55 protein-coding genes and 1 other RNA gene (2 of these 56 only partly in view) are annotated in these 56062 nt (G+C 61.4%); 29 read left to right on the top strand and 27 right to left on the bottom strand.

What is annotated here, in order from left to right:
- Together NA8A_RS01115 and NA8A_RS01120 are read left to right on the top strand one after the other, a co-directional pair.
- On the top strand, positions 1 to 1393 hold the 3' portion of the coding sequence (locus tag NA8A_RS01115) for a transglycosylase domain-containing protein (RefSeq protein ID WP_009449372.1). Its footprint begins 932 nt before the window's first position; the window shows 1393 of its 2325 coding nt (coding positions 933-2325); the start codon falls outside the window, past its left edge; its stop codon occupies positions 1391 to 1393.
- Between the two features lie 108 nt (positions 1394 to 1501).
- Complete coding sequence (locus NA8A_RS01120; protein WP_009449373.1) at positions 1502 to 2242, top strand: SDR family NAD(P)-dependent oxidoreductase; 741 nt, start codon at positions 1502 to 1504, stop codon at positions 2240 to 2242.
- Positions 2243 to 2391: 149 nt separating this feature from the next.
- On the opposite strand, the gene NA8A_RS01125 is transcribed toward NA8A_RS01120, so the two are convergent.
- On the bottom strand, positions 2392 to 2844 hold the full coding sequence (locus NA8A_RS01125) for a host attachment family protein (protein WP_009449374.1): 453 nt from the start codon (positions 2842 to 2844) through the stop codon (positions 2392 to 2394).
- A gap of 218 nt (positions 2845 to 3062) precedes the next feature.
- On the opposite strand from NA8A_RS01125, the gene cysG reads away from it, so the two are divergent.
- From cysG to rpsU, 6 genes are all read left to right on the top strand, one after another.
- A complete protein-coding gene (cysG, locus tag NA8A_RS01130; protein WP_040671489.1) occupies positions 3063 to 4490 on the top strand; it encodes a siroheme synthase CysG in 1428 nt (475 codons plus the stop codon).
- A complete protein-coding gene (locus NA8A_RS01135) occupies positions 4490 to 4798 on the top strand; it encodes a DUF2849 domain-containing protein (protein WP_009449376.1) in 309 nt (102 codons plus the stop codon). Before cysG ends, NA8A_RS01135 begins: the two co-directional genes overlap by 1 nt.
- A gap of 23 nt (positions 4799 to 4821) precedes the next feature.
- Positions 4822 to 6492 (top strand): nitrite/sulfite reductase, encoded by a 1671-nt coding sequence (locus tag NA8A_RS01140; RefSeq protein WP_009449377.1) that lies wholly within the window; start codon positions 4822 to 4824, stop codon positions 6490 to 6492.
- Positions 6467 to 7231, top strand: coding sequence for a phosphoadenylyl-sulfate reductase (locus tag NA8A_RS01145; protein ID WP_009449378.1), 765 nt, complete (start codon positions 6467 to 6469; stop codon positions 7229 to 7231). Before NA8A_RS01140 ends, NA8A_RS01145 begins: the two co-directional genes overlap by 26 nt.
- A gap of 13 nt (positions 7232 to 7244) precedes the next feature.
- The gene (locus NA8A_RS01150; RefSeq protein ID WP_009449379.1) at positions 7245 to 7766 is read left to right on the top strand and encodes a DUF934 domain-containing protein; all 522 of its coding nucleotides are present in this window, start codon (positions 7245 to 7247) and stop codon (positions 7764 to 7766) included.
- A gap of 358 nt (positions 7767 to 8124) precedes the next feature.
- Positions 8125 to 8352: a 30S ribosomal protein S21 gene (rpsU, locus tag NA8A_RS01155; protein WP_009449380.1), complete on the top strand. Its 228-nt coding sequence runs from the start codon at positions 8125 to 8127 to the stop codon at positions 8350 to 8352.
- A 158-nt stretch (positions 8353 to 8510) separates the two neighbouring features.
- Here rpsU and NA8A_RS01160 read toward each other — a convergent pair whose 3' ends face one another.
- From NA8A_RS01160 to NA8A_RS01185, 6 genes are read right to left on the bottom strand one after another with little or no spacing between them, the layout of a single operon-like run.
- Positions 8511 to 8816, bottom strand: coding sequence for a hypothetical protein (locus NA8A_RS01160; RefSeq protein WP_009449381.1), 306 nt, complete (start codon positions 8814 to 8816; stop codon positions 8511 to 8513).
- Positions 8817 to 8836: 20 nt separating this feature from the next.
- On the bottom strand, positions 8837 to 9865 hold the full coding sequence (locus NA8A_RS01165; protein ID WP_009449382.1) for a trans-3-hydroxy-L-proline dehydratase: 1029 nt from the start codon (positions 9863 to 9865) through the stop codon (positions 8837 to 8839).
- A gap of 39 nt (positions 9866 to 9904) precedes the next feature.
- Positions 9905 to 11008, bottom strand: a complete 1104-nt coding sequence (locus NA8A_RS01170) for a cis-3-hydroxy-L-proline dehydratase (RefSeq protein ID WP_009449383.1) — start codon at positions 11006 to 11008, stop codon at positions 9905 to 9907.
- Positions 11009 to 11041: 33 nt separating this feature from the next.
- Positions 11042 to 12043 (bottom strand): 4-hydroxyproline epimerase, encoded by a 1002-nt coding sequence (locus tag NA8A_RS01175; RefSeq protein WP_009449384.1) that lies wholly within the window; start codon positions 12041 to 12043, stop codon positions 11042 to 11044.
- An 11-nt stretch (positions 12044 to 12054) separates the two neighbouring features.
- Positions 12055 to 13314, bottom strand: a complete 1260-nt coding sequence (locus NA8A_RS01180; RefSeq protein ID WP_009449385.1) for an NAD(P)/FAD-dependent oxidoreductase — start codon at positions 13312 to 13314, stop codon at positions 12055 to 12057.
- Between the two features lie 12 nt (positions 13315 to 13326).
- On the bottom strand, positions 13327 to 14235 hold the full coding sequence (locus tag NA8A_RS01185) for a dihydrodipicolinate synthase family protein (protein ID WP_009449386.1): 909 nt from the start codon (positions 14233 to 14235) through the stop codon (positions 13327 to 13329).
- Between the two features lie 188 nt (positions 14236 to 14423).
- Here NA8A_RS01185 and NA8A_RS01190 point away from each other — a divergent pair, with 188 nt between their 5' ends.
- On the top strand, positions 14424 to 15110 hold the full coding sequence (locus tag NA8A_RS01190) for a GntR family transcriptional regulator (protein ID WP_009449387.1): 687 nt from the start codon (positions 14424 to 14426) through the stop codon (positions 15108 to 15110).
- Positions 15111 to 15246: 136 nt separating this feature from the next.
- Here the strand turns inward: NA8A_RS01190 and NA8A_RS01195 are convergent, their stop codons facing one another.
- The 6 genes from NA8A_RS01195 to ffs form a co-directional block, all read right to left on the bottom strand.
- Positions 15247 to 15648, bottom strand: a complete 402-nt coding sequence (locus NA8A_RS01195) for a Kazal-type serine protease inhibitor domain-containing protein (RefSeq protein WP_009449388.1) — start codon at positions 15646 to 15648, stop codon at positions 15247 to 15249.
- Between the two features lie 492 nt (positions 15649 to 16140).
- The gene (locus tag NA8A_RS01200) at positions 16141 to 17409 is read right to left on the bottom strand and encodes a lytic murein transglycosylase (RefSeq protein ID WP_143087925.1); all 1269 of its coding nucleotides are present in this window, start codon (positions 17407 to 17409) and stop codon (positions 16141 to 16143) included.
- 16 nt (positions 17410 to 17425) lie between these two features.
- Positions 17426 to 18031: a recombination mediator RecR gene (recR, locus tag NA8A_RS01205; RefSeq protein ID WP_009449390.1), complete on the bottom strand. Its 606-nt coding sequence runs from the start codon at positions 18029 to 18031 to the stop codon at positions 17426 to 17428.
- 18 nt (positions 18032 to 18049) lie between these two features.
- Positions 18050 to 18373, bottom strand: coding sequence for a YbaB/EbfC family nucleoid-associated protein (locus NA8A_RS01210; RefSeq protein WP_009449391.1), 324 nt, complete (start codon positions 18371 to 18373; stop codon positions 18050 to 18052).
- 17 nt (positions 18374 to 18390) lie between these two features.
- On the bottom strand, positions 18391 to 20235 hold the full coding sequence (locus tag NA8A_RS01215; RefSeq protein WP_009449392.1) for a DNA polymerase III subunit gamma/tau: 1845 nt from the start codon (positions 20233 to 20235) through the stop codon (positions 18391 to 18393).
- A 149-nt stretch (positions 20236 to 20384) separates the two neighbouring features.
- Positions 20385 to 20481: signal recognition particle sRNA small type (gene ffs, locus NA8A_RS24565), an RNA gene on the bottom strand.
- Positions 20482 to 20613: 132 nt separating this feature from the next.
- On the opposite strand from ffs, the gene NA8A_RS01220 reads away from it, so the two are divergent.
- Both NA8A_RS01220 and nudC read left to right on the top strand, forming a co-directional pair.
- Positions 20614 to 21033: an HIT domain-containing protein gene (locus NA8A_RS01220; protein ID WP_009449393.1), complete on the top strand. Its 420-nt coding sequence runs from the start codon at positions 20614 to 20616 to the stop codon at positions 21031 to 21033.
- A gap of 33 nt (positions 21034 to 21066) precedes the next feature.
- Positions 21067 to 22017 (top strand): NAD(+) diphosphatase, encoded by a 951-nt coding sequence (gene nudC, locus NA8A_RS01225; protein ID WP_009449394.1) that lies wholly within the window; start codon positions 21067 to 21069, stop codon positions 22015 to 22017.
- A gap of 43 nt (positions 22018 to 22060) precedes the next feature.
- On the opposite strand, the gene NA8A_RS01230 is transcribed toward nudC, so the two are convergent.
- Entirely contained in the window at positions 22061 to 22930 is an 870-nt protein-coding gene (locus NA8A_RS01230; RefSeq protein ID WP_040671495.1) for a prephenate dehydratase, read from the bottom strand.
- 2 nt (positions 22931 to 22932) lie between these two features.
- Positions 22933 to 23679, bottom strand: coding sequence for a 3-deoxy-manno-octulosonate cytidylyltransferase (locus tag NA8A_RS01235; RefSeq protein ID WP_009449396.1), 747 nt, complete (start codon positions 23677 to 23679; stop codon positions 22933 to 22935).
- 197 nt (positions 23680 to 23876) lie between these two features.
- Between NA8A_RS01235 and NA8A_RS01240 the strand changes: the two genes are divergently transcribed.
- The 7 genes from NA8A_RS01240 to NA8A_RS01270 all read left to right on the top strand — a co-directional run bounded on the left by NA8A_RS01240 (position 23877) and on the right by NA8A_RS01270 (position 33481).
- Positions 23877 to 24617 (top strand): c-type cytochrome, encoded by a 741-nt coding sequence (locus NA8A_RS01240; RefSeq protein ID WP_009449397.1) that lies wholly within the window; start codon positions 23877 to 23879, stop codon positions 24615 to 24617.
- Positions 24618 to 24767: 150 nt separating this feature from the next.
- A complete protein-coding gene (locus NA8A_RS01245; RefSeq protein WP_009449398.1) occupies positions 24768 to 26660 on the top strand; it encodes an extracellular solute-binding protein in 1893 nt (630 codons plus the stop codon).
- 65 nt (positions 26661 to 26725) lie between these two features.
- On the top strand, positions 26726 to 28546 hold the full coding sequence (locus tag NA8A_RS01250) for an extracellular solute-binding protein (protein ID WP_051017937.1): 1821 nt from the start codon (positions 26726 to 26728) through the stop codon (positions 28544 to 28546).
- A gap of 72 nt (positions 28547 to 28618) precedes the next feature.
- The gene (locus tag NA8A_RS01255; RefSeq protein ID WP_009449400.1) at positions 28619 to 29731 is read left to right on the top strand and encodes a microcin C ABC transporter permease YejB; all 1113 of its coding nucleotides are present in this window, start codon (positions 28619 to 28621) and stop codon (positions 29729 to 29731) included.
- Entirely contained in the window at positions 29731 to 30882 is a 1152-nt protein-coding gene (locus NA8A_RS01260; protein WP_009449401.1) for an ABC transporter permease, read from the top strand. Before NA8A_RS01255 ends, NA8A_RS01260 begins: the two co-directional genes overlap by 1 nt.
- Positions 30879 to 32510 carry an ABC transporter ATP-binding protein gene (locus tag NA8A_RS01265; RefSeq protein WP_009449402.1) on the top strand — a complete coding sequence of 544 codons (1632 nt, stop codon included), beginning with the start codon at positions 30879 to 30881 and terminating at the stop codon, positions 32508 to 32510. The genes NA8A_RS01260 and NA8A_RS01265 overlap by 4 nt, the downstream gene beginning before the upstream one ends.
- 20 nt (positions 32511 to 32530) lie before the next feature.
- Positions 32531 to 33481: a 2-hydroxyacid dehydrogenase gene (locus NA8A_RS01270; RefSeq protein ID WP_009449403.1), complete on the top strand. Its 951-nt coding sequence runs from the start codon at positions 32531 to 32533 to the stop codon at positions 33479 to 33481.
- A gap of 64 nt (positions 33482 to 33545) precedes the next feature.
- Here the strand turns inward: NA8A_RS01270 and NA8A_RS01275 are convergent, their stop codons facing one another.
- The 3 genes from NA8A_RS01275 to NA8A_RS01285 form a co-directional block, all read right to left on the bottom strand.
- A complete protein-coding gene (locus NA8A_RS01275; protein WP_009449404.1) occupies positions 33546 to 34400 on the bottom strand; it encodes a C40 family peptidase in 855 nt (284 codons plus the stop codon).
- Positions 34397 to 34747, bottom strand: coding sequence for a MarR family transcriptional regulator (locus NA8A_RS01280; protein WP_009449405.1), 351 nt, complete (start codon positions 34745 to 34747; stop codon positions 34397 to 34399). The genes NA8A_RS01275 and NA8A_RS01280 overlap by 4 nt, the downstream gene beginning before the upstream one ends.
- Positions 34748 to 34831: 84 nt before the next feature.
- A complete protein-coding gene (locus NA8A_RS01285; RefSeq protein WP_009449406.1) occupies positions 34832 to 36205 on the bottom strand; it encodes a leucyl aminopeptidase family protein in 1374 nt (457 codons plus the stop codon).
- Positions 36206 to 36325: 120 nt separating this feature from the next.
- Between NA8A_RS01285 and NA8A_RS01290 the strand changes: the two genes are divergently transcribed.
- Complete coding sequence (locus NA8A_RS01290; RefSeq protein WP_009449407.1) at positions 36326 to 37138, top strand: tetratricopeptide repeat protein; 813 nt, start codon at positions 36326 to 36328, stop codon at positions 37136 to 37138.
- An 84-nt stretch (positions 37139 to 37222) separates the two neighbouring features.
- Here NA8A_RS01290 and NA8A_RS01295 read toward each other — a convergent pair whose 3' ends face one another.
- The 9 genes from NA8A_RS01295 to NA8A_RS01335 all read right to left on the bottom strand — a co-directional run bounded on the left by NA8A_RS01295 (position 37223) and on the right by NA8A_RS01335 (position 46260).
- A complete protein-coding gene (locus NA8A_RS01295; RefSeq protein ID WP_009449408.1) occupies positions 37223 to 38212 on the bottom strand; it encodes a type II secretion system F family protein in 990 nt (329 codons plus the stop codon).
- Position 38213: 1 nt separating this feature from the next.
- Positions 38214 to 39227 carry a type II secretion system F family protein gene (locus NA8A_RS01300; protein ID WP_009449410.1) on the bottom strand — a complete coding sequence of 338 codons (1014 nt, stop codon included), beginning with the start codon at positions 39225 to 39227 and terminating at the stop codon, positions 38214 to 38216.
- 4 nt (positions 39228 to 39231) lie between these two features.
- Positions 39232 to 40743, bottom strand: coding sequence for a TadA family conjugal transfer-associated ATPase (locus NA8A_RS01305; protein ID WP_009449411.1), 1512 nt, complete (start codon positions 40741 to 40743; stop codon positions 39232 to 39234).
- A 20-nt stretch (positions 40744 to 40763) separates the two neighbouring features.
- Positions 40764 to 42041, bottom strand: coding sequence for a CpaE/TadZ family protein (locus tag NA8A_RS01310; RefSeq protein ID WP_040671585.1), 1278 nt, complete (start codon positions 42039 to 42041; stop codon positions 40764 to 40766).
- Between the two features lie 22 nt (positions 42042 to 42063).
- Positions 42064 to 42777 carry a CpaD family pilus assembly protein gene (locus tag NA8A_RS01315; protein ID WP_143087926.1) on the bottom strand — a complete coding sequence of 238 codons (714 nt, stop codon included), beginning with the start codon at positions 42775 to 42777 and terminating at the stop codon, positions 42064 to 42066.
- Between the two features lie 41 nt (positions 42778 to 42818).
- A complete protein-coding gene (locus NA8A_RS01320; protein WP_009449414.1) occupies positions 42819 to 44405 on the bottom strand; it encodes a type II and III secretion system protein family protein in 1587 nt (528 codons plus the stop codon).
- On the bottom strand, positions 44402 to 45214 hold the full coding sequence (gene cpaB, locus NA8A_RS01325; protein WP_009449415.1) for a Flp pilus assembly protein CpaB: 813 nt from the start codon (positions 45212 to 45214) through the stop codon (positions 44402 to 44404). Before cpaB ends, NA8A_RS01320 begins: the two co-directional genes overlap by 4 nt.
- Before the next feature lie 215 nt (positions 45215 to 45429).
- On the bottom strand, positions 45430 to 45951 hold the full coding sequence (locus NA8A_RS01330) for an A24 family peptidase (protein ID WP_009449416.1): 522 nt from the start codon (positions 45949 to 45951) through the stop codon (positions 45430 to 45432).
- Between the two features lie 141 nt (positions 45952 to 46092).
- Entirely contained in the window at positions 46093 to 46260 is a 168-nt protein-coding gene (locus NA8A_RS01335; RefSeq protein ID WP_009449417.1) for a Flp family type IVb pilin, read from the bottom strand.
- 345 nt (positions 46261 to 46605) lie between these two features.
- On the opposite strand from NA8A_RS01335, the gene NA8A_RS01340 reads away from it, so the two are divergent.
- From NA8A_RS01340 to recF, 10 genes are all read left to right on the top strand, one after another.
- A complete protein-coding gene (locus tag NA8A_RS01340) occupies positions 46606 to 47043 on the top strand; it encodes a pilus assembly protein N-terminal domain-containing protein (protein WP_009449418.1) in 438 nt (145 codons plus the stop codon).
- 100 nt (positions 47044 to 47143) lie between these two features.
- Positions 47144 to 47731 (top strand): TadE/TadG family type IV pilus assembly protein, encoded by a 588-nt coding sequence (locus NA8A_RS01345; RefSeq protein ID WP_009449419.1) that lies wholly within the window; start codon positions 47144 to 47146, stop codon positions 47729 to 47731.
- Between the two features lie 29 nt (positions 47732 to 47760).
- The gene (locus tag NA8A_RS01350; protein ID WP_009449420.1) at positions 47761 to 48390 is read left to right on the top strand and encodes a TadE/TadG family type IV pilus assembly protein; all 630 of its coding nucleotides are present in this window, start codon (positions 47761 to 47763) and stop codon (positions 48388 to 48390) included.
- Positions 48391 to 48567: 177 nt separating this feature from the next.
- Positions 48568 to 49800: a phosphopentomutase gene (locus tag NA8A_RS01355; RefSeq protein WP_009449421.1), complete on the top strand. Its 1233-nt coding sequence runs from the start codon at positions 48568 to 48570 to the stop codon at positions 49798 to 49800.
- A complete protein-coding gene (gene mutM / locus NA8A_RS01360; RefSeq protein ID WP_009449422.1) occupies positions 49793 to 50683 on the top strand; it encodes a bifunctional DNA-formamidopyrimidine glycosylase/DNA-(apurinic or apyrimidinic site) lyase in 891 nt (296 codons plus the stop codon). The genes NA8A_RS01355 and mutM overlap by 8 nt, the downstream gene beginning before the upstream one ends.
- A gap of 159 nt (positions 50684 to 50842) precedes the next feature.
- On the top strand, positions 50843 to 51616 hold the full coding sequence (locus tag NA8A_RS01365) for an enoyl-CoA hydratase (protein ID WP_009449423.1): 774 nt from the start codon (positions 50843 to 50845) through the stop codon (positions 51614 to 51616).
- 188 nt (positions 51617 to 51804) lie between these two features.
- Entirely contained in the window at positions 51805 to 52071 is a 267-nt protein-coding gene (gene rpsT / locus NA8A_RS01370) for a 30S ribosomal protein S20 (RefSeq protein ID WP_009449424.1), read from the top strand.
- 856 nt (positions 52072 to 52927) lie between these two features.
- Positions 52928 to 54502, top strand: a complete 1575-nt coding sequence (gene dnaA / locus NA8A_RS01375) for a chromosomal replication initiator protein DnaA (RefSeq protein ID WP_009449425.1) — start codon at positions 52928 to 52930, stop codon at positions 54500 to 54502.
- 374 nt (positions 54503 to 54876) lie between these two features.
- On the top strand, positions 54877 to 55995 hold the full coding sequence (gene dnaN / locus NA8A_RS01380; protein WP_009449426.1) for a DNA polymerase III subunit beta: 1119 nt from the start codon (positions 54877 to 54879) through the stop codon (positions 55993 to 55995).
- 17 nt (positions 55996 to 56012) lie between these two features.
- On the top strand, positions 56013 to 56062 hold the 5' end (the start) of the coding sequence (gene recF, locus NA8A_RS01385; protein ID WP_009449427.1) for a DNA replication/repair protein RecF. Its footprint extends 1114 nt past the window's final position; the window shows 50 of its 1164 coding nt (coding positions 1-50); its start codon is at positions 56013 to 56015; its stop codon lies off the right edge, out of view.

Raw genomic sequence — 56062 nt, forward strand, 5'->3', positions numbered from 1 at the left:
GATGACCACCGCCATGAGCCAGCCGGCAACGCGTGCCGCCGCCTATTGGACGGGATCGGAACACTATGTGGCCGACCGCATCATGGAGGAGCTTCCCGGCCTGATCGGCGGCGACATCGCCTCCGACGTGGTGGTGGAAACGACGGTCGATCTGCGTCTTCAAAAGCAGGCGGAAAAGACAATTCGCGCGATGATCGACGAGAAGGGCGGCAAGCTCTCCGTAAGCCAGGGCGCGCTGGTCTCCATCGATACGGGCGGCGCGGTTCGCGCCATGGTGGGTGGTTATGACTACGCCAACAGCCAGTTCGACCGCGCCTCCGAGGCGCGCCGTCAACCGGGCTCCGCGTTCAAGCCCTTCGTTTTCATGGCGGCTCTGGAGCAGGGCCGCAGGCCCGACAGCATCCGCAACGACGCGCCGATCAAGATCGGCAACTGGAAACCGGAAAACTACAAGGGCAAATATCATGGCCCCGTCACGCTCTCCGAGGCGCTGGCCCGGTCGCTGAATTCGGTCGCCGCCCAGCTTGCCATGGAGGCAGGCCCCAAGACGGTGGTCGAACTTGCCCATCGCATGGGCATCGAATCCGATTTGAACGCCAACGCGTCCATCGCGCTCGGCACCTCGGAGGTGACGCCGCTGGAACTGACCGCCGCCTATCTGCCTTTCGCGACCGGTGGCCTGCGCCCCGAGGTCTATTTCGTCAGCCGTGTCACCACCACTTCCGGCAAGGTGCTTTACGACCATGGCAAGGCACGCATGACACGGGTGGCAAGCCCGGAGATCATCGGCATGATGAATTCGATGATGCAGGGAACCATTGATTTCGGTAGCGCGCGCGCCGCCGATATAGGCCGCCCTGCCGCCGGCAAGACCGGAACGACGCAGCAGTCGCGCGATGCCTGGTTCGTGGGCTACACCGCCGACCTCGTGACCGGCGTCTGGTTCGGAAATGACGCGGCCAAGGCCACCAAGGCAACGGGCAGCAATCTGCCTGTTCCGGCCTGGCGTGCATTCATGGAGGAAGCGGAGAAGGGTAAGGCCGTGCGTCCGCTGCCGGGTTCCTGGAGCCCGGGCGGATCGGGCGGAACACCCTCGCGTCTGCCGCCCATGAATGGCATTGGTGGCGGCATTGCGTCGCGGGATTCCGCTCCCGCGCGTCCGGTGCCGCAGGCAGCGGTTGGCAATCGCCCCGCTGAGCGCCCTGCAGCGCCTGCGCCCGCGGTGTCGCGGTCCAGCCGGCCCGTTCCTTCGGCAAATGTGCCCCGCCCTGCCGCAAATGTCGGCCGCGACGACCGCACGGCCTCGATCCGCAGACCGGTTCCTCCGGGCGATGTCGGAGGAGCGCAGCAGAAGCGCCCGACATCGATTCTCGACGTGATCATGGGAAATTGACTTTCACGGTCCGCTTTTGCCTATCGCTTTCCCGCCCGCGCTCGCCTACATAGAAACCGGAACGCGAAGGGAAGCCTCTCTTCTGCGCAGTGCGAAAGGCCAGGCGAGATGGACGAGCGCAAGACACTGGTTCTAACCGGCGCCAGCCGAGGCATAGGTCACGCCACAGTGAAGCGCTTTTCCCGTGAGGGGTGGCGGGTCATCACCTGTTCGCGGCAGGATTTCGCGGAAAACTGCCCTTGGCCGGCGGGGCCTGAAGATCACATCAAGGTTGATTTATCCGATCAGGAAGACGTGGGCATTGCCATTGCCGAAATCCGCCATCGGCTCGAGGCCAATGGCGGGCGTCTGGACGCGCTGGTGAACAACGCCGCCATCTCGCCCAAGCTAGAGGGCGGCAAGCGCATGAACTCCATCGATACGCCGATGCATGTCTGGCGCGATGTCTTTCAGGTGAATTTCTTTGCGCCCATCATGCTGGCGCGAGGCCTCTTCCGGGAACTTGGCAATGCCAAGGGCTCCATCGTCAATGTGACGTCCATCGTCGGCAGCCGCGTTCATCCGTTCGCAGGCACGGCCTATGCCACCTCAAAGGCTGCACTCGTTGCGTTGACCCGCGAGATGGCGGCCGATTTCGGCCCGCATGGCATCCGCGTCAATGCCATTGCCCCCGGCGAAATCGAGACTTCGATCCTTTCGCCGGGAACCGACAAGCTGGTGGAGGCCATCCCGCTGCGACGTCTCGGCCAGACCTCCGAAGTTGCCGATACGATCTTCTTCCTCTGCTCGGGGCAGTCCTCTTACGTGACGGGTGCCGAAATCCATATCAATGGCGGTCAGCACGTCTGACCGCGTTCCCTTCGGCTCCTGTCGCTCCGACGATTTCGTCATGGATCCTCGGGTCAAGCCCGAGGATCCATGCGGGAACCGTCCTGCCCATCCCCTACCGCGACGCTTCTCCCCGCAAGCAGCAGGGGATGAACAGCGGGGTCAGTCCCTCATGCGTTCTGAAGCAACGCTTTCTCGATCTGGTCCACGGGATGGTTGGTGAGCGTCTTGGCGATTTCGCCGATTACACGCTCCTCGACCTCCTTGTGTATTTCCTTGCGCAACTCGCCCAGCACCAGGGGAGGCGCGACGAGAACGAGGCGTTCAAACGTGCCGCGATGGGCCATTTTGTAGAGCCTGTCTGCGATATCTGAAGCGAAGCGTTCCTTCTCGATGCGGTGCCAGTCGGCATCCTCCATTGCGCTGCGATGCGGCGTGGTTCCGTCCACATTGCGTCCAGGCCTGTCAGTGCCCTGCTCGCGGGTCGGCGGGTTTTCCTCATGCATGGTGCGAACGACTTGGAGATTGGGATAGGTCGCATCGCCCTCATTGCGCAGGAACAGTGCCTTTTCGCCGTCTGCGACGACAACCCATGCATCGTGAACAAGCCGGAAATCAGCCATTTCGCTTCTCCTTCTAGCGTGTAGCCCCGGGAAAACGCAGGCTATGCCTTTCCCGTTCCCACACTTTCGATATGGGGATGCGGGGAAGGATTTGCTTCCCGAACGCCTGCCTGAGAAAAAGCAATCTTGTCGCACCCGCATGGCCGGCCGGTGCATTTCTTCAGTGCAGGGCGCTTAACCGTCATTATTCCGGGCATCGTTCACAAGGCCCGAAGACCATGACGAGATCCGGTACGAAATTAACGGCATTCCCCGTTTTCATGCGGGTCGAAGGGCGGTTCGTGGTGATTGTCGGCAACGGTGCGGAAGCCTTGGCCAAGGCACGCCTTCTCGGCCAGTCGAGCGCCGATCTGGTGATTGTGGCCGACGCTCCTGAGCCTGAATTGACGGCCTGGGCTACGGAAAATTCCGCCCGCCTGATCCATGCGCCTTATGACGCGCGCTATATCGGGAAGGCAGCTCTCATTTTCGCCGCCACGGATGACGAGGCGCTCGATACCCGCATTGTCGCCGATGCGCATGCACTCAGGATTCCGGTCAATGCGGTCGACCGCCCCGCTTTGTGCGATTTCTACACACCCGCACTCGTGAACCGCGCGCCGCTGGCGATTGCCATAGGCACGGAGGGCGCAGGCCCTGTGCTTGCGCAGATGGTCCGCGCGCGCATCGACCGCATGCTTTCGCCGTCGCTTGGCGCGTTGGCGGGGCTTGCCACCCAGTATCGTGATGCCGTGGAGAGGCTTGTGCCGCGCGGCCTTCCGCGCCGCCGCTTCTGGAAAGCCTTCTTTACCGGCGAAACGGCGCGCGCCACCGAGCGTGGCGATCTTGCCGCAGCGCGCCGCAGTGCATCCTCCCTCCTCGCCGCGCTCGACGATCAGCCGGGCCACGTGGCGCTTGTCGGCGCCGGTCCGGGCGCCGAGGATCTTCTCACGCTGCGCGCCCAGCGCCTGCTGATGGAAGCCGATGTGATCGTCCACGATGCGCTGGTGCCCGACGCCGTGATCGCCATGGGGCGCCGCGATGCCGAGCGCATCGGGGTCGGCAAGCGCAAGGGTTGCCATTCCAAGACCCAGGCCGAGATCAATGCGCTTCTGGTTGAGCTTGGCCGTGACGGCCGCCGCGTCGTGCGTCTCAAATCGGGCGATCCGCTGATCTTCGGCCGTGCCGGCGAGGAAATGGCCGCACTGCGCGAAGCCGGTATCTCCTACGAGGTGGTTCCCGGCGTGACGGCAGCTTTCGCCGCCGCTGCCGATTTCGAGCTGCCATTGACCTTGCGTGGGGTCGCATCCTCCCTCGTCCTCACCACCGGCCACGATCTGAAGGGCGACACGCTTCCCGATTGGGCAAGCCTTGCCCTCTCCGGCGCAACCGTGGCGGTTTACATGGGGCGTTCCGTCGCCGCCGATGTCGCAGGCCGGCTGATCGATGCCGGGCTTTCGCCCGATACAGCGGTGGCCGTCGTGGAGAATGCGAGCCTGGAAGGCCGCAGGCTTCTCCATGGCACGCTCGCTGATCTGCCGTCTCTTGCCCGCCGCAGCGAGCTTACGGGCCCGGTCATGACCCTGATCGGCGACGCTGTCGCCGGTGCGAATTTCGAGCGCTCCGGAGCGCTGGCTACCCTTGAAAAGCAACTGGAGCGTGCCTGATGAAGATCCTAGCCGCCAACCGCCTGACCGATGGCGAAACCGTCTGGCTTGGCGCCGGCGATTGCTGGGTCGAGTCCATCGATGCGGCGCATGTGGCCCGCGACAAGGAGGATGAGGAGCGTCTTCTGGCAGTAGGCAAGGGCGGTCTGGCATCGAACCAGGTTATCGATGTCACGCTGGTCGACATTGAAACAGTCGAGGGCCGCATTCATCCGTTGCGTCTGCGCGAGCGCATCCGCGCCGGCGGCCCCTCCATCCATCCCGACCTCGGCAAGCAGGCGCGCCTCAACGCGCGCAGTGCAGCCTGAGCGGCAATATCCGGGACGAGACCATGTATCGCTATGACGAGTTCGACCACGCTTTCGTGAAAGCCCGCGTCGAGGAATTCACGGACCAGGTGCAGCGCCGCCTTTCCGGCGAGTTGACTGAAGACGAGTTCAAGCCGCTGCGGCTGATGAACGGCGTCTATCTTCAGCTGCATGCCTATATGCTGCGCATCGCCATCCCCTATGGCACGCTCTCTCCGCGCCAGCTGCGCAAGCTCGCCCATATCGCGCGCACCTATGACAAGGGCTATGGCCATTTCACCACGCGCCAGAACCTCCAGTTCCATTGGCCGAAGCTGACGGATATTCCGCGCATTCTCGAAGAGCTGGCCGAGGTTGAGATGCATGCCATCCAGACGTCGGGCAACTGCATTCGCAACGTCACGGCGGATCATTTTGCCGGCGCGGCGGCCGATGAGGTCGCCGACCCGCGCCCCTATGCGGAAATCCTGCGTCAGTGGTCATCGCTGCATCCCGAGTTCACCTACCTGCCGCGCAAGTTCAAGATCGCCGTTACCGGCGCCGAACGCGACCGCGCTGCGATCGAGGTTCACGACATCGGCCTGCATCTCAAGAAGAATGCAGACGGTGAGCTGGGCTTTGCGGTTTTCGTGGGCGGCGGCCTGGGCCGCACACCCATGATCGCAAAGAAGATCCGCGACTTCCTGCCGGAGGAGGACCTGCTCTCCTACGTTACCGCTATCCTGCGGGTCTATAATCTCAACGGTCGCCGCGACAACAAATACAAGGCCCGCATCAAGATCCTCGTCCATGAGACGGGAACGGAAGAGCTGAAGGCTGCGGTGGAAACGGAATTTGCGGCACTTCGCGAAAGCGAACTCAAACTGCCCGAGGCGGATATCCGCGCCATCGAAGCCTACTTTGCTCCACCGCGCCTGAAAGCGAGGCCGGAAGGTGACGCAGTCGTGGCAGGCGCGGTGCAGAAGAGCCCCGCCTTTGCCCGCTGGGTGGCGCGCAATGCCACCACGCATCGCAACCCCGACTATGCCTGTGTAACCGTCTCACTGAAGGGGATTGGCGAGGTGCCGGGCGATGCGAGCGACGATCAGATGGATGCGATTGCCGATATAGCGGAACGTTACGGCAATGACGAAATCCGCGTCAGCCATGAGCAGAACCTGATTCTGCCGCATGTCGCGCGCGCAGACCTTCCAGCGGTTCATGCCGCGCTGGTGGAAATCGGGCTTGCGACGGCGAATGCCGGGCTTGTGACCGATATCATTGCCTGCCCCGGCCTTGATTACTGCGCGCTTGCAAATGCCCGCTCGATCCCCGTCGCGCAGGAGATTTCGCAGCGTTTCGCTTCCCCTGAACGGCAGGAAGCGATCGGTGATCTGCAGATAAAAATCTCCGGCTGCATCAATGCTTGCGGGCATCATCATGTAGGTCACATCGGTATTCTCGGCGTCGAGAAAAAGGGAGCGGAGCTCTATCAGGTCACGCTCGGCGGCTCGGCGCGCGAAGGTTCCACCATTGGAGAAATCATTGGCCGTGGTTTCGGTCCGGACGAGATTGCCGGAGCCGTGGAAACCATCGTCGAAACGTATCTTTCCCACCGCGAAGGACAGGAGGAAACTTTCTTCGCCGCCTATCGCCGTCTGGGTGTAGCGCCGTTCAAGGAGGCTCTTTATGGGCACGAGGCACGGGCTGCCTGATCTGGCAGCCGACGAGTGGAAAGACGCTGAAAGGCTCGCCGCGGCGCTCAATGAGCGCTTCGGGCATCTGCCGGCGCGTGAGATCGTCGCCGTGGCGGTCGATCTTTTTCGCGAGGCAGGCGGCATTGCCGCGATCTCCTCTTTCGGTGCGGATTCAGCCGCATTGCTGCACATCGTCGCCGAAGCGGACCCGGCCTTGCCGGTGGCGTTTCTGGATACGGGGCAGCATTTCGGGGAAACCCTGGATTACCGCGATCAGTTAGCTGCGGATATGGGACTTTCCAACATCGTGATCGTAAAGCCACGGGATGAAGTCGTCGCGGCAGATGACCCCGATGGCGTTCTGCATCGCAGCAATACAGATCGTTGCTGCGCGATCCGCAAGGTCGAGCCCATGGCCCGCGCCGTCGCGCCATATCGGGCGTGGTTCACCGGGCGCAAGCGCAACCAGGCATCGACCCGCGCGGCGATGCCTGTGTTCGAGGCTGTAGGACCGCGTATCAGGATCAACCCTCTCGCGCGCTGGACCACGCACGACCAGGCTGCCTATATGGAAAAGCATGCCCTGCGCCAGAATCCCCTGGTTGCCTTCGGTTATCTTTCCATCGGCTGCTTTCCCTGCACGACGCCCGTCCAGCCCGGAGAGGATCCGCGTTCGGGCCGCTGGTCCGGCAAAGCCAAGACCGAGTGCGGTATTCATCTCGGCGGTCTCGAGACCGTTCTTTCCCCATCCGCCTGACAGGAATTTTCCTATGACAACTCCAGAACCGCGTGTGTGGACTGAAACAGGCTGGCAAGGCAGCGATTGGCGCCATGGTGCCAATGCGGACGCACTGTCCGGAGCCGGCCGCGTCATACTGCCTCTCGAAGCGTTTCTCGCCCTGGACGCGCAAACACTGAAGCAGAATGTGGCGCATATCGGTGTGCTTCTCTCTCCCGGTGAGGCGCTGGATACCATCCTGCCGTTCCTGCCGGAGCTTCCGCTCGTGGCGCTGGCCTTTCCGGCATTCAATGACGGGCGCAGCTATTCCAAGGCCGAACTCCTGCGTTCCCGTCACGGATACCGCGGCGAGGTGCGCGCGACCGGCGACGTTCTGATCGATCAGATATCTCACATGCTGCGTGTCGGCTTTTCCACGTTGGAAATCACCAATCCGCGGACGCTGTCGCTTCTGGAACGCGGCAAGAAGCCAGGCTTGCCCTTGCATTACCAGCCCTCGGCCCGCCCCGCGGCCGCTCCGGGTTCTTATGGCTGGCGGCGGCTTTCAGCCTGAAGGGACTGTGGTCTAAATCCGTTACAAAAAAGGGAGGCCAGGCAGCTTCCCTTTTTCGTACCGGACTTGCATTCAGGTCTCTGCCCGCACTTCGGCAACGCGGCAAGACCGCGAGCCTGACTCGAAATCCCGACTTTTCTACCTATATTTACCTGCAAGGGGTGCATTCCGAGATTCTTTTGCTATGGTGCACCACCCTTGAGTCGCCCCGTTATGGGCGCAACCTAGCATCCCTGCCGTCGGCGCTGTTTCCGACCCTTGCATTGATGCGATCAAGTTCGAATGCGAGCTGCTCCCGCGTCTTTCGACGCATCGACCATGCTCAACCTTTGAAACGCGAACCGAAGAAGGAAGTCCATTGCAGGTTATTGTCCGCGACAACAATGTCGATCAGGCCCTCCGCGTGCTCAAGAAGAAGATGCAGCGCGAAGGTGTTTTCCGTGAAATGAAAGCGCGCCGTTCGTATGAGAAGCCTTCCGAGAAGCGCACGCGTCAGCGCGCTGAGGCTATCCGGCGTGCACGCAAGCTGGCCCGCAAGCAGGCTCAGCGCGAAGGTCTTCTGCCCAAGAAGCGCCGCGCCGCTTAAGCGACGGGCGTCGTTCCTGACGCAGCCGAATGCGCGTTCAGATATGTTCTGCCGGCGGTTTTGCTGGATAAAAACGAGGACGGTGCGGCGAAAGCCCCGTCCTCGTTTTTCTTGATAGGCGGTTGTTGTCCAGCGGCGGTTTGTGTGTGCGGACTTCGCTATCCGGCCCGCCGCTCGGCCTTGTCGAGCTTGCCCAGAAGATTGCTGAACTCGTCGGGCAAATCCTGTTCCACCGAGAACTGCGGCATTGCCTGCAGTGTCCGGACATTTTCTGGACGCCCAAGACGCTGCCTGACGTTGCGTGCAACGTCAACGCGTACCGCGCCGGTCATCCGCTCCTGTCTATCGTCTTGATGTGCCATAATCTTTTGCTCGTCTTCACGAATACTGTTCGTGATTAGAAAACACTCCATGATGGAAATCGTTCCACCATTATGGCTGCAGCGTTCAGGATCGCGCCGCATGGTAAAATTTTCCTAAAATTTTAAATGCCGGACCATGTATCCGCCAGCCGGTAGCCCTCCGGCCATGGGTCCTCGGGGTCCAGCATGAGCTGGTGCGTCCCCGTCACCCAGCCTCGCCCGGCAATCTCGGGGATGATCGCGGGGCGGCCCCCAACGCTGGTTTCCTTTGTGATGCGGCACGAAAATCTGGAACCCAGAATTGAAACGCCGGTAAAATGGTCGCCGATCTTCATGAGACCGCGCGCGTGAAGCACGGCCATGCGCGCGGAGCATCCCGTGCCGGTGGGGGAGCGGTCGAGCTTTGCCGGTTTGATCACCACCGTGTTGCGCCCTACGAGCATGTCCTGCTTGCGCTGTAGGGGGAGGGCAAGCTGGCAAAAGGAAATATGATCCCATTCGGGATTTTCGGGATGACTGAAGCCGAGCTGTTCATTGGCGGCGGCCGTGATTCTGGCTCCGATCTCCGCCAGTTCCCGTGCCTCGTCCGGCCTCACTACGAAACCGAGGGCTGCGGCATCTGCAATCACGAAGCTGTCGCCGCCATAGGCCGTGTCCACCGTCAGTGTGCCGAGGCCCGGCACTTCCAGAGAGGCATCAAGCCGGTCGGCGAAGGAAGGGACATTCGTGACGCGAATGCGCTCCGCCTTGCCGTTCCGGCATTCGGCGGTGACCTCCACGAGGCCGCCCGGTGCTTCCAGAACAAGGTGGGTCTCCGGCTCCTGCATGGCCACGATGCCCGTATCGAGCAGCACGGTGGCAACGCAGATCGAATTGGAGCCCGACATGGGCGGCGTGTCCTCGGGTTCCATGATGATGAACCCCATATCCGCATGCGGGTTCTTCGGTGGAACGAGAAGGTTCACGTGCCGGAAGACACCGCCGCGCGGCTCATTGAGCAGGAAGTTGCGCAGGGTCTGGTCGCTGGCGATGAAGTTGCGCTGTTCCCAGAGTGTCTGGCCCGGCGGCGGCGCGACGCCGCCCACGATCACATCGCCCACTTCGCCTTCCGCGTGACAGGACACGACGTGGATGACCTTGGTCGAGCGCATGAGCGATCTCCTTTGCTCCGTGGATATCTCACGGCCGCTCTACCTGAACGACAGCACCGGCTTTCCAAGCACGTCAAAATCCGGTTCGATCCCGAGACCCGGCCCGCTTGGGGTCTTCATGCCGCCATTGTCGCGCTTCGGTGCATTGGCCGCGATGGTCTTCGTTCCGTAGGAATTGAAATCCGTCGCAGAGAAAACGAAGTCCGAAGGCGTCGCCTGCGCCAGATGCGCAATGGCCGCCGTCACGATATCGCCGCCCCATGTGTCTTCGATCGTCATGGGAATGCCGTGCGCCACGCAGACATCGCGCATGGTGCGCGCCTTGGTCAGGCCACCGACTTTCGAAATCTTCAGGTTGATTACGTCGAAGGCGTCGTCGCCAAGACCGCGAACGAGCATGTCGAGACCGGTAATGTTCTCGTCCATGACGAAGGGCTTGGCGGTGCGGTTTCGGATCGACAGGCACTCCTCATAGGTCGCGCAGGGTTGTTCGATATAGACATCGAGGTCCGATACCGCGTCGACCACCCGCGCCGCTTCATGCCGGGTCCAGCCGGTATTGGCATCGGCCACAAGGATATCCGTATCGTCGAGAATGGTGCGGCAGGCACGAATGCGGTCGATGTCGTCATCTGCATTGCCGCCGACCTTGAGCTGAAACTTGGTGTAGCCCTCGGCCTTGTAGCTCGCGATTTTCGCCGCCATCGTTTCAGGGTCTTCCTGCGAGATGGCGCGGTAAAGGCGCACTTCGTCCTGCGCTGTGCCGCCCAGAAGTGTCACCAGCGGCAGGTTGGCGGCCTTGCCCAAAAGATCCCAGCAGGCGATGTCGAGCGGTGCCTTCACATAGGGATGGCCTCTCAATGCGGCATCCATGGCCCGGTTGATTGCGCCCAGATTGGTGGGGTCGAGGCCGATCAGCTTGGGCGCGATCTCCTCCATGCCCGCGCGAACGCCGCGTGCGTAGGACGGCAGATAGGCGGAACCGAGCGGGCAGCATTCGGCATAGCCGGTAAGCCCGCTATCGGTTTCGATCGCCACCACTGTGGAATCGAACACTTCAACGAAATTGCCGTTCGACCACGAATAGCGGCCTTCCTTGAGGGGAAGGTCCACCTGGTAGGCATGGACTGCGGTGATCTTCATTCTGGTCCCCTCTCCGATTGTAAGGATGGCAACCTACGACACGGTGAAACCGTGCGCATAGGGATCGCGGTCGTCGATGATGATGGTATTGAACCCCGTTACCCGCGCCCAGCCGGCAACCGACGGAATGATGGCAGGTCGTCCGGCAATTTCCGTTTCCGCTTCCACGCGCCCCTCGAAGAGCGAACCGATGATGCTCTCGTGCACGAAATCCTCACCCGTTTTCAAGAGCCCCTTGGCGTGCCATTGGGCCATCCGGGCGGAGGTCCCGGTGCCGCAGGGTGAGCGGTCGATGGCCTTGTCGCCATAGAATACGGCGTTGCGCGCGTGCGCGTCATTCCTGGTGGGCCGGCCCGTCCACAAAATGTGACTCAAGCCGCGAATTTCGGGCTTTTCGGGATGCACAAACTCATACTTTTCGTTCAGCGCCGCCCGCAGCTTCGGGCTCCAGCCGATCAGGTCGCCCGCAGAATGCTCCGCCATGTCGGAGAAGGCTTCCTGCGGCTCGACGATGGCGTAGAAATTGCCGCCATAGGCAACGTCCACCGTAACCTCACCCAGCCCCTCCACGACGGCCGTCAGATCGGTGGAGTGCAGGAAGGCCGGAACATTGGTCAGCCGCACCTTTTCGACGAACCGCGCGTTCTGCTCGTATTGCGCAACAACCAGGCCGGCCGGCGTGTCCAGCCTCACCACGCCCGGCTCGCGCGGCCGGATCAGGCCGTTCTCGATGCCGATGGTGATCGTGCCGATCGTGCCGTGGCCGCACATGGGCAGGCAGCCCGACGTTTCGATGAAGAGGATGCCGATATCGCAGTCCTCGCGCGTGGGCGGATAGAGTATGGAGCCCGACATCATGTCGTGGCCGCGTGGCTCGAACATCAGACCGGTGCGGATCCAGTCGAACTCGGCGAGAAAATGAGCCCGCTTTTCGAGCATGGTCGCGCCCTTCAGAAGCGGGCCGCCGCCCGCCACCACGCGCACCGGATTGCCGCAGGTGTGGCCATCGATACAGGTGAAGGTGCTGACCGCCATGGGGCTTCCTTTCAGAACCGGTCGGGCCGGAAGGGCGAGATGTCTATGGAAGGGTTTTCGCCCAGAATGAGCTCGCTGACCAGCCTGGCCGTGGCGGCCGATTGCGTGAGACCGAGATGCCCATGGCCGAAGGCATGGATGACGCGCGGCGAGCGTGGCGAACGGCCGATCACGGGCAGGGAATCGGGCATGGAAGGGCGTGAGCCCATCCATTCCACGCCACCCTCGCGTTTCAGGCCGGGCAGGAAGGCGGCCGCCTTGTCGAGCATGTGCTTCGACCGCTTGAAATTCACCGGTGCATCGAAGCGCGCCAGTTCCGACGCGCCGCCGACGCGGATACCCGTTTCCAGCGGGGTGATGACAAAGCCATGGGCAGCAAAGATGAGCTGCCGTTTGAGATCGAATGCGCCGGGTGGCAGCGTGGTGTTGTAGCCGCGCTCGGGCGTCACCGGCAGCGCATCGCCAAGCGTGGCGGCAAGCGTTTTCGACCAGGGTCCGGCGGCGAGAACCGCGTGCTGCGCCTCGATCTCGCGACCGTTCTCCAGCGTCAGCCGCACGCCGCGGGCGGTCTCGCCAAGCGACGCGACATGCCCCGTCATTACCTCGACGCCGCGGTCCTGCGCGGCCTTCAGTACTGCCAGAGCATAGTCGCGTGGATCGCTCACCGTCTGCCATTGCGGCATGAAAACCGCTTTTGTGAGACGCGGCGAAAGACCGGGTTGCAGCTCCCCCAGCCGCTCCCCATCCACATGCTCGACCTCGATGCCGGCTTCCTGGCAGCGTTTCCACGCTGCGAGAGAGGCGCGCCACTCGGCCTCGCTTTCATAGAGCTCCAGTGCGCCGTCGCGCCGCACCAGATGATCGATGCCGGCTTCCCTGGTCAGCTTTGCCGTTTCTTCCGTGGTCAGCCGGTTGAGCGCGGCCTGCGCGGCGGTGCTTGCCTCGATGCGGTCGGGCATGCTGGCGCGCAGGAAGCGCAGCAGCCACGGCAGCATGGCCGGAAATTCCGCAGGCGGTATGGCAAGTGGCCCGAGCGGATCAAGCAGCCATTTCGGCGCCTTGAACAGGATGCCGGGAGAGGCGAGCGGCAGGATTGCCGGAAACGCGAATGCGCCCGCATTGCCGCGGCTTGCGGCATTGGCTGGCATGTCGCGTTCGATCAAAAGCACTCGCTGCCCTGAGGCGGCGAGACGGAACGCCGTGGCGATGCCGATAATGCCGCCGCCGACAATGGCGACGTCATGGAGTTCCGCTTCCTGCGTCGCGCTCATGTGGGCACCCGGTCAGGCAGCGAGCTGGGAAAGATCGGGCAATGCAGGCCGTGCGGCGAGCGCATCGCGAACGACCTGTTCCACCCGCTTGCGGTTCTCGCCGGAAAGCGGCATGCGCGGCATGCGAACATGTTCCGTGGAACCGAGTTCAAGGGCTTCCACCAGCTTGATGTTCTGCACGAGATAAGTGGAGACATCGAGATCGAGCAGCGGGCGGAACCAGCGATAGATCGCGCGCGCTTCGTTCCAGCGGCCTGCCTTGGCAAGGCGGTAGATCGCCACCGTTTCGCGCGGGAAGGCGACAACGAGGCCGGCCACCCAGCCGACGGCGCCCATGGCAAGCGCCTCGAGCGCAAGATTGTCGACGCCGGTGAAGACGTCGAAGCGGTCGCCGAAATGCGACAGGATTTCCGTCGTGCGACGGATATCGTCGGAGGATTCCTTCACGGCGACAAAGCGCTTGTCGGCGGCCAGCTTCTCCATGATCTCGACGGTCACATCGACGCGATAGGCGACCCGGTTGGAATAGATCATCACCGGCAGGTCACCTGCCTGCGCGACCGCGCTCAGCGTTGCGACCGTTTCTTCCGGATTGGTGTGATAGATCGGGCTTGGCACAACCATCAGCCCGGCAGCACCTGCCTTGGCGGCTTTTCTGGCAAGCTCCGCCGCGTCGCGCGTTGCTGCTTCCGCAATGGTCAGAAGGACAGGCTTGCTGCCGGCCACCGATTGCGCGGTCTTCAGCACCGCAAGGCGCTCCTCATGCGACAGCATGAAGCCTTCGCCAAGGGAGCCGCAGACGATCAGGCCGTCGCTGCCGGCTTCCATCTGCAATGCGAAGCAACGCTCCATCTCTTTGTGATCGAGCGTGTCGTCTGTGGTGAACTTCGTGGTGACAGCCGGAAAAACACCTTTCCACATGCCCGTAACTCCTCTCGGAAAGCGCATCCGCCTTATGTGCGGCGATGCGACCAGGGACCGTCAGCCTGCCAGCCAAAAAGACTGCAGACCAGTCATGAAGACTCTTTAACTCAGATTGGATCCAATATACAATAGGGGAAATTGCAGCGACATGCGATGAATTGGGCAGGCCCAGGAGCAGGAAAACGATGAAACTCGAAACCGTGGACATTCGGCAATCGGCTTCGGCAGCCGATGTGGTGTTCGAGGCTCTGCGCAAGGCCATCATCGAGGGCGAACTGGCGGAGGGTGAGCACCTGCGCCAGGACCATATCGCGCAGATGTTCAACACCAGCCGCATACCCGTGCGCGAGGCGTTGAAACGGCTGGAGCAAGAAGGTCTCGTTGCGAACGAGCGCTACAAGGGAACGGTCGTGGCAGCTCTTTCCTCTGCCGAAGTGGAGGAAATATTCGAGTTCCGGGCGCTGCTTGAAAGCGAGGTGATCCGACTGGCCGTGCCCCGGTTGAGTGAGGAGCAACTCGCTGAGGCCTATCGCCATCTTCAGGCTTTCGCCTCGGAGCCCGATGCTTCGCTTTGGGGCGAGATCAATCGAAACTTCCACTACAGTCTCTACGAGGCTGCCGGTCGCCCCTATCATCTACAGGTGATCCGCTCTTCGCTTGACCGGGTGGACCGCTATCTGCGCGCCCAGCTCACCCTCACCAACGGAATGACGAGGGCCCGCGCCGAACATCAGGCGATCTACGATGCCTGTGCCCGAGGCGATGCGGACGAGGCGGCACGATTGACCCGTGCGCATATCCTGGACGCCAGCCGTTCCCTTCTGGTCTTTATCGAGGAGCGCCGGGCGGTGGCTCAGGCAGAAAGCCACTGAAACGAAAACCTCGCGGCCGTTTCGGTGGTGCTAAAATGAAGGAGCGTCCCTTCCGTGACCGAAAGGGACGCTCCTTCATTTTGTTTCTCTAGCATTTGTGCAGACATCAGGTGAAACCACCTGATTGAAGGATGCTCTATCGGCAGGCTCCAGGCCGGATCACCCGATAGCCTTCGGCGCGTGCGCCACAGGCATTGCCGAATGTGCGGATGCTGCCGCCGCGCTTTGCGCAAACAGGGCGATATTCCATCGTGCAGGCCTGTGGCCGGTCAGGACGGCTCGACTGCGGGCGGCACTGACCGGGATGCTGCACCCGGAAGCCCGCGGCACGCGCCATGCAGGCATTGGAGAAGGTGCGCTGGCGCGAACCGGCGCGCGCGCAGACCGGTGCATATTCGCGCGTGCAGATCTGCGGCCGGTCGGGCCGCGGCGGCAGGGGCCGGGTCGGCGGTTCTTCCACGACCACGGTACAGCTCGCAAGAATAATTGCCGCGCCGAACAGTGCGGCAAGACGTGTAATGAGTTTCGAAATCAGCACGGTAACCCCTCCTCAAAACTGCGGTCTCTCCGCATGATCAATCCGCGGGGAGATTAGCCGATTTTTGAACATTCGCTACCCAATTGTTCATGGATAGCCGCACTTCGCCGCCGATGGTTAGCGCATTTCAGGGCTCGCACTAAAGAACATCGGCGGTGTGGCGGAGTGTCTCTTAACGATAGCCTTTGTTGCATCCTTCGAGATTGCGGCTGTTGCAGGCGCTCGTTTCTGTGTTCGCCCGCGGTACGCAGTTCGCTTGGCGCGGGTCTCTGCTGGTGCAGTCCGAATTGTCATTGGAGTAAACGGAGCGCGGTGGAAGTGGCGCGGGCTCGCTGTTGCGCGATACCGTGTCTATGCATCCAGCAATGGCGAGGGAGGATGACAGGAAGGCGGCCTTCAAAAAGGGCCGCCCGGAAATCGAGCTTGAAAACATGGATTGGTCCTAAAATGACCGCCAGACCGGCGGCAGGCGCCCCCACGCGTTGCAACACACTATTTCAATCGGCGAACCGTGTCTTTTTCGGGGAAGCAAGTGGCCGCCAGACCGTTTTTCTCCTGCCAGGCACCGATGGAACGCCGTGTCTTGAATCCGGCGAGCCCGTCGGCGCCGCCCACGTCATGGCCGAGCTTCTCCAGACCGCGCTGCATGGCCGCCACGTCGCTGCGGCTGAAGCCGGAGACCTTCTGCCATGGGGCCACGAAACCATTGTCGCCATACATGATGCGGTCGCCCGCATGCCCGATGAAGAGCGCGTAAAGATCGCTCTCATTATAGTCCTTCAGGCGGTAGAAATTCGGCGTGACGATGAAGGCCGGGCCAAAGCGCCCTGCCGGAAGCATCAGATAGCCTTCGGCGCCGAGCTCATGGGCCGGAAAAGCCTTTCCGCCCACGCGTCTGATCCCCAGAGCCTGCCAGTCGGCAATGCTGCGACCCCGGTCGGGGCCTTCGAGCGAGCATGACACATTGCCGGGTAACACAACCTCAAACCCCCAGTCGCGTCCGTTCGCCCAGCCATGCCGGGCGAGATAGTTCGCGATCGAGGCCAGCGTGTCGAGTTCGGAGCCCCAGATGTCGGCGCTGCCGTCGCCATCGCCGTCCACCGCATACTTGAGATAGGAAGTCGGCATGAATTGCGGCTGGCCCATGGCTCCGGCCCAGGAAGAGCGCAGCATGCGCGCACCGACGCCGCGCTTCTCGACCATTTCGAGCGCTGCCAGCACTTCCTGCCGGAACATGTCCTTGCGGGTTGCCAGAAACGCTTTGGTGCCAAGCACCTCGAAGGCATCATAAGGGATCTTGGCGCTGCCAAATCCCGATTCCCGCCCCCAGACGGCCAGCAGGATACCACGCGGCACGCCATAGCGTTTCTCGATTGCGGCAAGACCGGACGTCAGCCTCTGCGCGCGCGCCTTGCCTCCGGAGACCACGCCTCCCACATGCTGGAAATAGGCGGAAGGCGCGCGGAATTCCGCCTGGTGCTGCTTATCGCTGCGCGGCCTGCTTTCTCCGGGCAGAACGAGGTCCGGCAACTTTAGATTGGGCTTCACGCCCGCAAAGGCGGCGTTGAACGTATCGGTGGAAATCCCGCGCGCCCGTGCTTCCGGCCATAAATCCTTGGCAAGCCAGCTTTGGAACTGCTGCTCGACGGATTGTGCGGAGAGGGTTGTAGGGAAGGTGAGAAGACCTGCCAGAAGCGCTGCTGCGGTGAGACCTGCGGTGCGGCGTGAGAGACGCGAAAGCCGGGCCATACTGCTCTTCATGCTGCGTCTCGCCTCTTCAGAATGCGGTGCGTGATTTGAGGGCGGCGGCAAGCGTGCCCTCGTCCAGATAATCGAGTTCGCCGCCGACCGGCACGCCATGGGCGAGACGGGTGACCTTCACATCCATGCCTGCCATCTGATCGGTGATGTAGTGGGCGGTGGTCTGGCCCTCGACGGTCGCATTGACCGCGAGAATGATCTCCGAAACGCCGCCTTCTGCGACCCGGCTCACCAACCCCTTGATGTTGAGATCGTCCGGCCCCACGCCATCGAGTGGTGACAGCGTTCCGCCCAGCACGTGATAGCGAGCGTTCATCGCACCGGCCCGCTCCAGCGCCCACAGGTCGGAGACATCCTCCACGACGATGATCGTGGCCCCGTCTCGGCGCGGATCGGTACAGATGGTGCAAGGATCGCTGGTGTCGACATTGCCGCAGGTGGAGCAGATGCGCACGCGCTCAAGCGCCTCGGCCATGGCCGAGGAGAGCGGCGCGAAGAGCTGCTCCTTCTTCTTGATGAGATGCAGCGCAGCCCGCCGGGCCGAGCGCGGCCCAAGCCCCGGCACACGGGCCAGAAGCTGGATGAGGCGCTCGATTTCAGGGCCGGCGATGGCTTTCGACATTGTGCTGCAAGCTCCCGGTCAGAACGGCAGCTTCATTCCCGGCGGGATCGGCAGGCCGGCCGTCATTTCCTGCGTCTTGCTCTGCATTTCGGCCTCGATCTTGGCCTTGGCGTCGTTGTGGGCGGCAAGGATCAGGTCTTCGAGAATTTCCGCCTCGTCTTCCTTGAGAAGCGAAGGATCGATCTTGATGCCCTTCAGCTCGAATTTGCCTGAAAGCGTCACCTTCACGGCGCCGCCTCCCGCCTGGCCCTCGGCCTCCATCTTCGAGATTTCTTCCTGCATGGCCTGAAATTTGGCCTGCATTTCCTTGGCCTTGCCCATGAGGCCCATGAGATCACGCATGTTGGTCTCCAGTTTGATCAGAAGTCGTCGTCATCGTCGTCCGGCTCGATTGCCGCGACGGGGCCGGCCTCTTCCTCAGCCACCACGTCGGGAATGCGCACATCCACGATGCGCGCGCCGGGATATTGTTGCAGGATCGCCGCGACCACCGGATCTGCTTTGGCATCGGCGATGGCGCTTTCGCGCCGGCCGGTTTCCTGTTCCGCCAGCGTCTGGCTGCCGGGCTCGCTCGATATCGAGACGATCCAGCGCCGCCCTGTCCAGTCCTTGAGCCGGTTGGTCAGATCGCCGAGCAACGTCTTGGGCGCATCGTCCGTGAGATTGACCGCAAGATGTCCCGGCTCGATGCGCACCAGCCGCACATAGCGCTTGAAGAGCACCTTGAAGGCCATGTCGCGCTTCGAATCGGCAAGATTGGCGATGTCCTCAAGTGAGGCGAGCGGCACGGCGTCGGGCTCGGCCTGCGGCGTCGCGATGGGCGCAGCCTGTATCGGGGCTTGCTCCTGCATGGGAGCCGCTTGCACCAGCCGCATCGTCTGCCCGCCGCCGGAAACCGGCATGCGCTGGCCGGCGACGGCACTCGCCATGGGCATGCCGCCCCCTTGTCCGCCGCCACTATTGGCCAGAGACGAGGCCGGTAGCCCTCCGGGTTGCCCACCGCCATTGCCTGCGCCTGCAGGGCGATTTTCCAGATCCTTCAACGCCTCGTCGAGGGTCGGCAGATTTGCCGCATGCGCGATACGGATCAGCACCATCTCACCTGCCGCAACGGGCCGGTTGGAACTTTGCACCTCCTGAATACCCTTCAGGAGCATCTGCCAGGCGCGCGAAAGAACCCGTATGGACAGCGATTTCGAAAAATCCGCGCCGCGTGTGCGTTCGTCCTCGGAAAGGGCGGCGTCCTCGGCGGCTTCCGGCACGAAGCGCAGTCGCGTCACCAGGTGGTTGAATTCGGCAAGATCGTTCAGCACCGTTGCCGGATCGGCGCCCACATCGTATTGCGCGCGGAATTCGGCAAGGGCCGCGGCCACATCGCCCTTCATCAGGTGTTCGAACAGGTCGATCACCCGGCTGCGGTCGGCGAGCCCCAGCATGTCGCGCACGGTCTCGGCGGTCACCTTGCCGGAGGAATGGGCGATCGCCTGGTCGAAGATCGACTGGGCATCGCGCATCGAGCCTTCGGCAGCGCGCGCAATCATGGCGAGCGCCTCGTCCTCGGTCTCCACATTCTCCAGCCCGCCGATGCGCGCCAGATCCGTCTTGATGACGGCGGCATCGATGCGGCGCAGGTCGAAGCGCTGGCAGCGCGACAGGATCGTGATGGGAACCTTGCGGATTTCTGTCGTGGCGAAGATGAATTTCACATGCGGCGGCGGTTCCTCAAGCGTCTTCAACAGGCCGTTGAAGGCCTGGTTGGAGAGCATGTGAACCTCGTCGATGATGTAGACCTTGTAGCGGGCCGAAACGGGCGCGTAGCGCACCTGTTCGATGATCTCGCGGATGTCGTCGATGCCCGTATGCGAGGCGGCGTCCATCTCGATCACGTCGACATGGCGCCCCTCGAGAATGGCGCGGCAATGCTCGCCCTCGCTTGAAAGGTCGACGCTCGGCTTGTCGATCGTGTCGGTCTTGTAGTTCAGCGCACGCGCCAGAATGCGGGCGGTCGTGGTCTTGCCCACGCCGCGAACGCCCGTCAGCATCCAGGCCTGGGCGATGCGCCCCGCCGAAAAGGCGTTGGTGAGCGTACGCACCATCGGCTCCTGGCCGATCAGCCCGGAAAAATCGCTTGGCCGGTATTTGCGCGCAAGAACGCGGTAGGCGCCGCCGTTCCTGTCCTGTGCGCTGGTGCCGGTTTCGCTCATTGGGCCGCTGCGCTCCGTCTGATGCCGTGATGTGCCCAGTGTTCACTTCCAGTTCGGCATTCGTCAATCGTTTGCCGAACAAAATGGACAACAGAGCTCGCCACGTGGCCATTGCCTGAGGCGAAAGGACAAGGGGCGACAGGAAAAAGGTGGGAGGCTGGCACGGTGACCCGTGCCGGGCTCGTTAGGGCTGCTTCCTTCCGGACCTGACCCGGTTGGCGAGTGGCTCGTCCACCACCAACCTCCCGGTCCCCATATCGGCAATCGCGGCGGCAAATGCAAGGGAGGATATGCGCTTTCCTGTGGCCCCATAATCATTCGCTTGCAGGCCGGGGCAGCTCAATCTAGCTTGGATCGCAAGAATACTGGGGAGACGCCATGCTGCCGGGCACCAAGACAGGGTTTGAACTCGATCCGCGCCTCGATGCGGAGAGCATTCATGTCATGTGGCTTGGTCTGTGCGAATTGCGTCTGCGTGACGACAAGCGCTGGCCCTGGCTGATTCTCATTCCGCAGCGGCCGGGGACCGAGGAAGTCCACGAGCTTACCCCGCTTGATCAGGCGATGGTCAGTTTCGAGACCAATATGGTTGCCCAGACGCTCAAGGATATGACCGGTTGCACCAAGATCAACACGGCCGCCCTTGGCAATGTGGTGCGCCAGCTTCACATCCACGTGGTCGCCCGCAATGAGGGCGATGCCGGCTGGCCCGGGCCCGTCTGGGGCTATGGGGTACGCGAACCTTATCGGCGAGAAGCGTTGCATCAGCTTGCCGAAACGATTCGCGGCAAGCTATGATCACTGGACCACGCTGAAGGTCCAAATCCCCACATGAACCAATCCGTCTTCGACAATCCGCGCGACGAGGCAAGCCTGCGCGTCGCGTTCTCCGGAAACCGCATCGACCGCCAGTCCGAAACCCGTACGGACGATTCCGCGCAAACTGCGTTAGGCCATCCCGATGCCCGGCTTCTTCTTATGGGTGAGGGGCGCATCTGCCTGCGCATCGAGGGCGAGAACCGCTTTCGGCCCTATTTCCCCTTGTCCGAGGTCGAGACGCTTGGCGGGAAAGTGGCCGAAGCCGTGCTTCTGGGGCATGAGGATGATGTGCCCGTGCTTGCTGTTTCTTTTGGGGGCGATCCCGAAGCGCTGCCGGAAGACATAAAGGCAATCGATTTCCGTTCGGTCTATTCGCAGGGTCTGCTTGATGCGCCGGCGCTTGGCGCCATGGCGCAGGGCGGTGCGCTTCTCGCATGGCATGCGAATCACCGTTTCTGCGGCCGTTGCGGCGGCGAGACGGCGATGCGTGCAGGCGGTTACAAGCGCGTATGCGCTGCCTGCGGCCGCGAACATTTTCCCCGCACCGATCCCGTCGTCATCATGCTGACGGTCAGGAACGGGCGCTGCCTTCTCGGGCGTGGTCCGCACTTTGCGCCCGGCATGATCTCCTGTCTCGCCGGTTTCGTGGAGCCGGGCGAGACCATCGAGGCGGCGGTGCGCCGCGAGACGCTGGAAGAATCGAGCATTGCGGTCGGGCGTGTCTCGTATCACGCGAGCCAGCCCTGGCCTTTCCCTTACACGTTGATGATCGGTTGCTATGCCGAAGGTCTGAGCGATGCCGTCGAGGTGGATGCCAAGGAACTGGAGGCTTGCCGCTGGTTCACGCGGGAGGAAGTGCTCGCCATGATCGACGGGAACCATCCCGAAGACTATCGCCTGCCGCCTCCCGGCGCCATTGCTTCCGTTCTGATCCGCGACTGGGCGGCGCAGGTTGAGGTGTGATCCGACCTCCACGAGGCGAAAGGCTGGTCGGGTATAGGTCGTCCTAGTCTTCGTCCTCGCTCTGCGCGGCGCGGAAGGGATGGGCTTCATAGACGCCCAGAATGCGCACTTCGCGTGAGAAGAAGCCCAGTTCCTCCAGGGCCAGAGCGACATTCTTGTCGTCTGGATGCCCTTCGATGTCGGCGTAAAAGAGTGTCGAGAAGAACTTGCCGCCGAGCTGGTAGCTCTCCAGCTTGGTCATGTTCACGCCGTTCGTGGCGAAGCCCCCCATGGCCTTGTACAATGCTGCCGGGACGTTGCGCACCCGGAAGATGAACGTCGTCACCATGGCCTGGTCGGGCGATGTGCGCTTCGCCCAGTGTTTCTCCTTGGAGAGAACCACAAACCGCGTGACATTGTTGTCGGCGTCCTCGACATGCTCCATGGCGATATCGAGGCCGTACATTTCGGCTGCGAGAAAAGGCGCCAGCGCTGCATTCGAACGCTCGCCCAGTTCCGCCACGAGCCGGGCAGCCCCCGCCGTATCGCCTGCCACCGTGCCTTTCCAGCGGTTCTTGCGGATCACATTGCGGCACTGCCCAAGCGCGTGGATATGGCTGTAGACAGTCTTGATTTCATCGGTCGAAACGCCGGGCAGAACCATCAGGTGAAAATGGATCGGCAGGAAATATTCTCCGACGATATGCAGTTTGGACTGCGGCAAGAGATAGTGAATATCCGCCACGCGACCGGCAAGCGTGTTTTCGATCGGAATCATGGCGAGGTCGCATTTGCCCGATTCAACGGCATTGAAGGCGTCCTCGAAGGTCGGGCAGGGCAGCGGGTCCATGTCCGGAAACATGTTGCGGCACGCCGTGTCGGAGTTGGCTCCGGGTTCGCCCTGGAAGGCAATCTTGTTGGTCTTGGGTGCCATCTTCAAAGGTCCGTCTTCACTGAAAGGATTTCGCGAGCCCGCTCCAGATCCTCCGGCGTGTCGACACCGAGCGGCACGGAGGCCACGATTTCGGCGTCGATGCGCATGCCGGCTTCCAGAGCGCGCAATTGTTCCAGCCTCTCGCGCCGCTCGAGCGGGGAGGGTGAAAGGGTGACGAAGCGCTCGAGCGCTGCGCGTCGATAGGCATAGATGCCGATATGATGGTAGAGCGGCCCGTCGCCCCAGGGCGCCGTGGCTCGCGTGAAATAAAGCGCGCGCAGACGTGCGGCATCGACCGGCGATGGCGTGCCTACGATCTTCACCACATTCGGATTGGTCTTCTCCGCTTCATGGACGATCTCGACGCCCAGCGTGGCGATATCGACCGAGGGCTCTTCGAGAGGCCGCAGCACGGCCTCGATATCGGCCGGCGGTATCGTCGGCAGATCGCCCTGCAGGTTGATGATCGTATCGCAACGGCGTTCGGGATCGATCTTGCCCAGCGCTTCGAAGATGCGGTCTGAGCCCGTCTCGTGATCGCCACGCGTCATCACGGCTTCGAAGCCGGCTTTCTCCACCGCATTCGCGACCTCGCCCGAATCGGTCGCCACCACGATTCTGCCCATACCGCTCTCCGCGGCGCGGGTGGCAACCTGCACGATCATCGGACGGCCGGCGATATCGGCCATGGGCTTGCCGGGAAGGCGGGTTGAGGCCATCCGCGCTGGAATGAGGATGAGGACGGGCATGGGGTGCAATGCTCTCGGGAAACACACAGGTGGCAAAAAGTCTCACAGGTTGAGCCTTATATGTGTTGCAAGCGTCGAGCAAAAGACCTAGTTTCCGCGCGATTTTACCGGCATCGGCCGATCGCGGGGGACACGAGCGCTGGAGACGACGGTTTCCATCTTGCCGCGGGCGTCTGGAAAAGGGAGCCTCAGGGCGAATGAACTCTTTCGAACTCAATAAGATCCTTGGCGCGCTGCTTGGCGCTGTCTTCGTCATCTTCTCCATCAACCTCGTCTCGGATGCGATTTTCCATTCGCCTGCGCCCGAGAAGCCCGGTTATGCGATCGAGGTCGCCGAGAGCGGAGGCGAAGGCGCTGGCAAGGAAGATGCTGCGCCTCAGTCCATCGCGCCGCTTCTGGCTTCTGCCGATCCGGCAAAGGGCGAGAACATCTTCAAGCGCTGCCAGGCTTGCCACACGGTTGAGGAGGGCGGCGCCAACAAGGTCGGCCCGAATCTCTGGGAGATTGTCGACCGTCCGATCGCCAGCCATGAGGGCTTCAGCTATTCGGCCGGCATGAAGGAATTCTCCGAAGGTAACAGCAAGCACTGGACCTACGAGAATCTGGATCACTTCCTGACCAATCCGAAGGGCTTCGTGTCCGGAACCGCCATGGCGTTCGCCGGTCTGAAGAAGATCGAGGACCGCGCCGACGTTATCGCTTATCTGCGCCAGCATGCGGCCAACCCGGTTCCTTTCCCGGCTGCTGAGACCGAAGGTGGCAGCGATGCTTCTGCGACTCCCGCAGAAGGTGCAGCACCCTCTCAGGATGCCGCTCCGGCCGAAGGTGCCACGCAGGACGCTGCTCCGACCGAGCAGGCTCCGGCTGAACAGGCCCCTGCAGAGCAAGCTCCGGCAACCGATGGTGCGACGCAGGAAGGCGGCGCGACCGCCAACTAACGAAAATTTAATTTCGTCACACTTGAAAAAGCCGGGTTCGCCCGGCTTTTTTGTTGGGGCGCTGCATGGGGGCCGGGAACGCGACACCACTTGCCTTGCGCCAGCGATGGTCTACCTTCGACCGGGGAATGAAAAAAAGAGGAGTTCAGGATGCGGGCAATCGGCGCGAGGACGAAAATGGCGGCTTGCCTGGCCGCGGCATTCCTGAGCGCGGGCCTTGTGGCCGGATTTCCCGCCAGTGCGGCGGATGAATGGAGAACGCGTTCCTCGCTGATTGCCCCTGAAAGCGAAACCGCCGCGCCGTTCGAGCATTACGATTATGTCAACAAGGATGCGCCGAAGGGCGGAACGCTGAATGGCGTTGCTCTCGGTACGTTCGACAGCTTCAACCCTTTTATTGTCAGGGGCACGGCTTCTGCGGGGCTCAACTATTTCGGCGGGTTCCTGTGGGACACGCTTATGCAGCAATCCCTGACCGAGCCTGGCACGAGCTATCCATTGATCGCGGAGGCGTTCAAATATCCGGAAGATTTTTCCTCCGCCACTTACCGCATCGATTCCAGAGCCCGCTGGCATGATGGCACGCCGATCACGGCGGAAGACGTGGTCTGGACGCTGGAGATGCTGAAGAAATACAGCCCTCAGCATACGCGGTATTTTTCCAGCGTCACCGAGGCCGTAGCCCTGTCCGAGCGTGAGGTCGAGTTCCGCTTCGACCAGAAGGGCAACAAGGAATTGCCGCACATCATGGGCGACATGCCGATCCTGCCGAAACACTGGTGGGAAGGCACGGATGCGAGCGGCAGGAAGCGCGACTTTACCGAGCCGACGCTCGAGCCGCCACTGGGCAGCGGTCCCTACCGGATCGAGAGCTTCAAGCCCGGTTCGGAAGTGATCTGGAAGCGGGTCGAGGATTACTGGGGCGCCGACCTCCCGGTCAATGTCGGGCGCAACAATATCGACCGCAAGCGCTATACCTATATCCAGGACGAGAACGCGGCCTGGCTTGCCTTCACCAAGGGCGGCCTTCAGGACATCCGCGTGGAAAATCGCGCCCGGCGCTGGGCGACGGAGTACACTTTCCCAGCCTTCAACGCCGGCGATGTGATTAAGAAGGAATTTCACACCGGCGGTGCCGAGCCGATGCAGGGCTTTGTACTAAACACGCGGCGCCCGCAGTTTCAGGACCGTCATGTGCGCCAGGCGCTGACGCTCGCTTTCGATTTCGAAAGCATGAACCGGACGCTGTTCTTTGATTCCTACACCCGCACCGACAGCTATTTCGAGGGAACGGAACTGGCCGCGACCGGGTTGCCGGAAGGCAAGGAACTGGAGATTCTCGACGAATATCGCGACAAGCTGCCCCCGGAAGTTTTCACGGAGCAGTTCAAGCTTCCCGTCTATGACAATCCGCAGGCCGAGCGCACCTATCTGCGCGAGGCGATCAAGCTGTTTGGCGAAGCAGGCTGGACCATCAAGAATGGCCGCATGGTGAACGATAAGGGCGAGCAGTTCCGCATCGAATTCCTGGGCAACAGCCCGACGGACGAGATCACCACCACGCCGTTCATGACGGCGCTGCGCAAGATCGGCATCGATACGTCCCTGCGCATCATCGATCCGTCGCAATATGTAAACCGGGTGCGCAACTTCGAATTCGATGCCGTCGCAAGCATCTTTGTGAACTCGCTTTCACCCGGAAACGAGCAGCGCGAATATTGGGGTTCGCAGGCTGCCGATATCCCTGGTTCCCGCAATCTGGCGGGCGTGAAGGATTCTGTCGTGGACGCGCTTGTGGAGAAGATCGTCTACGCGCCCGACCGCGACACGCTGGTAGCCGCCAGCCGGGCGCTTGATCGGGTTCTGCTGTGGAACTATTACTGGGTGCCCCAGTGGCACGCGCCCTATGTCCGGGTGGCTTTCTGGAACAAGTTCGGCATGCCGGAGAAGCAGCCCGAATATGTCGGCGTGGACCTCGATGCCTGGTGGATCGACGCCGAGCGCGAAAAGGTGCTTGCCTCCAAGTATCGGAGCCAGAATTGAGGGTGCGGCGCGGCGAGACGGGAAGTCTTTCCCGGCGGCAGTTCATCGCCACCGGCTCTGCCGCGATGGCGGTACCGTTTCTCCCTCGCCAGGGGCTTGCCAATATCCAGACGGGGGCGCCGTTGCATGGCCTGTCGGCCTTCGGCGATCTGAAATATCCCGAAGGTTTCACCCGGTTCGATTATGCAAGCCCGGAAGCGCCTCGGGGTGGTGTGTTCAATTTTCAACCTGGCTACTGGTTCTTCAACCAGAACGTCCTGACCTTCAACACGTTGAACTCCTTCGTTCGCACGGGCGATGCACCGCCGCGCATGGAGCTTTGCTTCGATATGCTGATGACGCGGGCCTATGACGAGCCGGATGCGATCTATGGCCTGTTGGCCGAGACCGTGACGGTTTCTGAAGACCGCAACAGCTTCACTTTCAAGCTGAGACCAGAAGCCCGCTTCCATGACGGAACGCCGCTGACGGCAGAGGACGTCGCCCATTCCTATATGTTGATAAAGGAAAAGGGCCATCCTCAGCTCCAGCTTCCCCTTGCCGAGCTGGAGCGGGCGGTTGCCGAAGCCCCCGACAGCGTGCGCCTGGAATTTTCGGGCCGCCAGGCGCAGCGCAACATTCTGGGTGTCGTTACCTATCCGGTGTTCTCGCGGGCTTCCGTGGAGAAGAACGGCTTCGACAGCTCTCGTCTTGTACCGCTTCTGGGCTCGGGCCCCTACAAGGTGGGGCGATTTTCGGCCGGACGTTATATCGAATATGATCGCGTCGAGGACTATTGGGCGCGCGATCTCGGACCGCGCCGCGGCTTCAACCATTTCGACCGGATCCGCATCGATTTCTACCGCGACCGCAATGCCGGCTTCGAGGCGTTCAAGAAGGGCGATACGCTGTGGCGTGAGGAATTCACCGCGCGGACCTGGGCGACGGGCTACGATTTCCCGGCGATCCGCGAGGGCCGTGTCCTGCAGGTCGGCATTCCGAGCGAGAAGCGTCCGTCTCTTTACGGTCTGGTGCTCAATCAGCGGCGCGAGCAGTTTCGCGATGCGCGGGTGCGCGAGGCGGTCGGCCTGTGTTTCGATTTCGAATGGACGAACCGCAACCTTTTCTATGGCGCTTATACGCGCTCCCACTCCTTCTTTCAGAATTCGCCCTACATGGCGGAGGGGCTGCCCTCCGATGCGGAGAGGCCACTTCTGGAGCGGTTTCGCGGCGACGTGCCGGAAGCGGCATTCGGCGAGGCGGTCATGCAGCCGGTCTCCGACGGCACGGGCCGCGACCGGAAGAACCTGCGCGAGGCGCGCCGGCTCCTGACGGAAGCGGGCTGGACCCCGCGCGACGGTATTCTGCACAACGAGAAGGGTACGCGCCTCACTCTCGAATATCTGGTCCGTGACGAGATATTCCTGCGCACGGATGCGGGTTTCACGGAAAATCTGCGGGCGCTGGGCGTCGATGCGAGCATCCGCCTCGTGGACGCTTCGCAATATCAGAGCCGGCAGGTCGGTTTCGATTTCGACATGGTCTCCATGGCGATCGGGCTCGATCCCACGCCCGATGTCGACGGGCTCGAACAACTCTTCCATTCACGCTCGGCGGGACTTGAAGGATCATGGAATCTCTCCGGTACCGCTGATCCGGCCATCGACGAACTGATCGGGATTGCCGGCAAGGCATCGACCCGTGAGGAATTGACCGTGACGCTCAAAGTGCTCGACAGGGTCTTGCGTGCGCGGCGTGAGTGGATTCCAAATTGGCACGCGGCGAATCATCGCGTCGCCCATTGGGATATGTTTGGCTACAGCGCTGAAAAACCGGACTATTTCTTCCCGGTTGAATCGTTGTGGTGGTACGACGCGGAAAAGGCGAAAGCGATTGGCAAGGCTTGATATGGCGGTAAGCGGCGGAAACGCCATGAACCAGCAGCCCGGGTTTGATCCCGTGGCGGGAGCGACCGGCTGATGGGCGCCTATATTCTTCGCAGGCTCCTGCTCATGATCCCGACCCTTCTGGGCATCATGGCCATCTCCTTCATCGTGGTGCAGTTCGCGCCGGGCGGCCCGGTCGAGCAGGTCATCGCTCAGATCACCGGCCAGGCGGGCGGCGCGGATGCGCGCATCTCCGGCGGCGGGGGCGATATGGGCAATTCCTCCTTCGGCGGAGGATCGGTCGAGGGAAGCGGCGTCACCTCCAAATATCGCGGCGCCCAGGGGCTCGATCCCGAGTTCATCGCCTCGCTCGAAAAACAGTTCGGCTTCGACAAACCGCCGCTGGAACGCTTCGGCATGATGCTGTGGAACTACGCGCGTTTCGATTTCGGCGAGAGCTATTTCCGCGACATTTCCGTGATCGACCTGATCCTGGAGAAAATGCCCGTCTCCATTTCGCTGGGGCTGTGGATCACGCTGATTTCCTACGGCATCTCCATCCCGCTCGGCATCCGCAAGGCCGTCAAGGACGGCTCGACCTTCGACGTCTGGACAAGCGGCATTATCATCGTCGCCTATGCGGTTCCGGGCTTTCTCTTTGCCATTCTTCTGATGGTTCTTTTCGCGGGCGGTTCGTTCTTCGACTGGTTCCCCTTGCGCGGCCTGACTTCCGACAATTGGGAAAGTCTGTCCTGGCCGGCGCGCATCCTGGATTATTTCTGGCATCTGGCCCTGCCGCTCACGGCAATGGTCCTGTCCGCCTTCGCCACCACCACGCTTCTGACGAAGAACTCGTTCCTCGATGAAATCCGCAAGCAATATGTCGTGACGGCGCGCGCCAAGGGCCTTTCGGAGCGGCAGGTGCTTTACGGGCACGTCTTTCGCAACGCGATGCTCATCATCATTGCAGGCTTTCCCGGCGCCTTCATCTCCTCCTTCTTCACCGGCTCCCTGCTGATCGAGAGCATCTTCTCGCTCGATGGCCTCGGCCTGCTCGGCTTCCGTTCTGTCATCGATCGCGACTATCCGGTGGTCTTCGCCAACCTCTATATCTTCTCCCTGCTTGGTCTCTTCATAAGCCTGATTTCCGACGTCACCTACACGCTGATCGATCCGCGGATCGATTTCGAGCGGAGGGATGTTTGATGTCGGACATCCAGGCGAAAACCGAGGTGGAAGCCGTGCGCCGGGAGGTTGCGCGTCCGTTCCTTTCGCCGATCAACCAGCGCCGCTGGAAGAACTTCAAGGCCAATCGCCGGGGCTATTGGTCGTTGTGGATCTTCATCGTCCTCTTCGTTCTGTCGCTGTTCGCCGAGTTCATCGCCAACGACAGGCCCGTCCTTGCCTACTACAAGGGCGAGGTCCTGTTTCCGGTGACCGTCGATTACCCGGAGGAGAAATTCGGCGGCTTCCTCGCCGTGACAGACTATCGCGATCCCGTCATCCGCGACGAGATCGAGGCGAATGGCTGGATGATCTGGCCGCCGATCCGCTATTCCTACCGCACGCCCAACAACGAGATTCCCGAAGCCGCTCCCGCCAAGCCTTCCTGGCTCTATAATCGCGAGACGCGCTGCCAGCGCTATCCGGGCGGCGTGGATGACCCCGCCTGCACCATCGGCAACTGGAACTGGTTGGGCACGGACGATCAGGCGCGAGATGTGCTTGCCCGCGTAATCTATGGCTTCCGCATCTCGGTGCTGTTTGGTCTGATCCTGACCGCCGCCTCGGCGCTGATCGGCGTTTCCGCAGGCGCCATTCAAGGCTATTTCGGTGGTTGGACCGATCTTCTGTTCCAGCGTTTCATCGAGATCTGGTCCTCAGTGCCGGTGCTTTATCTTATCCTCATCATTGCCGCCGTCCTGCCGCCGGGCTTCTTCATCCTGCTCGGCATCATGCTTCTGTTTTCCTGGGTGGCCTTCGTCGGCGTGGTGCGCGCGGAGTTCCTTCGTGCGCGCAATTTCGAATATGTGAGCGCGGCGCGGGCGCTTGGCGTCTCCAACCGCACCATCATCTTCCGCCATCTTCTGCCCAATGCCATGGTGGCGACGCTGACCTTCCTGCCTTTCATCCTGAACGGCTCGATCACCACGCTCACCTCGCTCGACTTTCTGGGCTTCGGCCTGCCGCCCGGCTCACCCTCGCTGGGTGAACTGCTGCGTCAGGGACAGCGCAATCTCAACGCGCCATGGCTCGGCATTACGGGCTTCCTGAGCCTATCCATCATGCTGTCGCTGCTGATCTTCGTCGGCGAGGCCGTGCGCGACGCCTTCGACCCGCGGAAGACGTTCAAATGAGTGAAACGCCTCTCCTTTCCATCCGTGACCTGTCGGTCTCCTTCACACAGGGCGACCAGGAAACGCTGGCGGTTGATCATGTTTCGTTCGACATCGCCAAGGGCGAGACAGTGGCGCTGGTGGGTGAATCCGGCTCCGGCAAGTCGGTGACCGCACTCTCCGTGCTGAAACTCCTCCCCTATCCGGCGGCAAGCCATCCCTCAGGCAGCATTCTTTACAAGGATACCGACCTCCTGTCGGCGAACGAGACGGAATTGCGCAAGGTGCGCGGCAACGAGATCGCCATGATCTTCCAGGAGCCGATGACCTCGCTCAATCCGCTTCACACGATTGAGCGGCAAATCGGCGAAATCCTGAAGCTGCACCGCGGCCTTGGCGATGCCGCCGCACGCGAGCGCACGCTGCAACTTCTCAATCAGGTGGGTATACGCGATCCTGAAAAGCGGCTGGATTCCTTCCCGCACCAGCTTTCGGGCGGCCAACGCCAGCGTGTTATGATCGCCATGGCTCTTGCCAACGAACCGGATCTGCTGATCGCCGACGAGCCGACCACCGCGCTCGATGTGACGGTTCAGGCGCAAATCCTGGAGCTGCTCGCCAAGCTGCGGCGCGAGAAATCCATGTCCATGCTTTTCATCACCCATGATCTGGGCATTGTGCGCAAGGTCGCCGACCGCGTCTGCGTGATGACGAAGGGCGAGATCGTCGAGACCGGTCCGACAGCCGAGATTTTCGCCAATCCGCAGCATCCCTATACCCGCCATCTTCTGGCGGCCGAGCCGAAGGGCAAGCCGCCAAAGGCCAATCCCGACGCCGAAACGGTTATGGAAGGTGACGACGTCAAGGTCTGGTTCCCTGTCAAGAAGGGGCTGTTGCGTCGTACGGTCGATTACATCAAGGCGGTGGACGGTGTGAACATCAGGGTTTGCGCCGGACAGACGCTCGGTGTCGTGGGCGAATCCGGCTCCGGCAAGACCACGCTCGGCCTTGCGCTGGCGCGCATGATTTCCTCGCAGGGCGAAATCCGCTTCTGCGGCAAGAATATCGACCAATTGAGCTTCCGCCAGATGCGCCCGCATCGCCGTGCCTTGCAGATCGTCTTTCAGGATCCCTTCGGCTCGCTCAGCCCGCGCATGTCGGTCGCCGAGATCATCCAGGAGGGATTGCGCATTCATGAGCCGGGGCTTTCGGCTGAAGAACGCGATGCCACCGTGGTGGATGTGCTGAAGGAAGTCGGGCTCGACCCGGAGACCCGCTTCCGCTATCCGCACGAGTTTTCCGGCGGCCAGCGCCAGCGCATCGCAATAGCGCGCGCCATGGTCCTGAAACCGCGTTTCGTCATGCTGGACGAGCCCACCTCCGCGCTCGACATGAGCGTCCAGGCGCAGGTGGTCGACCTGCTTCGCGATTTGCAGAAGCGGCATAATCTAGCCTACCTCTTTATCAGCCACGACCTGAAGGTCGTACGGGCGCTCGCCAACAACGTGATTGTCATGCGCGCGGGAAAGGTGGTCGAGACCGGAACCGCCGAGCAGATTTTCGAGGCACCGCAGACCGACTATACGCGCGCGCTCATTGCAGCCGCCTTCAACATCGAGGCGACCCATGGCGGGGTCGTCAGCGAATAGTCTTTTCGGGAGGAGACGTCATGAGCGCAACCGCACGCGGCCGTGTTCTGTTATCCGTTACGGGCTTCAATCCGCACCGCTGGTATGAACTCTTGTCGAAGGAGCGGGAGGTCGTTCTGGAGCCTGAACCCCTCGACGATCCAAGCATCGAATATGCGGTACTATGGAAGCAGAAGCGCGGAATCCTGTCGAAGCTTCCAAACCTGAAGGTCATTTTCTCGATCGGCGCCGGAGTGGACCACATTCTGGCCGACGATCTGCTGCCCGATGTCCCCATCGTGCGCGTTGTCGCCGACAATCTCTCCGAACACATGCGTGAATATATTGCCTGGCGGGTGCTTGATCATCATCGCCAGGGCATGCTCTATCGCAGCCAGCAACGTCAGAAGATCTGGCACGATGCCCGCCAGGTGCTCGCAAAGGAAGTGGCCGTCGGCATCATGGGCTTCGGCCATCTGGGCCGGCAAGCCGCCGAAATGCTGTTGCCCTTCGGCTTCAGGATCAATGGCTGGAGCCGGCGCCCGCAGGAGATGGCCGGCATATCCTGCTATTCGGGTGAGGAGGGGCTGACACCCTTCCTGAACGCTACCGATATTCTGGTCGTGCTTCTGCCTCTCACGCCGCAGACGGACGGCATCGTGAACCGTTCGCTCCTGTCGAAGCTTCGCAAGGACGGCCCGCTCGGTGGCCCATGCCTGATCAATGCCGGTCGCGGGCGTCTGCAACGCGATGACGAAATCCTGAAGGCGCTCGACGAGGGCATACTGAAGGAAGCGAGCCTCGATGTTTTCGAACAGGAGCCGCTGGCGCGCACCAGCCCGCTATGGAACCATCCGCGCGTCTTCATCACGCCCCATGCAGCAGCCACATCCTATGCCGAGCATCTGGCAGGCCCGATGCTGACTCAGATGGACACCTTCGAGCGGGGCGAACCGCTGAGAAACGTCGTCGACCGCGCGACCGGGTATTGATTTTTATCCTTTGCCAGAAGGAGCGCAGGAACACCAACGGAACGGCCCCCTCATCCCCTACCGCTCAAGGCCGGCGATAGCCGGTTGGCTGGCCGTAGAGCGGCGCTATCCGGTCGATGGCCTCACGAAGTGGCTCGCGTGCCACGGTCATGGTGTGGCCATTGGCATGCACCATCTCCAGACTGTCCAGCATGATCGCCACATGTCCGCGCCAGAAGACGAGGTCGCCGCGTCGCAGCGGCGTTTGCGCGGGGTCGAACGGCGCACCAATGCCCCTTGCCTGCATGTCGGTATCGCGCGGCGCCTGCCGGCCTGCCATATGCATGGAAAGCTGCACGAGCCCGGAGCAGTCGATACCGAACCCGCTCGCCCCGCCCCAAAGATAAGGTGTGTGAAGAAACCGTTCGGCGACCGTCACATAGTCCGGCTCCAGAGACGAAATGGGAGACAGGTGCCGGGCGATCATCGCGCTTCCCGAGGCGAGCAGGAAGTAGCGCGTCCCGCGCCTTTCTTCTTCCCCGACAACCCGCAGCGACGCGCCCATGCTGTGTGCGCCGATGATCGGAGCTTTCAGCTCGGCCTTCGGGTAGACGAAGCTGCGCTGGGCGATGACATGGTGGGTCGCTTCTTCGTTGCAGTCGCCCAGCCCCGCCTCGCTGACATAGCCCACATAGCCGTCCCGTTCAGCCTGCACCCATGCCCATCCGGCTTGCCGTTCGAAAACGCGCACAAGCTGACCGCACAGAAACTGCGTGTCCATACCCGCCCCCCTGTCAGGGGCGCTGTGGACGTCGAGCACCGGTGTCGTGACGCGGGCGCTTTCGCCAGCACTGAACCGCGAAGCATCCACCTGGCCTTTCAGGCGCAGGTCGGCGAGGTCGGGCCGGAAGGCATTCAGGCGGCGATCGAGGGATGTCATGAGGAAAGCTCTCCGGCTTTTGCAAGCATCACGTCGCCGAAGCGCTCCACGAACAGAGCGCCCTCCAGCGTGCGCTTGATGAGGACGTTGCGGCGGTCGCGCTCGTCGCGGTGGCGCGAAACCAGTTTGAGCGCGCCCATCGTGTCCAGAGCGCGGGTTATGACGGGCTTGGAGACGCCAAGCTTTTCAGCGAGCCCCCGCACCGTATGCGGGGGCGGATCCAGATAGATTGTGAGAAGAATGGCGAACTGACGTTCAGTCAGGTCGGGCTGCCCCGCCTGTACCTCGGCAAGGCTTACCTGTTGCCACAGTCTGAGCGCCTGCAGGGGGCGCAGCTGGATCGACATGCTTCCGGCTCGTTCCGATCGAAATCAAAACCATTTCGGTTCCGTTTCGATTATGCGATGTCACCCTGCAATGCGCAAGCAGCCTCAATTGCCATAACGTTTGAGGAGAACGGCTTCGAGCGCGCGGATGCCCTGTGCTTCCCCGCCGACGGGGGCATACGGCTTGTCGCTCGGGTTCCAGCCATAGACGTCGAAATGGGCCCAGCTTCGCGCCTGCTCGATGAAACGTCCGAGAAAAAGTGCCGCGACGGGCGAACCTGCAAAACCGTCCAGGGAGACATTGTTCATGTCGGCGATCTTGGAATCGAGCCGCGCGAGATAGGGCTTCCATAGGGGCAGGCGCCAGAGCGGATCGGCCATGGTGTCTGCTGCAAGCGCCAGTTCATCGGCGAGCTCTTCGTCATCGGTAAAGAAGGGTGGCAGGTCCGGCCCGAGCGCAACGCGGGCAGCCCCCGTCAGCGTCGCCATGTCGATCAGCATGTCCGGGGCTTCCTCGTCGGCGAGCGTCAGCGCGTCGGCGAGTACAAGGCGGCCTTCCGCATCCGTATTGCCGATTTCGATGGTCAGCCCCTTACGACTGGAAAGCACGTCGCCGGGGCGGAATGCATTGCCGGCAACGGAATTCTCGACGGCGGGTATCAGGACGCGCAGGCGGATATTGGCGTTTGCCGCCATCAGCATGGAGGCGAGCCCCAGCACATTGGCTGCACCACCCATATCCTTCTTCATGAGCAGCATGTTGGAGGCCGACTTGAGATCGAGCCCGCCCGTGTCGAAACAGACACCCTTGCCGACCAGCGTCACCTTCGGCGCGTTCTGCGGTCCCCACTGGAGGTCGATCAGGCGCGGCGCGGCGCTGGCTGCGCGCCCCACCGCATGGATCATGGGAAAATTCTTATCGAGTAGGGCTTCGCCTGCGACCGTGGAAACCTCGGCGCCATGCCTGGCGGCGAGCGATCGCACGGCTTCTTCCAGCGCGTCGGGACCCATGTGCTCGGCCGGGGTGTTGATCAGGTCACGCGCCAATATGGAGCCGTTGGCCCAGCGTTCGATACGGCTGGCGTCGACACTTTCAGGCACCGTGAAGCGCAGCGCCGCGCGGGGCTTCTTGCCATAGCGGGTGAAGATGTAGGAGCCCAGCATTACCCCCAGAAGGGCGAGTTCGGGTCTGTTCGGTTCCGAGGCAAAATGCCATGCGCCCTCGGGCAGATTGCGCGCCAGGGCTCCCGCTGAAAGCGGCGTGCCTTCCTGCGCCTTGCCGAGCCCGAGGAAGGCGCCACCCAGCGTCCCGTCGCTGCCCGGAAAGGTCAGCACCTTGCCCGCGGCGGCCGAGAAGCCGTTTGCCTTTGCCCAGGCGAGTGCTGCGAGGGGAGCGCCACACTGTTCCAGACCGCCGGGCTCGACCGCGAAGACCGGCAGCGAGCTGGGATCTTTTGCGGCTATCAGCGAAACGGGCATGAGTGGGCTCCTTGAGGCGGCAACAGGCGGATTTTAACCGTCCGTTAGGGTTAACAGAATATTTCTCCTCCTAGAGATTTGGCCGGAGGGCGGCCGAAGCCAATCGGAGGGCGTGGGCAGATGTTTACCGAACAGCGCACGAATGCAACCACTAACAGACTTGCGGCGACGGCGCTGGCGCTGGTCATGGCTGTATCCCTTGCCGGTTGCGCGCGAGACCGCATGACCACCGGTTCAATCAGCCGCAGCACGCCCGGCAATGTCGCCAGCATGAGCGCCCCTCAGCTCAACCAGGCCGCCGACAGCCTCGGCAAGGCCTATGCGCGCAATTCCAAGGATAAGGACACAGCCCTGCGCTATGCCTCCGTTCTGCAGATGAACGGCCGCGTCGACCAGTCGCTTGCCGTTATGCGCAAGGCCGCAATCGACCACCCGAAGGACAGGGGCGTACTCGCCGCCTACGGCAAGGCGCTGGCCGCCGCCGGCGAACTCAAGCCCGCGCTTGAAGCCATCCGCCGTGCACAGACACCGGAATACCCGGATTGGCGCCTCCTGTCCGCAGAAGGCGCGATCCTCGACCAGCTGGGTGACAAGGATTCCGCGCGTGCGCTTTATCGCAAGGCGCTTGACCTTCAGCCCAATGAATCCTCGATCCTGTCCAATCTGGGGATGTCCTACCTTCTGGAAGGCGACCTGAAATCCGCAGAGGCCTATATGCGCCAGGCGGCCCAGGCGCCCGGTGCCGACAGCCGCGTTCGCCAGAATCTGGCGCTCGTCGTCGGCCTTCAGGGGCGCTTCGAAGAGGCCGAGCGGCTTGCCCGGCAGGAATTGTCGCCGGACAAGGCGGAGGCCAATGTCGCTTATCTGCGCTCGATGCTCGCCCAGCAAAATGCCTGGAGCCAGATTTCCGAGGACAAGAAGAAGCGCAACTGAGTTTCTTCAGCCAACCCGCATTTATGAAAAAGGCCGCCAAACTGGCGGCCTTTTGTTTTTACCCTCTCGGGAAAACCGTGACTTCTAGAAAAGCCCTTGCTCGTGGATCTGGATGGCGGCAGGCCCCAGGATCACAGCAAACAACACCGGGATGAAGAACACGATCATCGGCACGGTGAGCTTCGGCGGCAGGGCGGCGGCTTTCTTTTCCGCTTCGTTCAGGCGCATTTCGCGGCTTTCGTCAGCAAGAACCCTGAGCGCGTGACTGACTGGCGTTCCGTAACGCTCGGCCTGGGTCAGCGCCTGCGAAACGCTTTTCACGGTTTCCAGACCTGTGCGCGAGGCCAGGTTGTCATAGGCTTGTCTGCGCTCTTGCAGGAAGGAGAGCTCGGCATTCGTCAGAACCAGCTCTTCGGCGAGCGGCACTGACTGGGCGCCAATCTCGTCGGCGACACGGCGGAAGGCCGCTTCGACCGACATGCCCGATTCCACGCAGATGAGCATCAGGTCCAGTGCGTCCGGCCAGGCTCTCTGGATCGACTGCTTTCGCTTCGTGGCGAGGTTCGACACATAGAGCACCGGTGCGTAGAAGCCTGCATACCCCGCCAGAACGCAGACGAAGGCGCGGATCAGGAAGGGCTGCTCCGGCAGGCCGTTCATCAGGAAGATATAGATGATCGCGCCCAAGAGGGTGATGATCGGCAGAAGCAGGCGGAAAAACAGGAACTTGGTAATCGGGTTTTGCCCGCGAAAGCCGGCCATCCGGAGCTTGTTGATGGTCGCATCGTCAGCAAGCGCGCGACGCAGGTCCAGCCGTTCTACGATGGCGCGCATTCCGAGTGACTGCTTCTCGCGCAGGCCGCGCCGGCGCTGATCGGCTTCCGCAGCCAGTCGCGCGCGTTGCTTCGCGCGCAGTTCCTCGCGTTCCAGCGCTACGCTTTTCATGCGCGATTTGAGCGGATCTCCGCCAAGGGCAGGCAACAGGGTAAACACGGTTGCGAACACGGCAACCGCAACCAGCATGGCGATGAGAAAGCTCGGATTGATGACTGCGCCAATTACGTTGCCTGGCATGTCACACCTCGAAATTGATCATCTTGCGCATCATCAGGATACCGGACAGCATCCAGATGCCGGAGGCACCGAGGATCAGATGGCCGATGCTCGTGGTGAAGAGCGGTATGATGTAGGAAGGGCTCGTCAGATAGACGAGGAAAGCAACAATGAACGGCAGCGCGCCGATGATCACGGCGGAGGCCTTGGCTTCCATGGAAAGCGCCTGCACCTTCGCCTTCATTTTCTTTCGGTTGCGCAGGACGCGCGAGAGATTGGCGAGCGCTTCCGACAGATTGCCGCCGGCCTGCGACTGAATCTGGACGACGATGCCGAAGAATGCGGCTTCAGGACATGGCATGGTTTCGCTCATGCGCATGCAGGCTTCCGGGGTCGAAATGCCGAGCTGCTGCGATTCCACGATGCGGCGGAACTCCGTTTTCACGGGCTCCTGCGACTCGCTGGCGATAAGGCGGATGCCGTCATTGATTGGAAGGCCCGACTTGACGGCGCGCACGATGACATCGAGCGCATTCGGAAACTCGTTCAGAAAAGCTTTCACGCGCCGTTGACGCTTGAAGATGACGAACCAGCGGGGAAGGCCGAGCCCCCCGACGAGAAGGGCTGCAGGCAGCACGAGAAGCGGTGCGCCGACGATGAACAGAACCGCAGTCAGCACGAGGCCGCAAATCACCGAGATGATGTGAAACCGCTCGACCGAAACAGACATGCCCGCCTGACGAAGCTGCAGCTTCAGTGGCGGCTTGCGCATGCGCGAATCGCGGTCCTTCTGCTTCTGATCGAGATCTTTCAGCGAATCCTGGATCGATTTGCGGCGCTTCGTGGCTTCGTTTACCCGGTCGCGTGCGGCTTTGACGGCTGCCCGGTCCGTCTGCGCCTGCTTGACGCTTTCCAGCCGTCGCCCCGCCTTGCGTTCGTTGCTGATGCTGTTGAACATGAACGCATAGGCCACTGCTCCCGCGCTCATGCCGGCGAGCAGGATGAAAACGAGCAATGTCGTGTCGAAGCCGAACATGTCGTCAGCCCGCCTGTTTCTCGATTGCCTCTAGAGCGGTTGCAAGCCGGCGCTCTTCTCCGTAGTAGCGCGCGCGATCCCAGAAATGGGGGCGGCCGATGCCGGTGGAGACATGTTCGCCGATGATCCGCCCGTTCGCGTCCTCGCCCTTCATGTCATAAAGGACGAGGTCCTGCGTGATGATGACATCGCCTTCCATGCCGATCACCTCCGTGATGTGGGTGATGCGGCGCGAACCGTCGCGCAGGCGGGTTGCCTGCACGATCACATCGATCGAGCCGACGATGATCTCGCGCACGGTGCGCTGTGGCAGGGTGAAGCCGCCCATGGCCACCATCGATTCGATACGGTTGAGGCATTCGCGCGGGCTGTTGGAGTGGATCGTGCCCATGGAGCCGTCATGGCCCGTGTTCATCGCCTGCAGGAGGTCGAAGACCTCCGGTCCACGCACCTCGCCCACGATGATGCGTTCGGGGCGCATGCGCAGACAGTTGCGCACGAGGTCGCGCATGGTGATCTCGCCTTCGCCCTCAAGGTTGGGCGGGCGGGTTTCCAGACGCACCACATGCGGCTGCTGCAGCTGGAGTTCAGCCGAATCCTCGCACGTGATGATGCGCTCATCCTTGTCGATATAGCTCGTCAGGCAGTTGAGCAGCGTCGTCTTGCCCGAGCCGGTGCCGCCTGAGATCAGGACATTGCAGCGCACCCGACCGATGATCTTCAACACCTCAGCGCCTTCCGGCGATATGGCACCGAAACGGACGAGCTGATCGAGCGTCAGCTTGTCCTTCTTGAACTTACGGATGGTAAGCGAAGCGCCGTCGATGGAGAGCGGCGGAGCAATGACGTTGACGCGCGATCCGTCAGGCAGGCGCGCATCGCAGATCGGGCTCGATTCATCGACGCGGCGGCCGACCTGGCTCACGATGCGCTGGCAGATGTTGAGGAGCTGCTGGTTGTCGCGGAACCGGATATTGGTCTGCTCGACCTTGCCGTTGACTTCGATATAGACCTTCTGCGCTCCGTTCACCATGATATCGGCGATGTCGTCGCGTGCGAGCAGGGGCTCCAGAGGACCGTAGCCGAGAACGTCGTTACAGATGTCCTCAAGCAGTTCCTCCTGCTCGGAGATCGACATTGCGAAGTTCTTGATCGCGATAATGTCGTTGACGATGTCGCGGATTTCCTCGCGCGCACTGTCCTGATCCATGTTGGCGAGCTGCGAGAGATCGATGGTCTCGATCAGCGCCGAAAAGACCTGGCTCTTCGTGTCGTAATAGGAATCGCTGCGCGTGCGCTGGGGCTGTGCGGGGCGCGCCGCCGCCGGTGGCGGAGGAGGGGGCGGCGCTTCGGCGACGAGAGGTGGCGCGGAAACGCGTTCCACCGGCTCCCGCGAGATGGGCTTTTCGGCGTCAAGCACGGCTGTGCCGGCGCCCGGAGCCTCATAGGTTCTCGGAGCCTGGTGCGTGTGCGGAGCCGCTGGAGTTCCGCCGCTATTGCCTCTCTTTCCGAACATGTGCCCGCCTACCCTTCAGTTCAGCTCTTGCGCTTCAGCCGCTCCAGGATTCCGGACAGGCCGGCCTTCTGTTTCGGCTTGGCCTCGCGGCGGCCCGTGAGGACGTGAGCGAGTTCGTTGATCGTTTCCACGACCGGGTTCTTCGCATCCATCTCGGCCAGCATGCGCCCGTTATTGGCGGCGTTGCCGAAGAAATGAGGGTCGAAGGGAATGCTTGCGATCGGTGTGATGCCGAGCGGTTCGCTGAAATCCGCAAGCGAGATTTCCGGCCGTTTGGGAACACCCGTCTGGTTCAGGATAAGCTTGGGTGGCCCGTCGTTCGGCCGCAGCTTCTTCAATGTGTCGATCAGGTTCTTGGTGTTGCGCAGATTGGCGAGATCCGGCGTTGCCGTGATCACGACCTCATCGGCGCGCGCCAGTGTCGTCTTGCTCCAGCCCGACCAGATATGCGGCACGTCGAGCACCATCACGGGCACGGTACGTTGCGTCGTGTCGATGATCTGGGCAAAGGCTTCCGCGTCGAAGTCGTAAACCCGGTCGAGTGTCGAGGGTGCTGCGAGAAGCGAAAGATGTTCCGCGCATTGTGCAAGCAGGCGGTCCAGATAGACCTCATCGATGCGTTCCGGCGAGAAAACGGCCTCGGCGATCCCCTGCGGTGGGTCCTGATCGAAGTCGATATTCGCGGTGCCGAAGGCCAGGTCGAGATCGGCGACAACCACCTCGTTTTCGAAGAGGTTGGAGATGCTCCACGCCAGATTGTGCGCGAGCGTGGACGAGCCCACGCCGCCCTTGGCGCCGATAAAGGCGATGGTCTGCCCGATGGGAGCGGAATCGGGATCGACGAAGATATTGGCGATCACGCTCACGATATCGGCCATTGAGATCGGCGCCACAACATATTCCGAAATGCCGGCGCGCATGAGCTCGCGATAGAGCCAGACATCGTTGTAATGGCCGATGATGATGACCTTCGTGCCCGGGTCGCATACTTCGGCAAGCCTCTCCAGAGAGGCTAGCATCTCGCGCGGTTCGTGGGCCGATTCGATGATCACCAGATTGGGGGTGGCGGCGGTCTGGTAGAATTCCACCGCCGTTGTGATGCCGCCCATATTGACCTTGAGATGCGCTTTCGACATGCGCCTGTCGGCGCCCGCCCGCTGGATCGGGTTGGCGACGGCGTCGGTCTCGCAAAACGCCTGGATCGAGATGCGCGGAACCGGCCGCAAGGTCTGCAGTGTCGGATCCGGTTCGTTCGTTTCCGTCTCGGCCGGATCGGTTTCGTAGGCCAGATTGCTCATGGAAAGCCCCTCAATCATGCGGCTAGTCGTAGGTCACTTCGCGGTTCGACTTGAACCCGTCCGAGACCTTCCGTCCCGTGTAGTCGGAAATGGCGGCGTCGCTGCGGTCCGCGTGGATCGGCGTCTGCTTACGCGGCCCGAGGAAATCGTTCGGATTGGCGACCTGTGCCGCCAGATTGTTCTGATAGGAGCATCCGAAATTCGCGTAATGCTTGTTGTCGGTCGTATCCAGGGCGTCCTTCGGCCAGCGACCGCACGGTCCCGTCGAGGCCTTCACCACCGGATAGGAGACACGGATCGGCGGGGACACATCCGGCGCAGGCGACTGGTAGGCCAGGATGGCGATCCGCTCTGCGGGAACCCCGCGGGCCTGCATGAGGCGCGAGAAATCCGAGGCCACGCTGGAGGCCGCGAGTTCGTTCGCTGAGCCTGCCGGCACGAGCATGGTCACTGTGCCGCCGGAACGGCGGTCGTATCCGTCCAGAAAGCCGGCCAGAGTTGCGGCCTGATCGCGAGACATCTTGCGGATGGAGGCGCCCACCGGCAGGTCGATCTGCTCGGAGGATTCCGAAACGACGATGGGATGGTTGGTTCGGTAGTCGTCCGGCACCGAGCCGACAATCACCGAGTCCCTTTTGGCAAAGGTGCATCCCGAAAGAAGAAGAGCGGCCGTCAAAGCGATCAAAGGCCCTTTGATCTTGAGGCGGACAGCTTCCGAATGGTCAATTGTCTTCATAACCACCCCCGACATAGCCCCCGACATGGCTGATCCCCCGCTCACTTGTAGATGTAGCCGACAACGCCGTGGTAACGGCCATTGGGCAGATTGGTTTTCATCGTTCCGTAGACGCGGTTCACCCGGCCAAGGAACATGCCGGCGCCGTCGCTGGCCGGGGTGAAATTGTCGTCCGGCTTGGCCAGTGCCGTGCGCGCGCTCGGCTTGGAGAGATAGGGCGTCACGATGATGACGAGTTCGGTTTCGTTGCGTACGAAGTCGCGGCTACGGAAGAGCGAGCCGAGCACGGGCAGCTTGGAAAGCCCGGGTGTTCCGCTGAAGGCCTGTCGCACGTCGTCCTGCACAAGGCCGGCGATCATCATCGATCCGCCGGACGGCAGTTCCACCGTCGTGTCTGCAAGGCGCTTGCGGATTGAGATGAAGTTCATGCCGTTCAGGAACGATCCACCAGAAGTGAAGCCGCCTTCCATGGGAACGCCGCCACGCATCGTCGGCTCCGAAACCTGGGTTCGGATTTTCAGGGAGATACGGCCCTGCGTAAGGACGGTCGGCTGGAACTCCAGGCCGATGCCGTATTCGATCTGCTTGATGGTATATTTCGTGCCATTCTCGTCGACCTCGCGTTCGTCCACGAGATTGAACTCGCCGCCCACGCGGAACGTGGCCTTCTCGCCCGAAACGGCGGTGAGCGCCGGCTCGGCCAGCGTGCGCATAACGCCAGCCTGTTCCATCGCGTTCAGATATCCGCTGATGATCGAGTTGCCCGAGGCACCGACCTTCAGTCGGCTGTTGGATAAGGATTTGCCCAGGAGGAACGGATTCTCGGTCAATGCCCCCCAGGAAATGCCATCGACGCTTCCCTGACCGAGCATGTTCACGCCGAGCTGCTTCATCACATCCCGGCTGACTTCTGCGACTGTCACCTTCAGCGTCACCTGATCCTCGCCGAGGATCTGGAGCATGTTGATGATCCTGCTTTCCTGGCGCTTTTCATCCGGGTTGTTGATCGCGACGCCACCGCCATCGGTGGGGGCGGAAGCGCTCTGCGAATATTGTCCGGTCGTGGCTTCACCGCCGGTCACGAACATCTGTGCGATGTCCTTGGCGCGCGATGCATCGAGCGGCGTTTCAACCGTGCCGGTCAACACGACGTTGTCGTTGATCAGTTCGACCTGAATGTCCGAGTTCGGAATGAAGCGTTTCAGATAGTCTTCAAGGCCCGCAACATCGCGTTCCACCGCGACATCCAGGCTGGCGATCTGTTCGCCATTGGGGCCGAACACGAAGATATTGGTCTCGCCGACCTGCTTGCCGAACAGATAGATGCGCCGCGCCGTACGCGTCACCGCATCTGCGACGGCGGGATTGGCCACCAGAATGTCATAGGCGTCGCTTGGCAGGTCCACCACCAGCGACTTGTTGAGCCCGAGCTTGACCCGCTGACCGGAGGTCTTGGCGCTCTGGGCCTTGATGATCTTCTGGTCCGCGAAAGCCTCGCTCACGGGTGCGGCTGCGGTGATGAGAAGAGCGGTCGCGCAGCCCAGAAGCAGGCGCGCTGCAAGCCTCTCGCGCTGTGTCTTGCACGGAGCTGTTCTCGTCACAGAGAAGGTGTTCTTCGGCAAACTCATTTGCGGGTCCCCACTTCGCTCACCTGGCCCGACTTGATCAGGCGTATGCTGTTGCCCCGTCCGGCGCCCGAAACCAGATAAGAGCCTTCGTTCGTAACAGGCTCGTTTGTGTCGGTGATTGCTCTCAGCGAAAGGGTCAGCCTGTCGGCCATCTGCTGCGCCACGGTGATGATTTCAGCCTGTTCCGGCGTGAGTTCGAGGGTGGCGGTCTCGCCGACCTTGACGCGGCGGCCTTCCTCATCTTCCTGGATCGTCTGATCGATCGCCAGAACCTTGATGTTCTTGAGAATGGTCTCGGTGATGAACCCGCCGGTACTCACGGCTTCCTGCTGGCGGCGCGTCATGATCACGTCGACGAAATCGTTCGGCAGGATAAAGCCGCCGGCCGAAGTGTCGGCAGCGATCTGGGTTGCGACCGCACGCTTGCCCGAGGGCAGGATCGCGGACATGAAGCTGATGCCTTCGCCGATCAGCTTGGAGCGTCGCAGCGGCTCGCCCGAATAGAGCGCCACACGGGCGATCGAGCTGTTGAGCTCTTCAAGCGCCTGCGGGCTCTGGTCGCGGGTGATGAAATTGGCGTTCACATTGTCTGCAGGCCAGGGTTCCCAGCGTAACGAACCATTCAGTTCGCTGCCCATGGTGACGTCCTGGCCCAGGACCAGAACATCCGTCATCCGGACTTCTGGCTTTTGGGGCCCTGTGTCGGCCACAGGTTGCGGCTTCGGCGCAGTCAGATTCTTGGCCACGTAACCGGCGCCCAGCGCAGCCATGACGGCCACGCCCAAAATGACGATCCGGGATTTGCTCATACCACGCCCCTCGCACTCGGATTCCCTTGCGTGATCGGGAGAATGGAGCGGCAATCGTCAAATTATGGTTAACGACGGACTTACGAACGTGATTAATCGAAAGTTTCTCGCGCTATCGTTGTATCGCTCCGCAGCTCCGTGGCGCAAAAGGAAAGCGGCGCTCTCCCGTCATGGAAGAGCGCCGCGGATGGTTCCTTTGAGGCCTGGGCCAGTGCTCAGAAAGCCGAGACCTTTTCGATGGCCCACTGCGTCAGCGGAGATTGCGGGAAGGCCAGGAGCCCCGCGACGCCGAGCGCGATCCCATAGGGAACGCCCACCTTGGTGTTGGCGAAGTGTTTTAGAAAGAGATTGTTCCCGCCGATCAGGGATAGCGGCGAGTTTCGGAAGGAAAGGATCGCCAGCGTCAGCGCGCCTCCGACAACCGATGCCAATGCGAGATATTCCACCAGAGCAGGCGAAAACCCGAACCAGATGGAGGTTGCCGCTATCAGCTTGGCATCGCCACCGCCCATGCCCCCGATTGCGAACAGCGCGAAGGTGACCGCAAGCACCGCTGCCACCGCAGCCAAGTGCAGCCCGATAGTGCTCCATGCCATGCCGGTAAAGGGCGCGATCACAAGAAAGGCAACGATCAGCAGGACCGAGACACGGTTGGCGATGGTCATCGACAGCATGTCGGAGACTGCCGCAAAGGCCATGCAGAAGGGAAAGATTACAAAGATCGCTGCTTCAAGCATCGCACCACCCACCTTGTTTATGGAAACTTCTTATCCCGCAGCCGCTTAAAACTTGGTTGAAGCGCCGTCGCCTTTCCGAAAACGAAAAGGGCCGCCCGCTTGTGGCGGACGGCCCTCAATCCGTATCGGATAAGCTTCCGATTAGCCGGCGAGACCGGTGGAAACGGAGCCGAAGGTGGTCTGCAGGGCGTCGCGAACGCCGGTGACGGCGGCGATGATGCCAACACCGATCAGGGCAGCCAGAAGGCCGTATTCGATCGCCGTGGCGCCGGACTCATCTTTCAGGAAACGTGCAACCAGATTAGCCATGTGAAGTACTCCTCTTCCGCGTTGTTTTAACAGCAAGCCCGTCAACGTTTTGTCTGTGTTGATCGGATGAGCCGAACTTACGGGGAAGCTCTTTCAGCGGCCTTAAGAAACAGCATTACCAAAACCTTTCCTCGCCGAATGCTTGGCTTTGGTTAATGCTCAACTAAGTGAAATCCCGCATTTTTAACGGGCCGGACACTGTTGGCGAGGTCACTTATATATAGAGTGTTTTATGCAGCCTTTGGTTGCTTTCGCGCTCTTGATGCATCGCTGCCTCTGCGGGTTTAACGCTTGGTTCACCAATCCGCTTCATAGTCTCTTCAGCTTGAACTGGGGAGCCGGGCAATGGGCCACGCTTTTTTTCACACGCGCGGAATGTTTCGTGTCGCAGCTTTCGCTGCGAGCCTGCTCGCCATGCCCACCGTTACCCTCGCGGATGTCGGTATCGAGGTGGTGATGAACCAGGCGAAGATCGTCAAGCTTTCACGGCCTGCCGATACGATCGTGATCGGCAATCCCGAAATCGCCGATGCGGCGGTTCAGGATGCAACCACCATCGTTCTGACGGGCAAGGGTTTCGGCGTCACCAATATGGTGGTTCTCGATCTTGAAGGGCAGCCGATTGTCGATGAGCAGGTCACGGTGAGCCGCCAGGCGGTCCAGTCGGTTCGCATTTATCGCCGGGCGAACATCCAGACGCTTTCCTGCACGCCTTATTGTGAAAGCGCCTACAAGACCGATGCCGAGCGCACCTCCGAAACGGAAATGAACGCGAACCAGTAGGCCCTCTGCGCATCCGCGCGATTGGCTTGGTTACCGAGTGCTTGCCGTCCGATGTAATTTTTGAGCATATCAAAAAACCGGACTGCAACCGGAACCCGCTATGGTTGAGCCAGAGTTCAACACCTTGCGGGAAGCGATTATGGGCGTTCGGGGCGAAGATTCGGCGATTGGAAATCGCCGCGAGAGACGCATCTTCAGACATTTCATCAAGAACCGCGATGGCGTCACGGCTATCGAGTTCGCACTTCTTGCCATGCCGTTCTTTCTGTTGGTCTGCGCGATCATCGAGACTTGCATCGCCTTCGCTGCCCAGGAATTGATTTCAAACGCCACCGATGATGTGGCCCGTCAGTTCCGGACAGGACAGATCACTGCTGCCAGCAATCTCAATGAAACGGCGTTGCGCAAGATGGTCTGCGATCGCATCTCCATCATGGTGTCGGATGAATGCCCCGGCCTGACCGTTGATCTACGCCAGTTCGCGACCTTCGAGGAGGCCGCCAACACAGCCAGTTCCAGCTCCTTGTCCGCCCTGCAGCCCAAGGTCGACCTCGGGCCTGCGCTGACGAAGAACATGCTGCGGGTCTATTATCGCTGGCCGATCATCACCAATCGCCTCGGCCAGAACCTGCCTGATGGCAAGATGCTGCTCTTTTCCGCCGCCACCTGGCAGAACGAACCCTTCTGACAAAGCCCGTTGTTTCAGGAACAAGAACGATGAAGAACATTTCAATCTTGCCGGCGGGTGAAAAGGGGATCTTCTCGACCCTGCGCCGTTTCATGAGTGACCGCCGTGGCGTTGCCGCTATCGAATTCGTCATCGTGGCGCCAATCCTGTTCGGGCTTTATTTTCTGACGCTCGAATTCGCCCAGGCCATCGACACCAACAAGAAGGTCGCGCGCATTGGCAGCATGGTCGGGGATCTGGTCGCCCAGCAGCCATCCATCACCAAGAACGAGATCGACGCGATCATGAAGATCGGCGGTGCGTTGCTCGTGCCCTATAACCGCTCGCAGCCGGAAGTGGTCATCACGGCAATCGAGGTGACCAACGAGCCTACGCCCAAGGTCAAGGTCGTCTGGTCGCGCAAGATGGTGGCCGGCACTGCGGGGAACGCCCTGGCCGCCGGGAGCATCACCACCATTCCGGAAGATCTCCGGATCCCCGGCGCGTTTTACATCCGTGCGACGGCGGATATCGGCTACAAGCCCATCCTCACCTATTCTTCGGAAGGTAAGGAAGGCATGGGCCTGATGGCCATGACCGGGTTGCAGAACCTGAAAATGAGCGAAAGCTATTTTCTGCGGCCTCGCATGAACAACAGCATCGCCTGCACGGATTGCTAGCATTCAACCATCAGGCGGCTTTGCCTGACGGTTGAATGTGAAAACGCAGTGAGACGGAACGCCATGGGTGAAGACCAACCCATGGCGTTCTGACGTTGCGCGGCCATTCCACTCATTCCACCCGGTGGCAAAATGCTCTATGTCTGACCTGACATCTCGAAATACTGTCTGGGTCCCATGGCGCGCGCATTTCTCTTCGTTCTTGATTCCTTTGGCATCGGCCATGCACCCGATGCGGCAGCTTTTGCAAACGAGGGGGCCGACACATTCGGCCATATTGCACAGGCCTGTGCGGAAGGCAGGGGCGACCGTCCGGGTTTGCGCCAGGGACCGTTGCTTCTGCCGCACTTGCGTGCGCTCGGGCTATCCCATGCTGCGGCGATCGCTGCCGGGCACGATGTTGCGCATCTGCCGTCCGCGACGGGATTCTATGGAGCGGCCTGCGAGACCTCGCGCGGAAAGGACACGCCTTCCGGTCATTGGGAAATCGCCGGCGTTCCGGTGCCTTTCGACTGGGGATATTTTCCCGAAACCGAGCCGACCTTTCCCAGGAGCCTGACCGACGCGATTGTCGAGAAAGCGGCGCTGCCCGGAATTCTGGGAAATTGCCATGCCTCGGGAACCGAGATCATAGCCCGTCTTGGCGAGGAGCATATCCGCACAGGCAAGCCCATCTGCTACACCTCCGCCGATTCCGTCTTTCAGATTGCCGCCCACGAGGAACATTTTGGCCTGGAACGGCTCTATCAGCTTTGTGAACTGGTGCGTGTTCTGGTCGATCCGCTGAATATCGGCCGGGTCATCGCCCGTCCTTTCCTTGGCGAAAGCGCAGAAAACTTCGAGCGGACCGCCAACCGTCGCGACTATGCGGTTCCCCCACCCGAGCCGACCCTGCTCGACCGTGTGGAGGCGGCAGGCGGACGTGTTTTCGGCATAGGCAAGATCGGTGATATTTTCGCGCATCAGGGCGTCAGCGAAGTACGCAAGGCAGCTGGGAATATGGCGCTGTTCGAGGCAAGCCTGAAGGCGATGAGAGAGGCGCGGGACGGTGACCTGGTGTTCGCCAATTTCGTTGACTTCGATTCTCTTTATGGCCACCGGCGCGATGTGCCGGGCTATGCTGCCGCGCTGGAGGCTTTTGATCGCAAGCTGCCGGAGGCGCTGACGCTTCTGCAGGAAGGCGACATGTTGGTCCTGACTGCGGATCACGGTTGCGATCCAACCTGGAGCGGTTCCGACCATACGCGCGAATGCGTGCCGGTGGTGGGCATGGCGCCCGGCTTGCGAGGCGGATCGGTTGGCCTGCGTCGCACCTTTGCCGATATGGGCGAGACGGTTGCCGAACATCTCGGGATTCCGCGCGGGCCGCATGGCATATCCTTCCTCGGTGGACTGGCACCCGATGCCTGAACTGCCGGAGGTCGAGACGGTCCGGCGCGGCCTGCAGCCGGTCATGGAGGGGGCCCGGATACGCAGTGTCGAATTGCGTCGCCCCAACCTGCGTTTCCCGTTTCCCGAGGATTTCGCAAAGCGGCTGGAAAACCGCAGGATCATCGCGCTCGGGCGCCGGGCCAAATATCTTTTGATGCACATCGAGACGGCGGATGCCGTGATTTGTCATCTGGGCATGTCTGGCTCTTTCCGCATCGAGCGTGAAGGGGGCACCGAGACGCCGGGGGATTTTCACCACGAGCGTTCCAAGGCCGAAAAGCACGATCACGCCATCTTTCATCTCGAAGGCGCAGACGGTTCTGCGTTGCGCGTGATTTACAACGATCCGCGCCGCTTTGGTTTCATGCTTCTGCATGATGAGGGCACGCTGGATAGCCACCCTCTGCTTTCAGGGCTTGGTGTGGAGCCGACCGGAAATGTTCTCGACGGCGCGCATCTTTCTGAGCTTCTGAAGGGGCGCAACACGCCGCTCAAATCCGCATTGATGGATCAGCGGCTGGTGGCCGGTCTTGGCAATATCTATGTCTGCGAAGCTTTATGGCGAGCAGGCTTATCGCCGAAGCGGGCTGCGCGCACCATCGTTGCGGAGCGGGGCGTTTCAAAGCGGGCTCTGCTGTTGGCGGAGGCCATTCGTTCCGTGATCGCCGAAGCCATCGCTGCCGGCGGGTCTTCACTAAAGGATTACGTGCAGGCCGACGGGTCTCTGGGCTATTTTCAGCATACGTTCAATGTCTATGACCGGGAGGGACAGCCGTGCCGCCGGGAGGGATGTGGAGGAACGGTGCAGCGTATCGTTCAGGCAGGCCGGTCGACCTTTTATTGTCCGTCCTGTCAGCGTTGAGCATTTTGCAGCCAAGCGGCACGCTTGGCGTCGCACAAATGCGGAGAGACCAGCATTTTGCAGCCAAGCGGCACGCTTGGCGTCGCACAAATGCAAAGAGACCGGCATTTTGCAGCCAGACGGCATCGTCTGGCGTCGCATAGGAGAGAGGAACAGGCTATGGCATATGAAACGATCCTGGTGGAGACGCGCGAGCGGGTAGGGCTGATCACGCTCAATCGCCCCAAGGCCTTGAACGCCTTGAATGCACTCGTGATGGAAGAAGTCGTCGCTGCCGCTCAGGCGTTTGACGAGAACCCCCGCATTGGCGCCATCGTCATCACCGGATCCGAAAAGGCGTTCGCGGCCGGTGCAGACATCAAGGAAATGCTGCCCAAGACTTTTATCGACGCCTATATGGAGGACATCTTCTCCGGTTGGGACGGGTTGGTGCGCGTGCGCAAGCCGGTTATCGCGGCAGTGGCGGGTTATGCGCTCGGTGGCGGTTGCGAGCTTGCCATGATGTGCGACTTCATCATTGCTGCCGAGAACGCCAAGTTCGGTCAGCCGGAGATCACCCTTGGCATTATTCCGGGCATGGGTGGTTCGCAGCGGCTGACCCGCTTCGTGGGCAAGTCCAAGGCGATGGATATGTGTCTTACCGGTCGTATGATGGATGCTGCCGAAGCTGAGCGCTCAGGCCTGGTCTCGCGCGTGGTGCCCCCTGGCGAACTGATCGAGGAAGCGTTGAAGGCGGCGACCACAATTGCCGAATTCTCCCTGCCTGCGGTGATGATGGCCAAGGAGGCGGTCAATCGGTCCTATGAAACGACCCTTACCGAAGGGCTGCGGTTCGAGAGACGCGTTTTCGATTCCATGTTCGCGCTGGACGACCGCAAGGAAGGAATGGCGGCCTTTACCGAGAAGCGCTCGGCGAATTTCAAGAACCGCTAAGGCGATTGGTTGTTGTGCGGGGCGTTTTCTTGCGCCTCGCTGCCTGGTTCGAGGGTCTCAGGCGTTGACGTGTGGGAAAAGCTACACTATAAGCCGCCACGACTGTGGTGGCCCGTGGCTGCCCCTTTTTATTTTGAGCCGGCGATCCACTGAATTCGCGGCGTGAACGTAGAAACAAGAGAGGTCACATGGCCAACACGACTTCGGCCAAGAAGGCGGTGCGCAAGATTGCTCGCCGTACCGCGGTGAACAAGAGCCGCCGCTCGCGCGTGCGCAATTTCGTCCGCAAGGTCGAGGAAGCAATCGCTTCCGGCGACAAGGCTGCGGCCGAGACGGCTTTCCGCGCAGCGCAGCCGGAGCTGATGCGTGCGGCCACGAAGGGTGTCCTGCACCGCAACACCGCTTCCCGCAAGGTGTCTCGCCTCGCGCAGCGCGTGAAGGCCGTCGGCGCCTGATCTTCCTAAAATTGCTATGAGAAACCCGGTGGTAAACGCCGGGTTTTTCTTTGTGCTCCAACAGGTTGGCAGTCTGCACGCGATCCGTGTGCGGCGCCGGCCTTTTTTTGTTTGCCGGCGCTGATCGCTCAAATTCAGCCCGGCAGCTGTCACATTGTGACCTTCATGTTTTGTTATCCAAACCGAATAGCTTAGCTATATCATGGCGTTGTGGAAGTTTATCCACAGCTTGTCCACGTCATCCCTGGACCTCTCGGCTGCCATAAATGTCAAGTTCTTTTTTTCGATTTTTTTTCAAACGTGCCCGTCAAGGGCTGGATTTGGAAAAGGCGTTGGAATCCAAAAGACTTATTCACCTCCCCTTTTGCGGAGTCCGATTCCGCAGGCAAAGGCAAGGCCGGATTCGCGAAAAAACCGGACCGCGCGCTCTTGCTCTTTCCGGCGGGATTTCGGTAATGTCTGGACATCGAGAGAGGCAGCCAGAGCCTTCAAGCTTTAGCCGAAATTGGCAGTTTTTGCGGCGCGGATTCATTCTGCGCGAGGGGACTCTTTGCGCTCTCGTACAGGCCACTTCCGGTTTCGCTGCCGGGGTTGATAAAGGCGCTTCAGGCGTCATGGGGACCACAGAGTTCGGAAGGTTGGTCACTGCCGGTAAGCAACTGGCGGTTGAGGGGGTTATGTGCAAAAAAGCGGGCGGGGGCTCAGCTGGTGAAGGAGCAGGAAATTGAAAGTTTAGGTCGTTGGCTACGATCAACGATGCCAATCAATAAGGGACACCGGTCGGCCGCGTGAGTTGTTGCGACGAGCGCGTCGAAAGGCTCCGGCCGGTAAAAACCAGACATTGAAAAACAGGGACATGAGAATGCAAAGCGGCGCCGAAAGGGAAGTTAAGGGGGGATTTTCTTTTCAAGAGCAACTGTCTCACCAGGAAGCCATTGAAAAGGGTGAGGCCGACACTGAAAAGGTCACCGAGAAATCCGGTCCCTCCGAGGTTGTGTTTGACAGGGTGAAGGCGCAGTTGCGCGCACGCCTCGGCAGTGAGGTCTATTCCAGCTGGTTCGGACGTATGAAGCTGACGGAAGCTTCCAAGGGGTGTGTACGGATTTCCGTGCCCACGGCCTTCCTGCGATCCTGGATCAACGGCCATTATCTCGATCTGATTTCCGAACTCTGGAAACAGGAAGAGCCTGAGACGCTCAAGGTCGAGATCGTGGTTCGCACCGCGACCCGCAATGTGCGTGTGGCTCAGGAAACCAAGCCTGCGGTTGCCCGCAAGGTTGCAGCCCGCCCGCAGACGGCATTGGCAAGCGGCACGCTTTCCGCCAGCCACGGGCCGCGCGGCAGCGCCGTGCAGGCGGCGGAAGCCGATGGTCGCGCCAATGTGCTCGGCTCGCCGCTCGATAGCCGCTACACGTTCGATTCCCTCATCGAGGGGCCGTCGAACCGGGTGGCTAGCGCTGCGGCGCGTACGGTCGCCGAATCGGATTCCAATGCGATCCGGTTCAATCCGCTTTTCCTGCATGCCTCCGTCGGTCTCGGCAAGACGCATATGCTGCAGGCGATCGCTGCGGAATCGCTCCGTCGCAAGCCGCAGGCCCGTGTCGTCTATCTGACGGCCGAATATTTCATGTGGCGTTTCGCCACCGCGATCCGTGACAACAATGCGCTCACCCTCAAGGAGCAGTTGCGCGATATCGATCTTCTGATCATCGACGACATGCAGTTCCTGCAGGGTAAGTCGATCCAGAACGAGTTCTGCCATCTCCTGAACATGCTGCTGGACAGCGCGCGTCAGGTGGTGGTGGCGGCAGACCGACCGCCTTCCGAGCTGGAGTCGCTCGAGCCGCGGGTGAAGTCCCGTCTCAACGGCGGCGTCTCGCTGGAAATCGGCGCGCCGGATTTCTCCATGCGTTTGTCGATCCTCAAGCAGCGTCTCGCAGCCGCGCAGGCAGAAGACGCCTCGCTCGATATTCCCGAGGAGATTCTGGTGCATGTGGCGCGCTCCGTCACCGGCAGCGGGCGTGAACTGGAGGGCGCCTTCAATCAGCTTCTCTTCCGTCACTCCTTCGAGCCGCAGATCACCATCGACCGAGTCGATGAAATTCTGGGCCATGTGTGCCGCGCCGGCGAGCCGAAGCGCGTTCGCATCGAGGATATTCAGCGCATCGTCGCACGGCATTACAACGTGTCGAAGACCGAGCTCCTGTCCAATCGACGCACGCGCACCATCGTCAAGCCGCGTCAGGTCGCCATGTATCTTTCGAAGGTCATGACACCGCGTTCCCTGCCGGAGATCGGCCGTCGTTTCGGCGGGCGCGATCACACCACGGTTCTGCATGCCGTGCGCAAGATCGAGGGGTTGACTGATGGCGACCGGCAGCTTGCCCAGGAGATCGAGCTTCTGAAGCGCCTCATCAGCGATCAGGCCTGATGGTTTTGCCCGCCGCGCCTCCGTGCGGCGGGCGTTTCCCGATAAGCGCGTTTTCCGGTCAGGCGATCTCACCTGACGTCTGGCTGAACGCGGAAAGGTTTGCTGCGGGTCGAGCTCGGAGGGGGAGGCGGCCCGCCCTGGCGTGCGGAGTGCAAGGCGCAGTTTGCGCGCTTCGCACTCCGTACGCCTCGCTTTTTGCGGCAAGCTTTGTCGTTTTCCCCAAAAAGCCTGAATGCAGAAGCCGCTGAAGCCGCGCGGGCTTGCGTTTCCCCTTGATTTCCTGTCAGTTTGCTGGGATTCAAGCCTGTTCATGGCTGCGCGCGGCATGGCACATGTCCGCTAGGCGTCTTTTCATTCAAGCGAGTTTATCGGTCATGCGTGTTATCCTCGAACGCTCCACTCTCCTCAAATCGCTGAATCACGTTCATCGCGTGGTGGAGAGGCGCAACACGATCCCGATCCTGTCCAACGTCCTGCTGAATGCGGATGGTGGCAGTCTTCAGATGAAGGCGACCGATCTGGACCTCGAGGTTACCGAGGCTGCGGGCGCGAGCATCGAGCAGGCGGGCGCCACCACGGTGCCGGCCCATTTGCTTTACGACATCGTCCGCAAGCTGCCCGACGGCGCTGAGGTGATGTTGAAGACCGATGAAAGCGGCAACGCCATGTCGGTGGTTTCGGGGCGTTCGAGCTTCCGTCTGCAGTGCCTGCCCCAGTCCGATTTTCCGGAACTGTCAGCCGGCAATTTCTCGCACATCTTCCGCCTGGAATCCGAGGCTCTGAAGAACCTCATCGAGAAGACCCAGTTCGCCATCTCCACCGAGGAGACGCGCTATTATCTGAACGGTATCTTCCTCCACACCATAGAGGCGGATGGCGCGCTCAAGCTGCGCTCGGTGGCGACGGACGGTCATCGCCTTGCCCGTGCCGAAATGGAGGCGCCGGCAGGTTCTGAGGGCATGCCAGGTATCATCATCCCACGCAAGACGGTTGGCGAGCTTCAGAAGCTGGTCGACGATCCCGATGTCGCCGTCACCGTGGAGCTCTCCGACACGAAGATCCGCTTCACCATTGGCAGCGTGATCCTGACCTCGAAGCTGATCGACGGCACCTTCCCGGACTATCAGCGCGTCATCCCGACCGGAAACGACAAGGTGCTGCTCATCGACCGGCAGAGCTTTGCCGCGGCAGTGGATCGCGTATCCACCATCTCCTCCGAGCGTGGCCGTGCCGTGAAGCTCGCCATCGCCGAGGGGCAGGTGACGTTGACGGTCAACAATCCCGATTCCGGCAGCGCCACCGAAGAGATCGCCGCCGATTACAGCGCCGATCCCATCGAGATCGGCTTCAACGCGCGCTATCTGCTGGATGTTGCGGCGCAGCTTTCCAGCGAAAGCGCCCGTTTCCTTCTGGCCGATGCCGGTTCGCCCACCCTCATCCAGGATGAGGGCGACAAGAGCGCGCTCTACGTTCTCATGCCGATGCGCGTGTAGGCGCCCTTGGAAAGACCTTGGCCGAACAAGATGCCGGTAAGGGGCGTGCCGCCCAGGTTCATGTCGC

This window comes from Nitratireductor indicus C115 (assembly GCF_000300515.1).
Classification (GTDB): domain Bacteria; phylum Pseudomonadota; class Alphaproteobacteria; order Rhizobiales; family Rhizobiaceae; genus Nitratireductor; species Nitratireductor indicus.

Bases quoted from the DNA above. Each gene is read 5' to 3' on its own strand.
- NA8A_RS01255 (WP_009449400.1), top strand. From the start codon at position 28,619: ATGGGCGCCTATATTCTTCGCAGGCTCCTGCTCATGATCCCGACCCTT.
- NA8A_RS01220 (WP_009449393.1), top strand. From the start codon at position 20,614: ATGCTGCCGGGCACCAAGACAGGGTTTGAACTCGATCCGCGCCTCGAT.
- NA8A_RS01280 (WP_009449405.1), bottom strand. From the start codon at position 34,747: ATGTCGATCCAGCTGCGCCCCCTGCAGGCGCTCAGACTGTGGCAACAG.
- NA8A_RS01250 (WP_051017937.1), top strand. From the start codon at position 26,726: ATGGCGGTACCGTTTCTCCCTCGCCAGGGGCTTGCCAATATCCAGACG.
- NA8A_RS01330 (WP_009449416.1), bottom strand. From the start codon at position 45,951: ATGCTTGAAGCAGCGATCTTTGTAATCTTTCCCTTCTGCATGGCCTTT.
- NA8A_RS01160 (WP_009449381.1), bottom strand. From the start codon at position 8,816: ATGCGGCGCGATCCTGAACGCTGCAGCCATAATGGTGGAACGATTTCC.
- NA8A_RS01165 (WP_009449382.1), bottom strand. From the start codon at position 9,865: ATGCGCTCGACCAAGGTCATCCACGTCGTGTCCTGTCACGCGGAAGGC.
- NA8A_RS01145 (WP_009449378.1), top strand. From the start codon at position 6,467: ATGGGCACGAGGCACGGGCTGCCTGATCTGGCAGCCGACGAGTGGAAA.
- NA8A_RS01185 (WP_009449386.1), bottom strand. From the start codon at position 14,235: ATGTGGAAAGGTGTTTTTCCGGCTGTCACCACGAAGTTCACCACAGAC.
- NA8A_RS01140 (WP_009449377.1), top strand. From the start codon at position 4,822: ATGTATCGCTATGACGAGTTCGACCACGCTTTCGTGAAAGCCCGCGTC.
- NA8A_RS01270 (WP_009449403.1), top strand. From the start codon at position 32,531: ATGAGCGCAACCGCACGCGGCCGTGTTCTGTTATCCGTTACGGGCTTC.
- NA8A_RS01295 (WP_009449408.1), bottom strand. From the start codon at position 38,212: ATGCCAGGCAACGTAATTGGCGCAGTCATCAATCCGAGCTTTCTCATC.
- NA8A_RS01340 (WP_009449418.1), top strand. From the start codon at position 46,606: ATGGGCCACGCTTTTTTTCACACGCGCGGAATGTTTCGTGTCGCAGCT.
- NA8A_RS01170 (WP_009449383.1), bottom strand. From the start codon at position 11,008: ATGAAGATCACCGCAGTCCATGCCTACCAGGTGGACCTTCCCCTCAAG.
- NA8A_RS01300 (WP_009449410.1), bottom strand. From the start codon at position 39,227: ATGTTCGGCTTCGACACGACATTGCTCGTTTTCATCCTGCTCGCCGGC.
- dnaA (WP_009449425.1), top strand. From the start codon at position 52,928: ATGAGAATGCAAAGCGGCGCCGAAAGGGAAGTTAAGGGGGGATTTTCT.
- dnaN (WP_009449426.1), top strand. From the start codon at position 54,877: ATGCGTGTTATCCTCGAACGCTCCACTCTCCTCAAATCGCTGAATCAC.
- NA8A_RS01305 (WP_009449411.1), bottom strand. From the start codon at position 40,743: ATGTTCGGAAAGAGAGGCAATAGCGGCGGAACTCCAGCGGCTCCGCAC.
- NA8A_RS01125 (WP_009449374.1), bottom strand. From the start codon at position 2,844: ATGGCTGATTTCCGGCTTGTTCACGATGCATGGGTTGTCGTCGCAGAC.
- NA8A_RS01175 (WP_009449384.1), bottom strand. From the start codon at position 12,043: ATGGCGGTCAGCACCTTCACCTGTATCGATGGCCACACCTGCGGCAAT.
- NA8A_RS01315 (WP_143087926.1), bottom strand. From the start codon at position 42,777: ATGAAGACAATTGACCATTCGGAAGCTGTCCGCCTCAAGATCAAAGGG.
- NA8A_RS01190 (WP_009449387.1), top strand. From the start codon at position 14,424: ATGAAACTCGAAACCGTGGACATTCGGCAATCGGCTTCGGCAGCCGAT.
- NA8A_RS01215 (WP_009449392.1), bottom strand. From the start codon at position 20,235: ATGAGCGAAACCGGCACCAGCGCACAGGACAGGAACGGCGGCGCCTAC.
- NA8A_RS01275 (WP_009449404.1), bottom strand. From the start codon at position 34,400: ATGACATCCCTCGATCGCCGCCTGAATGCCTTCCGGCCCGACCTCGCC.
- NA8A_RS01135 (WP_009449376.1), top strand. From the start codon at position 4,490: ATGAAGATCCTAGCCGCCAACCGCCTGACCGATGGCGAAACCGTCTGG.
- cysG (WP_040671489.1), top strand. From the start codon at position 3,063: ATGACGAGATCCGGTACGAAATTAACGGCATTCCCCGTTTTCATGCGG.
- rpsT (WP_009449424.1), top strand. From the start codon at position 51,805: ATGGCCAACACGACTTCGGCCAAGAAGGCGGTGCGCAAGATTGCTCGC.
- NA8A_RS01200 (WP_143087925.1), bottom strand. From the start codon at position 17,409: ATGAAGAGCAGTATGGCCCGGCTTTCGCGTCTCTCACGCCGCACCGCA.
- NA8A_RS01120 (WP_009449373.1), top strand. From the start codon at position 1,502: ATGGACGAGCGCAAGACACTGGTTCTAACCGGCGCCAGCCGAGGCATA.
- cpaB (WP_009449415.1), bottom strand. From the start codon at position 45,214: ATGAGCAAATCCCGGATCGTCATTTTGGGCGTGGCCGTCATGGCTGCG.
- NA8A_RS01210 (WP_009449391.1), bottom strand. From the start codon at position 18,373: ATGCGTGATCTCATGGGCCTCATGGGCAAGGCCAAGGAAATGCAGGCC.
- NA8A_RS01285 (WP_009449406.1), bottom strand. From the start codon at position 36,205: ATGCCCGTTTCGCTGATAGCCGCAAAAGATCCCAGCTCGCTGCCGGTC.
- NA8A_RS01320 (WP_009449414.1), bottom strand. From the start codon at position 44,405: ATGAGTTTGCCGAAGAACACCTTCTCTGTGACGAGAACAGCTCCGTGC.
- NA8A_RS01265 (WP_009449402.1), top strand. From the start codon at position 30,879: ATGAGTGAAACGCCTCTCCTTTCCATCCGTGACCTGTCGGTCTCCTTC.
- NA8A_RS01290 (WP_009449407.1), top strand. From the start codon at position 36,326: ATGTTTACCGAACAGCGCACGAATGCAACCACTAACAGACTTGCGGCG.
- NA8A_RS01150 (WP_009449379.1), top strand. From the start codon at position 7,245: ATGACAACTCCAGAACCGCGTGTGTGGACTGAAACAGGCTGGCAAGGC.
- NA8A_RS01345 (WP_009449419.1), top strand. From the start codon at position 47,144: ATGGTTGAGCCAGAGTTCAACACCTTGCGGGAAGCGATTATGGGCGTT.
- NA8A_RS01335 (WP_009449417.1), bottom strand. From the start codon at position 46,260: ATGGCTAATCTGGTTGCACGTTTCCTGAAAGATGAGTCCGGCGCCACG.
- NA8A_RS01260 (WP_009449401.1), top strand. From the start codon at position 29,731: ATGTCGGACATCCAGGCGAAAACCGAGGTGGAAGCCGTGCGCCGGGAG.
- nudC (WP_009449394.1), top strand. From the start codon at position 21,067: ATGAACCAATCCGTCTTCGACAATCCGCGCGACGAGGCAAGCCTGCGC.
- NA8A_RS01310 (WP_040671585.1), bottom strand. From the start codon at position 42,041: ATGAGCAATCTGGCCTACGAAACCGATCCGGCCGAGACGGAAACGAAC.
- mutM (WP_009449422.1), top strand. From the start codon at position 49,793: ATGCCTGAACTGCCGGAGGTCGAGACGGTCCGGCGCGGCCTGCAGCCG.
- NA8A_RS01355 (WP_009449421.1), top strand. From the start codon at position 48,568: ATGGCGCGCGCATTTCTCTTCGTTCTTGATTCCTTTGGCATCGGCCAT.
- NA8A_RS01245 (WP_009449398.1), top strand. From the start codon at position 24,768: ATGCGGGCAATCGGCGCGAGGACGAAAATGGCGGCTTGCCTGGCCGCG.
- NA8A_RS01350 (WP_009449420.1), top strand. From the start codon at position 47,761: ATGAAGAACATTTCAATCTTGCCGGCGGGTGAAAAGGGGATCTTCTCG.
- NA8A_RS01235 (WP_009449396.1), bottom strand. From the start codon at position 23,679: ATGCCCGTCCTCATCCTCATTCCAGCGCGGATGGCCTCAACCCGCCTT.
- NA8A_RS01240 (WP_009449397.1), top strand. From the start codon at position 23,877: ATGAACTCTTTCGAACTCAATAAGATCCTTGGCGCGCTGCTTGGCGCT.
- recR (WP_009449390.1), bottom strand. From the start codon at position 18,031: ATGTCGAAAGCCATCGCCGGCCCTGAAATCGAGCGCCTCATCCAGCTT.
- NA8A_RS01365 (WP_009449423.1), top strand. From the start codon at position 50,843: ATGGCATATGAAACGATCCTGGTGGAGACGCGCGAGCGGGTAGGGCTG.
- NA8A_RS01180 (WP_009449385.1), bottom strand. From the start codon at position 13,314: ATGAGCGCGACGCAGGAAGCGGAACTCCATGACGTCGCCATTGTCGGC.
- NA8A_RS01230 (WP_040671495.1), bottom strand. From the start codon at position 22,930: ATGGCACCCAAGACCAACAAGATTGCCTTCCAGGGCGAACCCGGAGCC.